The sequence below is a fragment of the Bacillus sp. H1a genome (assembly GCF_000633475.1).
Taxonomy (GTDB): domain Bacteria; phylum Bacillota; class Bacilli; order Bacillales; family Bacillaceae_G; genus Bacillus_A; species Bacillus_A paramycoides.
Genome location: NZ_AYMH01000064.1, coordinates 57,672 through 115,342, shown reverse-complemented (window position 1 = coordinate 115,342; position 57,671 = coordinate 57,672). Strand labels below are relative to the sequence as shown.

Annotated in this window: 48 protein-coding genes, 7 pseudogenes, 1 riboswitch and 2 other annotated features (2 of these 58 cut by a window edge); of the genes and pseudogenes, 40 read left to right on the top strand and 15 right to left on the bottom strand. The window is 33.7% G+C overall.

What is annotated here, in order from left to right:
• Together U860_RS0125470 and U860_RS0125465 are read left to right on the top strand one after the other, a co-directional pair.
• A protein-coding gene (locus U860_RS0125470) for a lytic polysaccharide monooxygenase (protein WP_025150738.1) crosses the window boundary here: on the top strand, positions 1–1,122 show its 3' portion. 246 nt of this gene lie to the left of the window's left edge; 1,122 of the gene's 1,368 nt are visible here — the last part of the coding sequence; its start codon lies off the left edge, out of view; the stop codon is at positions 1,120–1,122.
• Positions 1,123–1,723: 601 nt separating this feature from the next.
• Positions 1,724–2,023 carry a metalloregulator ArsR/SmtB family transcription factor gene (locus U860_RS0125465; RefSeq protein WP_002171877.1) on the top strand — a complete coding sequence of 100 codons (300 nt, stop codon included), beginning with the start codon at positions 1,724–1,726 and terminating at the stop codon, positions 2,021–2,023.
• Between the two features lie 63 nt (positions 2,024–2,086).
• On the opposite strand, the gene U860_RS0125460 is transcribed toward U860_RS0125465, so the two are convergent.
• A complete protein-coding gene (locus U860_RS0125460) occupies positions 2,087–2,272 on the bottom strand; it encodes a YkvS family protein (protein ID WP_002148107.1) in 186 nt (61 codons plus the stop codon).
• 877 nt (positions 2,273–3,149) lie between these two features.
• On the opposite strand from U860_RS0125460, the gene U860_RS0125450 reads away from it, so the two are divergent.
• Positions 3,150–4,352 carry an OFA family MFS transporter gene (locus U860_RS0125450; protein ID WP_025150737.1) on the top strand — a complete coding sequence of 401 codons (1,203 nt, stop codon included), beginning with the start codon at positions 3,150–3,152 and terminating at the stop codon, positions 4,350–4,352.
• A gap of 465 nt (positions 4,353–4,817) precedes the next feature.
• Here U860_RS0125450 and U860_RS0125445 read toward each other — a convergent pair.
• Positions 4,818–4,955, bottom strand: a pseudogene (locus tag U860_RS0125445) (hypothetical protein); the annotation flags it as partial.
• Positions 4,942–5,004 (bottom strand): annotated as a pseudogene (locus tag U860_RS36635) (sporulation protein YjcZ); the annotation flags it as partial. The pseudogenes U860_RS36635 and U860_RS0125445, both read right to left, overlap by 14 nt.
• A 221-nt stretch (positions 5,005–5,225) precedes the next feature.
• Here U860_RS36635 and ytaF point away from each other — a divergent pair.
• From ytaF to U860_RS0125390, 11 genes and pseudogenes are all read left to right on the top strand, one after another.
• The gene (gene ytaF, locus U860_RS0125440) at positions 5,226–5,870 is read left to right on the top strand and encodes a sporulation membrane protein YtaF (RefSeq protein WP_025150735.1); all 645 of its coding nucleotides are present in this window, start codon (positions 5,226–5,228) and stop codon (positions 5,868–5,870) included.
• Between the two features lie 16 nt (positions 5,871–5,886).
• Positions 5,887–6,564: pseudogene (locus U860_RS31980) on the top strand (YjbE family putative metal transport protein).
• 843 nt (positions 6,565–7,407) lie between these two features.
• Entirely contained in the window at positions 7,408–8,193 is a 786-nt protein-coding gene (locus U860_RS0125430; RefSeq protein ID WP_025150733.1) for a 2,3-dihydro-2,3-dihydroxybenzoate dehydrogenase, read from the top strand.
• A gap of 26 nt (positions 8,194–8,219) precedes the next feature.
• A complete protein-coding gene (gene dhbC, locus U860_RS0125425; protein WP_025150732.1) occupies positions 8,220–9,419 on the top strand; it encodes an isochorismate synthase DhbC in 1,200 nt (399 codons plus the stop codon).
• A gap of 12 nt (positions 9,420–9,431) precedes the next feature.
• Positions 9,432–11,048 (top strand): (2,3-dihydroxybenzoyl)adenylate synthase, encoded by a 1,617-nt coding sequence (locus tag U860_RS0125420; protein WP_025150731.1) that lies wholly within the window; start codon positions 9,432–9,434, stop codon positions 11,046–11,048.
• Positions 11,049–11,072: 24 nt separating this feature from the next.
• On the top strand, positions 11,073–11,972 hold the full coding sequence (locus tag U860_RS0125415) for an isochorismatase family protein (RefSeq protein ID WP_025150730.1): 900 nt from the start codon (positions 11,073–11,075) through the stop codon (positions 11,970–11,972).
• A gap of 6 nt (positions 11,973–11,978) precedes the next feature.
• On the top strand, positions 11,979–19,139 hold the full coding sequence (locus tag U860_RS0125410; RefSeq protein ID WP_025150729.1) for a non-ribosomal peptide synthetase: 7,161 nt from the start codon (positions 11,979–11,981) through the stop codon (positions 19,137–19,139).
• Entirely contained in the window at positions 19,136–19,360 is a 225-nt protein-coding gene (locus U860_RS0125405; protein WP_002171891.1) for an MbtH family protein, read from the top strand. Before U860_RS0125410 ends, U860_RS0125405 begins: the two co-directional genes overlap by 4 nt.
• On the top strand, positions 19,360–20,802 hold the full coding sequence (locus U860_RS0125400; RefSeq protein WP_025150728.1) for an MDR family MFS transporter: 1,443 nt from the start codon (positions 19,360–19,362) through the stop codon (positions 20,800–20,802). Before U860_RS0125405 ends, U860_RS0125400 begins: the two co-directional genes overlap by 1 nt.
• Before the next feature lie 64 nt (positions 20,803–20,866).
• The gene (gene sfp / locus U860_RS0125395; RefSeq protein ID WP_025150727.1) at positions 20,867–21,616 is read left to right on the top strand and encodes a 4'-phosphopantetheinyl transferase Sfp; all 750 of its coding nucleotides are present in this window, start codon (positions 20,867–20,869) and stop codon (positions 21,614–21,616) included.
• Between the two features lie 35 nt (positions 21,617–21,651).
• Positions 21,652–22,194 carry a hypothetical protein gene (locus U860_RS0125390; protein ID WP_025150726.1) on the top strand — a complete coding sequence of 181 codons (543 nt, stop codon included), beginning with the start codon at positions 21,652–21,654 and terminating at the stop codon, positions 22,192–22,194.
• 43 nt (positions 22,195–22,237) lie between these two features.
• Here U860_RS0125390 and U860_RS0125385 read toward each other — a convergent pair whose 3' ends face one another.
• Positions 22,238–22,510 carry an HU family DNA-binding protein gene (locus U860_RS0125385; RefSeq protein WP_001043905.1) on the bottom strand — a complete coding sequence of 91 codons (273 nt, stop codon included), beginning with the start codon at positions 22,508–22,510 and terminating at the stop codon, positions 22,238–22,240.
• Positions 22,511–22,719: 209 nt separating this feature from the next.
• Between U860_RS0125385 and U860_RS0125380 the strand changes: the two genes are divergently transcribed.
• Positions 22,720–23,487: a DUF3891 family protein gene (locus U860_RS0125380; RefSeq protein WP_025150725.1), complete on the top strand. Its 768-nt coding sequence runs from the start codon at positions 22,720–22,722 to the stop codon at positions 23,485–23,487.
• 62 nt (positions 23,488–23,549) lie between these two features.
• Here the strand turns inward: U860_RS0125380 and U860_RS0125375 are convergent, their stop codons facing one another.
• Both U860_RS0125375 and U860_RS0125370 read right to left on the bottom strand, forming a co-directional pair.
• The gene (locus U860_RS0125375) at positions 23,550–24,917 is read right to left on the bottom strand and encodes a sodium:alanine symporter family protein (protein WP_025150724.1); all 1,368 of its coding nucleotides are present in this window, start codon (positions 24,915–24,917) and stop codon (positions 23,550–23,552) included.
• 107 nt (positions 24,918–25,024) lie between these two features.
• Positions 25,025–25,145, bottom strand: a riboswitch (glycine riboswitch).
• Between the two features lie 221 nt (positions 25,146–25,366).
• Positions 25,367–25,942, bottom strand: a complete 576-nt coding sequence (locus U860_RS0125370; RefSeq protein ID WP_025150723.1) for a hypothetical protein — start codon at positions 25,940–25,942, stop codon at positions 25,367–25,369.
• Positions 25,943–26,049: 107 nt separating this feature from the next.
• Here U860_RS0125370 and U860_RS31975 point away from each other — a divergent pair, with 107 nt between their 5' ends.
• The 11 genes and pseudogenes from U860_RS31975 to U860_RS0125315 all read left to right on the top strand — a co-directional run bounded on the left by U860_RS31975 (position 26,050) and on the right by U860_RS0125315 (position 38,192).
• Complete coding sequence (locus tag U860_RS31975) at positions 26,050–26,256, top strand: hypothetical protein (RefSeq protein WP_025150722.1); 207 nt, start codon at positions 26,050–26,052, stop codon at positions 26,254–26,256.
• Between the two features lie 143 nt (positions 26,257–26,399).
• A pseudogene (locus U860_RS35365) lies at positions 26,400–26,534 on the top strand (nucleotidyltransferase); the annotation flags it as partial.
• A gap of 146 nt (positions 26,535–26,680) precedes the next feature.
• On the top strand, positions 26,681–27,559 hold the full coding sequence (locus U860_RS0125355; RefSeq protein ID WP_025150721.1) for a PhzF family phenazine biosynthesis protein: 879 nt from the start codon (positions 26,681–26,683) through the stop codon (positions 27,557–27,559).
• A 12-nt stretch (positions 27,560–27,571) separates the two neighbouring features.
• Positions 27,572–28,192, top strand: coding sequence for a DUF4937 domain-containing protein (locus U860_RS0125350; RefSeq protein WP_025150720.1), 621 nt, complete (start codon positions 27,572–27,574; stop codon positions 28,190–28,192).
• A gap of 185 nt (positions 28,193–28,377) precedes the next feature.
• Positions 28,378–29,085 carry a 23S rRNA pseudouridine(2604) synthase RluF gene (rluF, locus tag U860_RS0125345; RefSeq protein WP_025150719.1) on the top strand — a complete coding sequence of 236 codons (708 nt, stop codon included), beginning with the start codon at positions 28,378–28,380 and terminating at the stop codon, positions 29,083–29,085.
• A 123-nt stretch (positions 29,086–29,208) separates the two neighbouring features.
• Positions 29,209–29,432, top strand: a binding site (T-box leader).
• Between the two features lie 36 nt (positions 29,433–29,468).
• Positions 29,469–29,691, top strand: a binding site (T-box leader).
• A 44-nt stretch (positions 29,692–29,735) separates the two neighbouring features.
• The gene (thrS, locus tag U860_RS0125340; RefSeq protein WP_025150718.1) at positions 29,736–31,655 is read left to right on the top strand and encodes a threonine--tRNA ligase; all 1,920 of its coding nucleotides are present in this window, start codon (positions 29,736–29,738) and stop codon (positions 31,653–31,655) included.
• A 251-nt stretch (positions 31,656–31,906) separates the two neighbouring features.
• Positions 31,907–32,674, top strand: coding sequence for an ABC transporter ATP-binding protein (locus U860_RS0125335; protein ID WP_000106429.1), 768 nt, complete (start codon positions 31,907–31,909; stop codon positions 32,672–32,674).
• 12 nt (positions 32,675–32,686) lie between these two features.
• Positions 32,687–34,570, top strand: a complete 1,884-nt coding sequence (locus tag U860_RS0125330; protein ID WP_025150717.1) for an FtsX-like permease family protein — start codon at positions 32,687–32,689, stop codon at positions 34,568–34,570.
• A gap of 431 nt (positions 34,571–35,001) precedes the next feature.
• The gene (locus U860_RS0125325; protein WP_025150716.1) at positions 35,002–36,264 is read left to right on the top strand and encodes an MFS transporter; all 1,263 of its coding nucleotides are present in this window, start codon (positions 35,002–35,004) and stop codon (positions 36,262–36,264) included.
• Positions 36,265–36,319: 55 nt separating this feature from the next.
• Entirely contained in the window at positions 36,320–37,186 is an 867-nt protein-coding gene (locus U860_RS0125320) for an ABC transporter permease subunit (protein ID WP_025150715.1), read from the top strand.
• Position 37,187: 1 nt separating this feature from the next.
• Complete coding sequence (locus U860_RS0125315) at positions 37,188–38,192, top strand: ABC transporter permease subunit (RefSeq protein ID WP_025150714.1); 1,005 nt, start codon at positions 37,188–37,190, stop codon at positions 38,190–38,192.
• 49 nt (positions 38,193–38,241) lie between these two features.
• Here U860_RS0125315 and U860_RS0125310 read toward each other — a convergent pair whose 3' ends face one another.
• The gene (locus tag U860_RS0125310) at positions 38,242–39,942 is read right to left on the bottom strand and encodes a pyruvate oxidase (protein ID WP_025150713.1); all 1,701 of its coding nucleotides are present in this window, start codon (positions 39,940–39,942) and stop codon (positions 38,242–38,244) included.
• 82 nt (positions 39,943–40,024) lie between these two features.
• The gene (locus U860_RS0125305) at positions 40,025–40,762 is read right to left on the bottom strand and encodes a ZIP family metal transporter (protein ID WP_025150712.1); all 738 of its coding nucleotides are present in this window, start codon (positions 40,760–40,762) and stop codon (positions 40,025–40,027) included.
• A gap of 136 nt (positions 40,763–40,898) precedes the next feature.
• Here U860_RS0125305 and U860_RS0125300 point away from each other — a divergent pair.
• The 3 genes and pseudogenes from U860_RS0125300 to U860_RS0125290 form a co-directional block, all read left to right on the top strand.
• Positions 40,899–41,288, top strand: a pseudogene (locus tag U860_RS0125300) (class I SAM-dependent methyltransferase); the annotation flags it as partial.
• A 241-nt stretch (positions 41,289–41,529) separates the two neighbouring features.
• Positions 41,530–42,054 carry a hypothetical protein gene (locus tag U860_RS0125295; protein WP_025150710.1) on the top strand — a complete coding sequence of 175 codons (525 nt, stop codon included), beginning with the start codon at positions 41,530–41,532 and terminating at the stop codon, positions 42,052–42,054.
• A 76-nt stretch (positions 42,055–42,130) separates the two neighbouring features.
• Positions 42,131–42,997 (top strand): MBL fold metallo-hydrolase, encoded by an 867-nt coding sequence (locus tag U860_RS0125290; RefSeq protein ID WP_025150709.1) that lies wholly within the window; start codon positions 42,131–42,133, stop codon positions 42,995–42,997.
• A gap of 193 nt (positions 42,998–43,190) precedes the next feature.
• On the opposite strand, the gene U860_RS0125285 is transcribed toward U860_RS0125290, so the two are convergent.
• The 4 genes from U860_RS0125285 to U860_RS0125270 form a co-directional block, all read right to left on the bottom strand.
• Positions 43,191–43,793: a DUF2441 domain-containing protein gene (locus tag U860_RS0125285; RefSeq protein WP_025150708.1), complete on the bottom strand. Its 603-nt coding sequence runs from the start codon at positions 43,791–43,793 to the stop codon at positions 43,191–43,193.
• A 40-nt stretch (positions 43,794–43,833) separates the two neighbouring features.
• Positions 43,834–45,036, bottom strand: coding sequence for an EstA family serine hydrolase (locus tag U860_RS0125280; RefSeq protein ID WP_025150707.1), 1,203 nt, complete (start codon positions 45,034–45,036; stop codon positions 43,834–43,836).
• A gap of 275 nt (positions 45,037–45,311) precedes the next feature.
• The gene (locus U860_RS0125275) at positions 45,312–46,133 is read right to left on the bottom strand and encodes a class I SAM-dependent methyltransferase (protein WP_025150706.1); all 822 of its coding nucleotides are present in this window, start codon (positions 46,131–46,133) and stop codon (positions 45,312–45,314) included.
• A 45-nt stretch (positions 46,134–46,178) separates the two neighbouring features.
• Complete coding sequence (locus tag U860_RS0125270) at positions 46,179–46,619, bottom strand: winged helix DNA-binding protein (RefSeq protein ID WP_025150705.1); 441 nt, start codon at positions 46,617–46,619, stop codon at positions 46,179–46,181.
• A gap of 710 nt (positions 46,620–47,329) precedes the next feature.
• Between U860_RS0125270 and U860_RS0125265 the strand changes: the two genes are divergently transcribed.
• The 3 genes and pseudogenes from U860_RS0125265 to U860_RS35360 all read left to right on the top strand — a co-directional run.
• Positions 47,330–47,890: a protein distantly related to SAM-dependent methyltransferase gene (locus U860_RS0125265; protein WP_033795480.1), complete on the top strand. Its 561-nt coding sequence runs from the start codon at positions 47,330–47,332 to the stop codon at positions 47,888–47,890.
• 146 nt (positions 47,891–48,036) lie between these two features.
• Positions 48,037–48,306, top strand: a pseudogene (locus U860_RS0125255) (GNAT family N-acetyltransferase); the annotation flags it as partial.
• An 80-nt stretch (positions 48,307–48,386) separates the two neighbouring features.
• A pseudogene (locus U860_RS35360) lies at positions 48,387–48,500 on the top strand (MBL fold metallo-hydrolase); the annotation flags it as partial.
• A 171-nt stretch (positions 48,501–48,671) separates the two neighbouring features.
• On the opposite strand, the gene U860_RS0125245 reads toward U860_RS35360, so the two are convergent.
• Positions 48,672–49,289, bottom strand: a complete 618-nt coding sequence (locus tag U860_RS0125245; RefSeq protein ID WP_025150702.1) for a TetR/AcrR family transcriptional regulator — start codon at positions 49,287–49,289, stop codon at positions 48,672–48,674.
• Between the two features lie 121 nt (positions 49,290–49,410).
• On the opposite strand from U860_RS0125245, the gene U860_RS0125240 reads away from it, so the two are divergent.
• Entirely contained in the window at positions 49,411–51,642 is a 2,232-nt protein-coding gene (locus tag U860_RS0125240) for an MMPL family transporter (RefSeq protein WP_025150701.1), read from the top strand.
• Positions 51,643–51,694: 52 nt separating this feature from the next.
• Here U860_RS0125240 and U860_RS0125235 read toward each other — a convergent pair whose 3' ends face one another.
• Complete coding sequence (locus tag U860_RS0125235) at positions 51,695–51,880, bottom strand: DUF4021 domain-containing protein (protein ID WP_025150700.1); 186 nt, start codon at positions 51,878–51,880, stop codon at positions 51,695–51,697.
• A gap of 198 nt (positions 51,881–52,078) precedes the next feature.
• Here U860_RS0125235 and catA point away from each other — a divergent pair, with 198 nt between their 5' ends.
• From catA to U860_RS0125215, 4 genes are all read left to right on the top strand, one after another.
• Positions 52,079–52,729, top strand: a complete 651-nt coding sequence (gene catA, locus U860_RS0125230) for a type A chloramphenicol O-acetyltransferase (protein ID WP_025150699.1) — start codon at positions 52,079–52,081, stop codon at positions 52,727–52,729.
• A gap of 213 nt (positions 52,730–52,942) precedes the next feature.
• Positions 52,943–53,467 (top strand): GNAT family N-acetyltransferase, encoded by a 525-nt coding sequence (locus U860_RS0125225; protein WP_025150698.1) that lies wholly within the window; start codon positions 52,943–52,945, stop codon positions 53,465–53,467.
• 54 nt (positions 53,468–53,521) lie between these two features.
• Positions 53,522–54,448: a GNAT family N-acetyltransferase gene (locus U860_RS0125220; protein ID WP_025150697.1), complete on the top strand. Its 927-nt coding sequence runs from the start codon at positions 53,522–53,524 to the stop codon at positions 54,446–54,448.
• Positions 54,449–54,587: 139 nt separating this feature from the next.
• Positions 54,588–55,100 carry a GNAT family N-acetyltransferase gene (locus U860_RS0125215; RefSeq protein ID WP_025150696.1) on the top strand — a complete coding sequence of 171 codons (513 nt, stop codon included), beginning with the start codon at positions 54,588–54,590 and terminating at the stop codon, positions 55,098–55,100.
• A 57-nt stretch (positions 55,101–55,157) separates the two neighbouring features.
• Here U860_RS0125215 and U860_RS0125210 read toward each other — a convergent pair whose 3' ends face one another.
• Positions 55,158–56,045, bottom strand: a complete 888-nt coding sequence (locus U860_RS0125210; RefSeq protein ID WP_025150695.1) for a DMT family transporter — start codon at positions 56,043–56,045, stop codon at positions 55,158–55,160.
• 114 nt (positions 56,046–56,159) lie between these two features.
• On the opposite strand from U860_RS0125210, the gene U860_RS0125205 reads away from it, so the two are divergent.
• The 3 genes from U860_RS0125205 to U860_RS0125195 all read left to right on the top strand — a co-directional run.
• Positions 56,160–56,777, top strand: coding sequence for an XRE family transcriptional regulator (locus U860_RS0125205; RefSeq protein ID WP_205206366.1), 618 nt, complete (start codon positions 56,160–56,162; stop codon positions 56,775–56,777).
• Between the two features lie 517 nt (positions 56,778–57,294).
• Complete coding sequence (locus U860_RS0125200) at positions 57,295–57,444, top strand: aspartyl-phosphate phosphatase Spo0E family protein (RefSeq protein ID WP_002171929.1); 150 nt, start codon at positions 57,295–57,297, stop codon at positions 57,442–57,444.
• 114 nt (positions 57,445–57,558) lie between these two features.
• On the top strand, positions 57,559–57,671 hold the 5' portion of the coding sequence (locus tag U860_RS0125195) for an alpha/beta hydrolase (protein ID WP_025150693.1). The gene runs 616 nt beyond the window's last position; only the first 113 of its 729 coding nucleotides appear in the window; it begins with the start codon at positions 57,559–57,561; the stop codon falls past the right edge of the window.

The window sequence follows — 57,671 nt, the reverse complement described above, 5'->3', positions numbered from 1 at the left end:
CAAGGTGGTCCAGTTGATGGGCAAATTGCTTCGGCAGGTGGTAAATTTGATGGTATTTTGGATCAACAAACAGCAAATCGTTGGTTTAAAAATACGATAACTGGTGGAGAGAATGCGTTTACATGGAAATATACAGCTCCCCACTTAACTAGCCAATGGCATTACTACATTACGAAAAAGAATTGGAATCCAAATAAACCGCTAACAAGAGCTGACTTTGAGCTAATTGGAACTGTGCAACATGATGGTTCTGCAGCTTCAAACAATTTAACTCACAAAATCAACGTGCCTACTGATCGCAGTGGATACCATGTGATTTTAGCGGTATGGGATGTAGCTGATACAGTAAATGCATTCTATAATGTAATCGATGTAAATTTAGTTAATAATTTGAAACCAGATACAGAAGCACCAAGTAATCCAAATGAGCTTCAGGCAACAAAAGTTACAGCAAATAGTGTAGAACTAACATGGAGCGCTTCTACGGATAATGTAGGGGTAAAAGGTTATCAAGTTCTACGTAATGGAGAGATTATTGATACAGTACCAAGCACTCATTTTATTGATAAACAATTACAACCAAGTACTGAATACTCTTATACTGTAAAAGCGATTGACGCAGCTGGAAATGTATCAAAAGAAAGCACAGCAGTTAAAGTGAAAACAGCAGTAGCGACTCCTGATACAGAAGCACCTACACAGCCAAAAGGATTACACAGCATGGGAACGACCGCATCAAGTGTTGATCTAATGTGGAGTCCATCTGACGATAATGTCGGTGTAGACCATTATAATATTTACAGAGAAATTTCTGGTGTAATGAAGAAAGTTGGAACATCTAATTCTACTTCTCATATGGATAAAAATTTGCTTGCTAATACTACATATAAATATGCGGTTAAAGCTGTTGATGTAGTTGGAAACGAATCAGCTCAGAGTGATATATTCACAGTTACTACGAAAGATAAAAGCGTTTCATATGAAACTTGGGATGCAAAGAAGGCATATAAAAAGGGAGATAGAGTTGTACACGAAGGCAAAATGTATGAAGCGGTTCAGAATTATCAGGGAAATGGGGATCCAAACTGGATTTATGCTTTATCATTATGGAAAACAGTGTAAGCTTTTACTGGATTTGAATTGAGATAATGATAGGGGCTTTGGTACATAGGGTAATATGATAATTCACTTTAAAGTTTATACAAAAAAGACGACCTTTGAAAATTGTCGCCTTTTTTGATATTAAGAACAAAGTGGAACTAATCCTAAACCAATTAAAAGACCTGCAACAGCAGCAGGGATGGGTACAGGAATTTGAATACCTTCGACAAATAAGAAATATTGGCCATTTACAATTTTAAAGCATACTAAATTTGGTATTTTCCATCCTCCTTTCTGTAAAACTTAATATATTGTATATTTAAATCTTAATATTGTTATAAATTAATTATATTGAAATATAAAATGTTCTTTTAAACTAGATTGGATTCTAAGTTATTTGAACAATCTTCACCATAAATTTATGCCAACTTCACATACACCACAAATTGAAATTGTATTATGTATATGTGCCAAATAAATAAAATAAATATAGCATTTCTATTTTTAAAGAATTAAAATCCTATTATTCCTATATAAGGGTTTTGGTTGCATAATCAGGAGTGTATCTTTCTTTAGAGATGGATCTTAATAAAAAGGAATCAATATAAAAGGGGAATGTCTTATGACAACATATACGAGCGAGATAAAAAAAACTTTAGTTACTGAAGAAGATGTGGATATTTTGAAAATTATGGCGCATCCAATACGTTTACAAATTGTAAATGAATTAAGTGCCCGTAAAACTTGTAATGTATCACAATTAACGGAGATATTAAATATTCCGCAATCGACTGTTTCGCAGCATTTATCAAAAATGAAAGGTAAAGTGCTAAAAGCAGAGAGAAGAGGATTAGAAATTTATTATTACATTAATAATTTAAAAGCAAGTAAGATTGTTAGTGTATTAGGATACATAAACTAATGGAATTTTTTCTGTACAAAATAGTCCCTCTGCTTTATAACAGAGGGGCTATTTTGTATTTCATTATTTGTTTGTATTTAAGATTTTATAGTTTTTATGATTCACAATAGTTCGATCAAATTCAAAAGTACCACCATTTACATCTGTAATTTCAACTAAGACCGATTCAGTGTACAGTTTTAATACAGATCCAGTAATTTTTAAGTTATTTCTTTGAAAAAGTATAGTATCCCCTACGTTTGCTTTCATAGTACCTCCTCATAAAAGACAGAAATATTTGTTTATTATATATATTAAACCACGTATAGTTATATTAGTGAATATTTAGTTTTGTTTATCAATAAAAAATTTGTTATTTTTAAAAAAATAATAGAGTAATGCACTTACAACCTTTAAAGAAGAACAACTAATAATAAAAGTTAAATGTAATTTAAGTTTATTATATGCAGAGAAAAATTTTTCAGAATTAGCGATCCAAAATTCGGAAAATACTAGAGTAGATATTAAGAAAGATTATAAAACAATATTTCAAATAGTACGTTCATTTACAAAGGCTGAGACTGATTTAATTTCTGCTCCGATGTATTAGACGGTTTTTAAACAGATGCCTATATAGGCGGGATTTTTGAAAGTAATATTTTTGATGAACTGATTAAAGATGAAAATTTAGTTCGAGACTAAAGAGAACATTATAGGATTGTGACCATTACATTTTTAATGTAATGTTTTTTTGTGTTTGTTTAAACCCCCTGTAACTTCGAAAATAAGTTATATATTTTGTACCCTATTAATTAGGGTGTTTTTTTGTTTGTACATAGTAATTAAAATTCTGAAACCCAGCCATGGCGTAATTCTGCGAATAACTTCTTATGAAAGATGATTCAAAAGCTCCTGTAAGTCGTACTTATGCAAAAGGCTGCTACGTATTTAGCAAGTAGTTTTTTGTATTTCGCCCTTCGTTTTCTGTAACTGATTCCATATAATTGACGATCTACCTTGTAAGTGCTTACATGAATAGAAACATCCTATACAATAAAGTTGTTAAATCGAAAGAGGTGGCGAAAATGAACACAAAAAAAGCATATTTAGCGAATAGCATTGAAATAAAAAAAGGAGGAGGGATGGTATGAAAAAATCATCTGTTAATCCATGGCTTGTTGTCCTCGGCACAGTCATAGTACAAATGGGGCTTGGCACGATATATACATGGAGTTTATTCAATCAGCCTTTAGTGAGTAAATACGGTTGGAGTCTTAACGCTGTTGCTATAACCTTCTCAATTACTAGCCTTTCTTTAGCATTTTCAACTTTGTTTGCGAGTAAGTTGCAAGAAAAATGGGGACTTCGTAAACTTATTATGATAGCTGGATTAGCATTAGGAATTGGATTAATACTTAGTTCACAAGCTTCCTCATTACTAATGCTTTATGTACTAGCAGGAGTTGTTGTAGGTTACGCAGATGGTACAGCATATATTACTTCACTATCCAATTTAATAAAGTGGTTTCCAAAGCGTAAAGGTTTAATTGCCGGTATATCTGTCTCTGCATATGGTACAGGTAGCTTAATATTTAAATACATTAACGCAAAGTTGATTGATTCAGTTGGTGTATCGCAAGCGTTTATATACTGGGGCTTAATTGTTACAGCCATGATAGTGATTGGCGCTAGTTTAATCCATCAAGCCGCTGAACAAGATGTAGTTCATGAAACAAAAACTAAGGAATATACAACGAAAGAAATGCTAGGCACAAAAGAAGTATATTTGTTATTTATTATGCTATTTACATCATGTATGAGTGGCTTATACTTAATCGGCATGGTAAAAGACATCGGTGTTCAACTTGTAGGGCTTAGCGCAGCAACAGCAGCTAATGCTGTCGCTATGGTTGCAATCTTTAATACAGTTGGTCGAATTATTCTAGGACCGTTGTCAGATAAAATCGGCCGTTTAAAAATTGTTACCACAACATTTGTCGTTATGGCTGTGTCTGTCTTTGTTCTCAGCTTTGTGGATTTAAATTATGGTATTTATTTCGTCTGTGTAGCAAGTGTAGCGTTTTGCTTTGGTGGAAATATCACTATTTTCCCAGCTATTGTTGGTGATTTCTTCGGTATGAAAAACCATAGTAAAAACTACGGAATTGTGTATCAAGGATTTGGATTTGGAGCGCTTGCAGGTTCTTTTATCGGCGCAATTCTAGGTGGATTCAAACCAACTTTCATGGTTATCGGCGTATTATGTGTCGTGTCATTTATTATCGCACTTTTAATCAAAGTACCTAAGCAGAAAAAAGAAAAAGAAGAAGAATATCGCAGCGTAGCATAAGTATTTAAATCTTCTATTACACTACTATAACTAAAAAGTAACCTATTAAATTTAAAGATATATAAATACCAAGAGTAAAGATAGTAAGGATTGATTATCCTTACTATCTTTTTTTATCTTTAAATTTAAATTAAAGATACATAGCAATAATAGATAACTTGCAATAGTATCTGAATATTATGTTTATTGATTTTAGTGGATTCTTCTTTTTTATTATAAATTAAGCGTTTATGATGTGGATTTGAAATAAAGTTGTACCGTTTATAAAAAAAGATGTGAGACTTTACCCCTTCAAGCAAGGAACTTTAGGTGGATTTTGATCAAACTTTTTTATAAAAACTAACCTTAAATATGCCAGATAAGAATCCATTTTGACCAATCATTTTTCAAAATGGATTCTTTTTATTTATCGTACAATACCGATTTGTGGGGTGTTTTTAATCAAACTTTGTTTCAAACCTACATTAAAATGTTTGGGTCAATAATATCTGATGTTTGCTTTGTTATGTCGATATTTACTTCTTTCATAGCTTTAATAGCATTAGGATTCACGCCATGTGCTTCGATTCTTGCGGAATATACATTCTCCCATAAAGAGGGCAACGAGTAAAGCGGAGCCTCCAGCAAAACCACAACTACCACCAAAGCCCATAATGGTTCCTCCTTTAAACAGGAGGGGAAAACATTGGGATACACATGTTTTTTGCAGTTTCACATTACTTTATGTTTTTAAATACTATATGGGCAGGTCCTTTTAAAAAAGAAAAGTCACTCGTAAGAGTGCCTATCTTTAGTAGGAACACTTTTTTTGATATATCATACAATAACCCAGAAAATAACTTGCTATTTCTTAGAAAAGGAAGTATGACAATTATGACTATAACAGCCTTAATTACGATTTTGTTACTTTCATTATCCTCTAGTATAGATAATTTTGGAGTAGGGATATCTTATGGTATTCGTAATATTCGTATAGGTTTTTTGGCTAATTTTATAATTGCGATTATCGCTTTTGTTTTTAGTGAAATGGGTATTTTATTTGGACAATATATTTCAAAAGTTTTTCCTGGTACATTATCTGATGTTATTGGTACATTGTTTTTGTTTGTAATTGGTTTACGAATTATTTTAATGACAATTCCAAGAAAAAAGAAAGTTCATCAAGAAGTGCTTGATGAAGAGGAATCTGTTTCGAATGTTATCACTGGATATTTAAAATCTCCTGAAAAAGCCGATCTCGATAAATCAGGAAATATTAATTTTTTTGAGGCTATTGTTCTTGGTATTGCTATATCTATGAATGCTTTAACGAATGGATTAGGTGCAGGGTTATTAAAATTATCTCCATTCGCTATTTCATTATCAGCAGCCATATTCAGTTTTTTAACTGTTTGGTTAGGAGTTAAATTAGGAAAAAAGGTTGCAAATGTAAAAATTGGATCTTGGACATTAGGACAATTTAGCACAGCATTAAGTGGGGTTATATTATTATTAATCGCTGTACACAATTTGCTTTAAGTACAAATTGAGGTGAATACATTGGCGTTTTTTTTTAGCTTTATTTTCAATTGTCATCATTGATTTAGTAATTGCTGGTGATAATGCTAATGCTATTGTAATTGGTTTGATTGCAAGAAATTCACCAAAAAAACAACAGAAAAAAGCAATTTTTTTCGGAACAGTTGGAGCGATTATTATTCGTACACTTGCTACTTTAGTTGCTGTTTGGTTATTAAAAATTCCAGGTCTTTTGTTAATTGGAGGGACACTAGTACTTTGGATTGCTTTTAAACTTGTAGCATTAACAGAAAATCCAAAAGAAAATAATGTTAATCCCAAAAATGTTTATGGACAGCAATTCGAGCCATTATCATTGCAAATATTTTAATAAGTCTTGATAATGTATTAGCAGTAGCAGGTGCTTCACATGGTAACTTTCTATTAGTGCTTTTAGGATTAGTTAATTTTAGGGAGCAGTTTATTTATTAAATTTGTTGATCGTTTCCCTGTTATTATTTACATTGGGGGCGGTGTAATAGCATGGACTTCCGCTAAAATGATAATGCATGAACCTTTTTTAAAAGTGTATTTTTTAAATAATTCTTTTTTATATTGGGGGACTGTAATTTTAATGGTGGGAAGTGTGTTATTAGCTGGAAAGATAAAAAATTTAGTAATAAAAAAGAAAATGCCATTGAAGAGAGATAAATGACAAGCTTTGTTACATAAGTAAGTGTAGCAAAGCTTCTATTTTTACACTGACAAATGAAACAACTTTATTATTTGTAAACAAAAAAGCCTGTATCGATAATTATTTGGTAATTGAAGATATAGACTCTTAATTTCAGTGTTTAGTTGTTATATATGTTTAAATTTAATAGGGTACTTTTTTACGATACATAATAAAATTACGAAAGGGAAGTGGATGCCAAACCACTTTCCTTTTTTTTTTATGAACTATTTTATAAATTGGTTTTCCCTACCCAGGCTTAATAATCCTCGGAATTTTCCTGATACAAAAAGCGAGTGAAATATTTAATTGGATTATATTGAAATATTATAAAGTGATGCATAATGTATGAACCTCTTACTAAATCTTAGATTATACACATGACATTCATCGAGAAATGCAAGATGTAAAATGAGATATTTTCAGAAAAATATTGAGAAAAGAAAACTTAAATTTCGATAAAGTATTATAGATGAAGAGATATACAGTTTTTCTTTTTGAATTTCCAAAAAGATGAGAAGGAATTATGGATTGAATTTTTAATTAAAGTACATTTTAATGCTTATAAATGTAATCTTATATAAAAACGTAAAAACACTTTATCTGAAAAATAAAAAAAGATTGACAAGTTTATTGAGAAACATTATCATTTCAGTGTAAGAACAGTAAATGAAAATCATTATCAATGAATTTGATTTTGATGAAAAGTACACTTGACCAATTAGTTTAGTAAGTGTATTGTTTTTTATAGAATAATTGATAATGAAAATCGTTATCGATTACGTCTCTTAATTAGATCAATTTTTATATGAAAGGATAGAGGAAATGAACTTAGGGGAATTTGATGGGAAAACCGTTTTAGTAACTGGCGCAGCCCAAGGTATAGGTATGGCTGTAGCAAAAATGTTTTTAGAAAGAGGAGCTACAGTTATTGCGGTTGATCAAAATGCAGAAGGGCTTAATAAGTACTTAAATCATTATGCATCAAATGAAACACGTATTAAGACGTTTTATTTAGATGTGAGTGATAGTGCCGCTGTTGAAGAGGGAGTAAACCGTATTGAAAATGATATAGCACCAATAGATATATTAGTAAATGTTGCAGGGGTTTTACGTATGGGAGCGATTCACTCTTTTAGTGACGAAGATTGGAATAAAACATTCTCTGTAAATACTACTGGAGTTTTCTATATGTCCCGAGCAGTAAGTAAACATATGATGTTAAGGAAGTCAGGGGCAATTGTTACAGTTGGTTCAAATGCGGCAAATACTCCGAGAATGGAGATGGCTGCGTATGCTGCATCAAAAGCTGCAACGACGATGTTTATGAAATGTTTAGGATTAGAACTTGCAGCATACAATATTCGCTGTAACTTAGTTTCTCCTGGTTCTACTGAAACTGAAATGCAACGATTACTATGGGCTGATGAGAATGGAGCTAAAAATATAATTGCTGGTTTTCAAAATACATATAGACTCGGAATTCCATTACAAAAAATTGCACAACCTTCAGAAATTGCTGAAGCAGTATTGTTTTTAGCTTCAAATAAAGCAAGTCATATTACAATGCACAATTTATGTGTCGATGGCGGAGCTACATTAGGAGTTTAATAAAAAATTCAGGAGGTTAATATATTATGAATGAACTTACAGCCGTAAAGGAACTGTCAGAAAAACTTTTAGAAGATTACAAGACTGAATCTTCATTCTTTTTCGCTTCACCAAATCGAACGATATTGACAGAAGGAGAGTTTACTACAGTAAAACATAGTGAAATCGAAAGCTTTCCAGAGCTTGTAAAGGCGGTATTAAGTAATGCAAAACAAGCTGGAAATCCAAATCCTATCGTTGTAGGTGCTTTACCATTTGATCGCAGGAAAGAAGTTCAACTTATTGTACCAGAACATAGTAGAATTACTGAGCGTTTACAGTTAGAGAAAACAAATGAGATAAAACGAAATGAGAAACTGGCATTTGAAATGACACCAGTCCCAGATCCTGAAGTTTATATGAATGGTGTGAAACAAGGGATTGAAAAAATACAAGACGGAGATTTAAAGAAAATCGTTCTATCTAGATCGTTGGATATTAAATCTACAGAGAAAATTGATAAACAAAAACTAATTCGTGAATTAGGAGAACATAATAAGCACGGATATACATTTGCTGTTAATTTGCCGAAAGATGAAAACGGGAACAGTAAGACGTTAATTGGAGCAAGTCCTGAATTGCTTGTTTCACGTAATGGTATGCAAGTAAGTTCTAATCCGTTGGCTGGCTCAAGACCTCGAAGTGGAGACCCAGTGGAAGATAAAAGAAGAGCGGAAGAATTACTTTCTTCTCTAAAAGATTTACATGAACATGCGGTAGTAGTTGAAGCGGTTGCCGCTGCACTTCGTCCGTATTGTCATACATTACACGTTCCAGAAAAACCATCTGTCATTCATAGTGAAGCGATGTGGCACTTATCTACAGAAGTGAAAGGTGAACTTAAGGATCCAAATACGTCTTCTTTAGAATTAGCAATTGCCCTTCATCCAACGCCAGCAGTTTGCGGAACTCCAATGGAAAAAGCGAGAGAGGCTATCGAAAAAATTGAGCCATTTGATCGTGAATTCTTTACAGGAATGCTAGGATGGAGCGATCTAAATGGAGACGGCGAATGGATTGTTACAATTCGCTGTGCTGAAGTGCAAGAAAATACACTTCGATTATATGCAGGCGCTGGAGTTGTTGCTGAATCAAAGCCAGAAGATGAGTTAGCAGAAACGTCAGCTAAATTTCAAACAATGCTGAAAGCTTTAGGGTTAAGTGATAGTTCATTGAATGACAAGTAGGGGGAAGAATGAATGTTAGCAGGTTATACGGAATGGCCAAAAGAATTGGCAGGTCGTTATCGAGAAGAAGGATGTTGGCTTGGAGAGACGTTTGGCGCGATGTTAAGAGAACGCGCTGAAAAACATGGAGATCAAATTGCGATTGTAAGTGGTAATTCACATATAACATATAGTGAACTTGATAAAAAGGTAGATCGTTTGGCTGCTGGTTTACTGAATTTAGGAATAAAGCAAGAGGACCGAGTTGTTCTTCAGTTACCTAATATTATAGAGTTTTTTGAAGTATGTTTCGCGCTATTTCGAATTGGAGCACTTCCCGTTTTTGCATTGCCTTCACATCGCAGTAGTGAAATTAGTTATTTTTGCGAGTTTGGTGAGGCGAGCGCTTATGTCATTTCAGATAAGGCACTTGGCTTTGATTACCGAAAACTAGCAAGAGAAGTGAAAGAGAAAATTCCTACTTTACAACATGTAATCGTAGTAGGGGAAGAAGAAGAATTTGTGAACATAAGTAATCTTTATATGGATCCGGTTCCATTATCAGAAGTTCAGCCAAGTGATGTTGCGTTTCTCCAATTATCAGGAGGGACAACAGGACTTTCTAAATTAATTCCTAGAACACATGATGACTATATTTATAGTTTACGTGTTAGCGCTGAAATTTGTAATTTGAATGCAGAAAGCGTCTATATGGTAGTTCTTCCAGTAGCACACAATTACCCGATGAGTTCTCCAGGAACATTTGGAACTTTCTATGCTGGTGGAAAAGTAGTGTTGGCAAATGGAGGTAGCCCAGATGAGGCGTTTGCGCTTATAGAAAAAGAAAAAGTTACGATTACAGCTCTCGTTCCACCATTAGCAATGATTTGGCTTGATGCAGTAGATTCGCGTACTAACGATTTATCGAGTCTACAAGTACTTCAAGTAGGTGGAGCGAAATTTAGCGCTGAAGTTGCAAAGCGTATACGCCCTACATTCGGATGTACGTTACAACAAGTATTTGGTATGGCGGAAGGATTAGTAAATTACACAAGATTAGATGATCCAGAAGAAGTCATTATTCATACACAAGGTAGACCGATGTCTACATTCGATGAAGTCCGAGTTGTTGATGAATATGATAACGATGTAAAACCTGGGAAAGTAGGTAGTTTATTAACACGAGGGCCATATACAATTCGTGGTTATTATAAAGCGGAGGAGCATAATGCACGATCATTTACAAAGGATGGCTTTTATCGCACAGGTGATCTTGTAAAAGTCAATGAACAAGGTTACATCATTGTAGAAGGAAGAGATAAAGATCAAATTAACCGTGGTGGTGAGAAGGTTGCTGCGGAAGAAGTTGAAAATCATCTATTAGCACATGATTCAGTCCATGATGTAGCAATTGTATCTATGCCTGATGATTATTTAGGAGAACGTACTTGCGCTTTTGTCATAGCTCGTGGACAAGCCCCAACAGTAAGTGAATTAAAAATATTTTTAAGAGAACGAGGTATAGCAGCTTATAAGATTCCAGATCGAATTGAATTTATTGAATCATTCCCGCAAACAGGTGTTGGAAAAGTAAGTAAAAAAGAATTACGTAAAGTCATTGCTGAAAAACTTAGAACAGTAAAACAATAATAAAAATCGGAAGGAAGTGATTAGATGGCTATCCCATCTATTTCAGTATACAAAATGCCAGTTGAATCAGAACTACCAAAAAATAAAGTGAATTGGACACCAGATCCGAAACGTGCCGTTCTTTTAATCCATGACATGCAAGAGTATTTTCTTGATGCGTATAGTGATAAAGAATCGCCAAAAGTAGAACTGATTTTAAATATTAAGGTGATAAGAGAAAGATGTAAGGAACTTGGTATACCAGTTGTTTATACAGCACAACCTGGTGGACAAACGTTAGAGCAGCGGGGGTTATTACAAGATTTTTGGGGTGACGGTATCCCTGCTGGACCAGATAAAAAGAAAATTGTTGATGAACTTACTCCTGATGAAAATGATATATTCCTAACAAAATGGAGATATAGTGCATTTAAAAAGACAAATCTATTAGAAATTTTAAATGAACAAGGACGAGATCAACTTATCATTTGCGGTATTTATGCGCATATTGGCTGCCTTTTAACAGCTTGTGAAGCGTTTATGGATGGTATTCAGCCATTCTTTGTAGCAGATGCGGTAGCTGATTTTTCACTTGAGCATCATAAACAAGCATTGCAGTATGCATCTGATAGATGTGCAGTAACGACTGCAACAAACTTACTGTTAAAAGATTTACAAAGTATAAAAGATGATGAGAGTGAAGGAATCACTTTACAGGAAGTGCAGGAACTAGTTGCACAATTACTCCGTGAGCCAGTAGAGAGTATTGAGGTTGATGAAGATTTATTAAATAGAGGACTTGATTCGGTCAGAATTATGAGTTTAGTAGAGAAGTGGCGTCGCGAAGGGAAGGAAATCACTTTTGCAGATTTAGCAGAACGTCCAACTGTTGCCGATTGGTACCGCTTATTATCTTTACAAACAGATTACATAATAAAGGGGTAGTAAAGAATGCCTAACAGTCAAAAGATTCGTCATTCGTTATCATCTGCGCAGTCTGGTATGTGGTTTGCGCAGCAATTAGATCCACTTAATCCGATTTATAATACTGGGGAATATGTAGAAATAAACGGAACGATTAATCAAGAAATTTTCGAATTAGCTGTACGTAAAGTTGTAACGGAAGCAGAAGCACTTCATGTTCGTTTCGAAGAGGATGAAATCGGCCCATGGCAAGTTATTGAGGGATCGTCAAAGTTTCATATGCATTTTATTGACGTTCGTAAAGAAAAAAATCCTGAAGAAGCTGCTAAGGTATGGATGAAAAATGATTTATCTATGCCCGTGGATTTAACAGAAGATAAATTATATACTGAAGCACTTATTCAAATTGAAAATAATCGTTTCTTTTGGTATCAGCGCATCCATCACATTGTGATGGATGGCTATGGCCTTTCACTTCTTAGCCAAAAGGTAGCCAAAGTATATACATCACTTATAGATGATAGACAAGAGAATGAAAAGCCATATGGTTCTCTAACGAAAATTGTAGAAGAAGATAATGAGTATCGAGGGTCTAAACAGTTTCAGGAAGATCGTACTTTTTGGCTAGAAAAGTTTGCAGATGAACCGGAAGTCGTAAGTTTGGCAGAACGAGCACCGAGAACTTCAAATGGATTTTTACGAGAAACGGCTTATTTATCTAGTTCCAGTACGAAAACTTTACTAGAAGATATAAATATTTCGTTAACGAGCTGGCCGGAATTTGTTGTCGCTGTAACAAGTATTTATATGCATAAATTAACAGGTTCCACTGATATTGTTTTAGGTTTACCGATGATGGGGCGTCTAGGTTCTGTATCCATTCACACTCCAAGTATGGTAATGAATTTAGTTCCACTTTGTCTCACTGTAACTCCAAATATAACTCTTGCGGAATTAATACAGCAAGTATCTAAAGAAATTCGAGACGTACGTCGTCATCATAAATATCGTCATGAGGAATTAAGAAGAGACTTAAAGTTACTAGGTGAAAATCAAAGGTTGTTTGGGCCGTTAGTGAATGTTATGCCTTTTGATTACGGGCTTAACTTTGCTGGAAATCGTGGTGTTACACATAACTTATCAGCAGGACCTGTCGATGATTTATCGATAAATGTATATAAACGCTTCGATGAAAATGAGTTAATGATTCATTTTGATGCGAATCCGGAAGTATATAGTGTCACGGAATTAGCATTGCATAAAGAAAGATTTATGAATTTATTAGAATTAGTGATAAATAATTATCAAAAAGACGAGTCGATTGGAAAAATAAACATTACTCTTCCTGAAGGAAGTCATAGGATTTTATTGGAATGGAATGAAACAAAGAAAACTGAAGAGCTAATCACTTTACCTATATTATTTGAAAAACAAGTACAAAAAAATCCAAATAAAATAGCGGTTACTTGTAACGGAATAAAATTTACGTATAAAGAGCTAAATGAAAGAGCGAATGAACTAGCACACTATTTAGTAGAAGAAGGAATACGACCAAATCAGTTTGTAGCTTTAGTATTTCCAAGATCAATAGAAATGGTAGTTAGTATGTTAGCTGTTCTAAAGGCTGGTGCAGCATATTTACCAATAGATCCAGAATACCCAGTCGAGCGAATTCATTATATAGTAAATGATGCAAAACCAGTTTGTATCATAACACATTCAGCTGTTTCATCCGCTTTCGTTATAGAAAATGATATTAAAAAAATAGTATTCGATAGCGAAGAAACAAAACTAGCGTTAAAAACATATTCTCATATGAATATACCATTTAAGAATGATGGATCACTTCTAAACCCAGCTTATACAATTTACACTTCAGGATCAACAGGAAATCCAAAAGGTGTAATTGTTCCTATGAAAGGTTTAAGTAACTTCTTATTAGCTATGCAAGATATGTTTTCATTAAATGAAAACGATCATTTATTAGCAGTTACAACGTTTGCGTTTGATATTTCTGCTTTAGAAATTTATTTACCTCTCATTAGTGGTGCAAGTATAACAATTGCTCAAAAAGAGGTAATCCAAGAACCTGCTGCGTTAACGACACTTTTACAAGAAGAAAGAGCGACAATTATGCAAGCTACACCGACGTTGTGGCAGGCGTTAGTAACTGAATATCCAGAGAGGCTACAAGGACTAAACGTGCTCGTTGGTGGTGAAGCTTTTCCAGCACATTTAGCAAATAAATTAAAAGAATTAGGTTGCTCTATAACTAACTTATATGGACCAACTGAGACGACTATTTGGTCTACTTTCATGAATATTGATGAAAGCGAAAATGGTATACCTCCTATTGGAAAGCCAATTTGGAATACAGAAGTGTATGTATTGGATGCAGGGTTACAACCAGTTCCACCTGAAGTTGTCGGTGAATTATATATTGCAGGGAAAGGGCTTGCGAACGGATATTTAGGAAAACCTGAGTTAACGGCTGAACGGTTTGTTGCAAATCTTTATGGAAAACCGGGAGCACGTATGTACCGCACAGGTGATCTTGTAAAATGGCGTAACGATGGTGTGTTAGAGTACATGAGTCGCGCAGATCATCAAATTAAAATTCGTGGTTTCCGAATTGAATTAGCTGAAATTGAAACGGTATTACAACGACATGAAAATGTTCAACAAGCGGTAGTAATGGTACGAGAAGATCGCCCAAATGATAAACGAATCATTGCGTATATCGTTGCCGAAGAGAAGGAAACGATTAGTCTTTCAGAAATTCGTTCTTATGTTTCAGAAAGTTTAGCGAATTATATGGTGCCATCGGCATTTGTTGTGCTAGAAGAATTACCATTAACACCAAATGGTAAGGTTGATAGAAAGAAATTACCTGCTCCAGATGTTAATGGAATGAACAATGAGAGAGTTGCACGAAACCCGAAAGAAGAAATACTATGTGATTTATTTGCAGAGGTACTTGGTGTTTCGCATATTAGCATTGATGATAACTTCTTTGAAATGGGTGGCCATTCGCTTCTTGCATCTCGTTTAATGGTAAGAATTCGTGAAACGTTAAGTGTGGAATTAGGAATCGGAAAACTATTTGAATCACCAACTGTTGCTGAATTAGCGAGACAATTGGATCGTGCAAAAAATGCAAGACCAGCTATTAAGAAAGGAAGTAGACCAAGTGAAGTTCCGCTTTCATTTGCACAGCGCAGGTTATGGTTCTTAAATTGTTTAGAAGGTCCAAGTCCTACTTATAATATTCCGTTAGTCATTCGTATGTCTGGAAAATTGAACGAAGAAGCTTTACAAGGTGCCTTTTATGATGTAGTGAAGAAACATGAAACACTTAGGACAATTTTCCCTAACGTATTAGGTAGTTCATATCAGAAAGTTTTAGAGATGGAAAACTTAAATCTAGAAATGATTATAACAAAAACATGTAAAGATGAATTAGAAAGTGTGCTTTCAGAGGCGGTAAGATATAGCTTTAACCTCGATGTTGAGCCAGCAGTTCGTTTACAACTTTTTAAAGTGAGCGAAAACGAACACGTATTACTAATTCTTTTGCATCATATTGTTGGAGATGGATGGTCATTACAACCGTTAACGAGAGATTTTACAGCAGCTTATAAAGCAAGGTGTAAAGGTGATAGTGTCCAACTAGAAACACTTCCAGTTCAATACGCAGATTATTCACTTTGGCAACAGCAACTACTAGGTGATGAAACTACACCAGAGAGTCTTATTTCAACACAATTAGATTTTTGGAAAGAAGAGCTAAAAGGTTTGCCAGATCAAATGGAGTTACCTACAGATTTTCAGCGTCCAATTGAAACGAGTTATCGCGGGGAAACAATTCATTTTCATATAAATGAAGATATGCATAGTAGGTTAGTAGGGCTCGCTCGTAAAAATGGAGTTAGTTTGTTTATGGTGTTGCAAACAGGACTAAGTGCGCTGTTTACACGATTAGGTGCTGGTACTGATATACCAATTGGAAGTCCAATTGCCGGAAGAAATGATGATGCGCTATCAAATATAGTTGGTTTATTTGTAAATACATTAGTGTTACGTACGAATACATCAGGAGATCCAAGCTTTAAAGAATTATTGAATAGAGTGAAGCAGGTAAACCTTGCAGCTTATGAAAATCAAGATGTTCCATTCGAACGACTCGTTGAAGTGTTAAATCCAGTACGTACTCGAAATAGTCATCCACTGTTTCAAGTTATGTTAGCTTTCCAAAATACGCCAGAAGCAATGTTTGATGTACCAGATTTAGAAGCGACCCTTGAAATTCAAAGCGTTGGCTCTGCAAAATTTGATTTAACATTTGAAATTAGTGAGAGTACCGGAGTTGATGGTATTCCAAACGGCTTACAAGGTTTGTTGGAGTTTAGTACTGATTTATACAAACGTGAAACGGTTCAAAAATTAGTAGAACGATTCATTCTGCTACTAGATGACGCAGCGAATCACCCGGATCAATCAATTGGCAGATTAGAAATTTTAACTTTAGCAGAGCGAAATACAGTTTTAGAAAAGTGGAATGGTGGTTTTCAAATTGTACCTGAAATGACATTGCCACAATTATTTGAAAAGCAAACTCATGTAAGTCCAAATTCTATTGCTGTCGTCTTTGAAAATGAAAAGTTAACTTATAAAGAGTTAAATAGAAAAGCGAATAAAATAGCTCGTTTGTTAATAGCAAAAGGAGTCGGTCCTGATCAACTCGTTGCTTTAGCGATGCCGAGATCTTTAAATATGGTTGTGAGCTTACTAGCTGTTCTTAAAGCTGGTGCGGGATACCTTCCGTTAGATCCGGATTATCCGTCAGATCGTATTTCATTTATGCTACACGATGCGAAACCATCATGTGTTTTAACAAATTCAGATGTGGAAATTGAATGTGATGAGGAACTAAAGATTTTAGTTGATGATGTGAAAGTAATAGGAGAAATAGAGAAATATAGTGAAGACAATATTGATGAAATGGAGCGCATTAAGCCTTTATCTCCTTCACATATTGCTTATGTTATTTATACGTCAGGCTCAACAGGTAGACCGAAAGGTGTTATGATACCACATCAAAATGTAGTAAGACTTTTAGGAGCAACTGATCATTGGTTCCAATTTGATTCGGAAGATGTGTGGACAATGTTCCATTCATATGCTTTTGATTTCTCAGTTTGGGAAATTTGGGGACCTTTATTATACGGGGGACGCCTTGTTGTAGTACCGCACACTGTTAGTCGTTCGCCGAAAGAATTTTTACAGCTCCTTGTTAAGGAAAAGGTCACTGTTTTAAACCAAACACCATCTGCTTTTTATCAATTGATGCAAGCGGATCGCGAACATGAAGAAATCGGTCAAAAACTATCTTTACGATATGTTGTTTTTGGAGGAGAAGCGCTTGAACTGAGTCGATTAGAAGATTGGTATAGTCGTCATCCTCATAACTCACCGAAGCTTATTAATATGTACGGTATTACAGAGACGACGGTACATGTTAGCTATATTGAGTTAGATGAAACTATTGTCTCTTTACGAGCAAATAGTTTAATTGGATGCAGTATACCGGATCTTAAAGTATACGTACTAGATAACTATTTACAACCAGTGCCACCAGGGGTAGTTGGAGAAATGTATGTTGCAGGTGCAGGGCTCGCTCGTGGATATTTAGGAAGAGCAGGATTAACTGCTGAACGTTTTATCGCAGATCCATTTGATAAGCCAGGTACAAGAATGTATCGTACAGGAGACTTAGCGCGCTGGCGTCAAGATGGTACGTTAGATTATATAGGACGTGCAGATCATCAAATTAAAATTCGTGGATTCCGAATTGAATTAGGGGAAATAGAAGCGGTTATAATGAAACATCCTCAAGTTGAACAAGTAGCTGTTATTGTACGGGAAGATCAGCCAGGGGATAAACGATTAGTTTCTTATATCGTCGCATCAAATAATGAAACGCTTGATTCGAATGAAATGCGTCAGCATGCTGGAGGTAGTTTGCCAGATTATATGGTTCCATACGCTTTTGTAGTAGTAAATGAGTTACCTTTAACTCCAAACGGTAAATTAGATAGAAAGGCATTGCCAGCTCCAGAATTTATTGCATCATCTTCTAGCCGCGGGCCAAGAACACCGCAAGAAGAAGTGTTATGTGACTTGTTTACAGAAGTTTTAAGTGTGCCTCAAATTGGAATTGATGACGGATTCTTTGATCTTGGTGGTCATTCACTTCTTGCAGTGCAGCTTATGAGTCGCATTAAAAAGGCACTTGGAGTTGAACTGAATATTGGAACTTTATTTGCAGCACCTACTGTTGCAGGGCTTGCTGAAAGACTTGAAATGGGGAATGGTCAAAGTGCACTTGATGTGTTGCTTCCATTACGAGCAAGCGGAGATCAATTACCACTATTTTGTGTACATCCAGCAGGTGGATTAAGTTGGTGTTATGCAGGACTTATGAAATCTTTAGGAACAGATTATCCAATCTATGGTGTACAAGCACGTGGTATCGCTAAAAATGAAGAACTTCCAAAAAGCTTAGAGGAGATGGCGGCGGATTATTTGAAACACGTTCGTGAAGTACAGCCTCAGGGACCATATCGTTTACTCGGTTGGTCGCTTGGAGGAAATGTTGTTCATGCCATAGCGGCGCAACTACAAAATGAAGGGGAAGAAGTAGAATTACTCGTTATGCTTGATTCTTATCCTGGTCACTTCTTACCGAATACGGAAGCACCTACTGAAGAAGAAGCGTTAATCGCATTACTTGCTTTAGGTGGATATGAACCAGATAACATGGATGGTAAACCACTTACCATCGAAAGTGCGGTTGAAATACTTCGTAATGATGGAAGTGCGTTAGCGAGTCTTGAAGAAGAGACTATTTTGAACTTGAAAGAAACATATGTGAATTCGGTAGGGTTGTTAGGGAAATACGTACCGAAAGTTTACAACGGGGATATTTTATTCTTTAGATCTACTGTTATACCAGACTGGTTTGATCCTATTTCTCCAAATACGTGGCTAAATTATTTAGACGGGGAAATCGTGCAGCATGACATTAATTGTAGACATAAAGATTTATGTCAGCCAGGCCCGCTTACAGAAATTGGGCAAGTGCTAGCGAAATATTTGCAGAAAAAGAAAGGGGTAAGTAGAGTATGACGAATCCGTTTGAAAATGATAATTACAAATATAAAGTATTAAAAAATGAGGAGGGCCAGTATTCACTCTGGCCTGTCTTTCTTGATGTACCTATTGGTTGGAATGTCGTACATGAAGAAGCTAGTAGGCAGGTTTGCTTAGAATATGTTGAATTTAATTGGAAAGATTTGAGTCCAAAAAGTAATCAAGTTAGTGAAAAAACATTAGTAGGAAAACGATAATGAAAGCAAATATAAATCCAAAAGTAGTTGTAAGTATCGTTTATATAACAGCGATGTTTATGGCTGCAATGGATGCAACAATTGTGAATGTAGCACTGCAAACGATAAGTAAAGAACTACAAGTACCTCCATCTGCAATGGGAACGGTAAATGTTGGTTATTTAGTTAGCTTAGCTATTTTCCTTCCGATTTCCGGTTGGTTAGGAGATCGCTTTGGTACGAAAAGAGTATTTCTAACTGCTCTTTTTGTATTTACAATTGCATCTGCATTATGTGGAATTGCAAATGATATTACTTCATTAAATATTTTTCGTATCATTCAAGGTGCTGGTGGAGGACTTTTAACACCAGTCGGGATGGCGATGTTATTTCGAACATTTTCACCAGAGGAAAGACCAAAAATTTCTCGATTTATTGTACTTCCAATTGCTGTGGCACCAGCGATAGGACCAATTATTGGCGGTTTCTTTGTAGATCAGATGTCTTGGCGCTGGGCATTTTATATTAATCTACCGTTTGGTATCGTTGCATTACTATTTGGTCTTCTATTTTTAACAGAGCATGTTGAAAAATCAGCTGGTCGCTTTGATTCTATCGGTTTTGTTCTTTCGGCACCAGGATTTGCGATGCTCATCTATGCACTTAGTCAAGGGCCATCAAAAGGTTGGATTTCTCCAGAAATTATGAGTACCGGGATAGCTGGGACTATATTCATTACATTGTTTATAATTGTAGAACTTAGAGTAAAGCAACCGATATTAGATTTACGCTTATTAAAAGAACCGGTCTTTAGAAAAATGAGTCTTATTTCATTGTTTTCATCAGCTGGGTTACTAGGAATGTTGTTTATTTTTCCACTTATGTATCAAAATGTGATAGGAGTTTCCGCGCTAGAATCAGGCCTTACGACATTCCCGGAAGCGATTGGATTAATGATTTCTTCACAGATTGTGCCATGGTCTTATAAGAAATTAGGAACCCGAAAGGTAATCTCTATTGGATTAATATGTACCGCGGTTATATTTGTTTTATTAAGTTTTGTAAATCACGATACGAATCCATGGCAAATACGGGCATTATTGTTTGGCATAGGCATTTTCTTAGGTCAGTCTGTCGGTGCAGTTCAATTTTCTGTTTTTAACAATATCGCACCATCTTCTATGGGGAGAGCAACTACTATATTCAATGTGCAAAACCGATTAGGATCTGCTATAGGAGTTGCTGTTTTAGCTAGTATACTATCTGGTTTTGGAAGTAATAATGTACAGAATAATGCTCAATCAGATTTCTTGCCATATCAAGCGGCATTAATTGGATCAGCAATATTTTTACTCATAGCATTACTATTTTCTTTACGTATTTCCGATAAAGAGGTAATGTCAAAGAAGAATAAAAAGCCGTTATCTGTATTACAGAAAGAGAAAGAAGTTGTAAATAAATGAGTTGCAGCACGCTAATACTCTTTTAAAATAAAGCGATATTGGTATTTAAAAGGAGAGAGTTTACATGATAGAGAGTAAAGTTGTAGATTCTGTACCAACTCTAAATGAGAATGGTTGTCAAATTTGGTGGGCAAGAATTTCAGATTTACAATCATGGCACTACAATTTACTAAATGATGTAGAGCGAGAGAAAGCAAATTCATATCATCATTCGGCAGATCGTGCACGTTTTATAATAGGGTGCGTAATTAGTAGATTAGTACTCGGAAAGATACTTTCCATGTCGCCAGTTCAAGTACCGATTGATCGAATGTGCCCAGTATGTAAGTTGCAACATGGTAGACCGCAATTACCAGAAGGTATGCCGCAATTATCAGTTTCACATTCGGGTGAGTGGGTTGTCGTTGCATTTACAAAATTTGCACCTGTTGGTGTTGATGTTGAACAAATGAATCCAAATGTAGATGTTATGAAAATGGCAGAGGGCGTATTAACAGACATTGAAATAGCACAAGTTATGAAATTACCTGATGAACAAAGATTAGAAGGATTTTTAACATATTGGACTCGAAAAGAAGCCGTACTGAAAGCGACTGGTGAAGGACTATTGATTCCACCGGTACATATTACAGTATCAGCTCCAAATGATCCTCCAAAATTGTTAGTTTTTAAGGATAAGCAAGAGATAGCGAAAAATACAATGATGGAAGATATAAGGCCAAGTGTAGATTATATGGCTGCAATTGCAATATTCAGTAAAGAAGTAACTGAAATTAAGCAGTTAGACGCGGTATCGCTTTTAAATAATAAATAAGTTTAATAAAACATTTTATAGAAGAGGTGTTCCTCATGTTAGTAGCGGAAAATAGAAAAAATGAATTAACTTATAATATACAAGCAATTAAAAATATTTTATTTTCTGGAGATACATCATCTATTCTTGCTTTAGAAAAGCTTTTGAATGATACAGTTCAGTTTGATGTTCTCGAACAAGAGCTACTTGATAGACAGTACATTCCGAAAGAAGCAAAGAATTTCTTTGATAAAAACGGAACATTTCTATACCGTGTATCTAATGTTATTTATAAAGGAAAGATTTTATCTGAAAATCTAATTTTTGCGGACACTTCGTTTTTACCGGATACAATAAAGAGTGAATTAGAGAGTGGAAATATTCCAGTTGAAAAGCTTATAGAAAAGATGGAAGTAAGAAGAAACGTATTATATGAAGGATATCAACCATCTGGAAATATTATCGAATTGTTTGATGGATGTTCTGTTGCGGCAAATGTATATCCAACTAGAAAATATCAAATTGTAAGTAACTGCAAATGTATATTTTATATTTGTGAAGTGTATCATGCAGAGAATATAAAGGAACTACTAAAATAAGAAATAAACAAGAAACCAGCCTATAAAATGGCTGGTTTCTTATTTATTTGACAGCTTCTTTTAATTCTTTACCTGCTTTAAATGCTGGAACTTTACCAGCAGCAATCTGAATTTCTTCTCCGGTTTGCGGATTACGCCCTGTACGAGCAGATCTTTCACGTACTTCAAAAGTTCCAAAGCCGATCAGTTGAACTTTATCGCCAGATTGTAATGCATTAGCAATTGTGTCAAATACGGATTGTACAGCTGCAGAAGCATCCTTTTGAGAAATATCAGCTGACTGTGCTACGTTTTTAATTAGTTCTGTTTTGTTCATTTTTTCACCTCATAATAAAATTTTTTGAATGAAAGTTTTAGTATAATAAGTAGAAAGAAAGGAATAAGTTTCACTAATAGAAAAAATGCTGAATCCTATAATTATCTTAATTTCGTTGAAAGAAACTGAATCCCTGCAATTAAGGGGATTTATTATGATTTGATGTATACAAAAAGTTTTTAAATAAGGTTGAGGGGGAGAATATATCTATGATTTTTCGTGAAAAGAATGAGAAAGAGATGATATTAATTCGCCAACATGATCATGGATTTTTAGCTGGAGAAATTGCCAGCTATATAAAAGATGATTTCTTTGAAGAAAAGTTATATTTTAAGGAAAGTATAAATGCGATTTATGAACATGATAGAGGATGGATTGGACTAGATAAAGTTCCGATTTTGAATGACGAAAAAAATATTCCATATACATTTATGGATTGTCCTAGTTCATTACGTTTTGTGTTCTATACAATCGGTTTGAATGAAATTGAAGCTTCAAATCTATACGGGGCGTTGCTTTGTAGTAAACACTTTTTGTCATTTCCACTAAATGAGGAAGATGAAGTGATGATGTCTTTTTATAAACAAGAATTGGATCGACAAAAAAGAATTCTGAAAATGCTAACAAAAAAACAACAGGTTATGTTTGATAAACATTATAGACTATTAAAGTTTTGTGATGAATTATCTTTATATACATGTATGAATAGGCCAGGTGTAAAAAAGGAAGATGAAATTAATTTATTTAAAGAGGGTTTTGAGGGAACAGAAATGTTCAATGAAAATAATGATAAGCGTTTAATTGCTGAATGGACAGATAAACAAACAATTCGAGTTAAGCCATTTCCATTTAAAAAGGAATTTGAAACATATGTGAAATATAAAGCTATAAGCAAGCGTTTAATTGAAGAAATAGGAATTGCAAAAGCTGATAGAGAATCGGAAGTTCAGAAGCAAACGATATATTTTATACAATAAAGAGGGGCATAACAAGAAAAAGGAATGATCTCACTTTATGAGCCATTCCTTGTAGAAATAAATTAACTTGCACGTTTTTTATTAAATTCCTTCAATTTCTCTGCTTGTAAAAAGCGATTGGTTTCAGCGACAACGATACCACTTAATCCAATTAGACCAATTAAGTTTGGAATCGCCATAAGTCCATTCGCAATATCTGCAAAAGTCCATACAACACCTAATTTTAAATTAGCACCAATAGCAATCATAACGATAAAGATTGCTTTATAATATCGTACAGCACCTTGTCCGAATAAATAAGCTACACACTTTTCACCGTAATACGACCAGCCTAAAATAGTAGAGTAGGCGAATAATATAATGGCGATACCGAGAATCATACTACCAGCAGTGCCGAATACGGATTGGAATGCTAATGTTGTAGCTTCAACGCCAGTTTTACCTGATTTCCACGCACCTGTTGTAATTAATACAAGTCCTGTAATTGTACATACAATAAATGTATCTAGAAAGGTACCAGTCATAGAAACTAAAGCTTGTTTTGCTGGGGAATCTGTTTTTGCAGCCGCAGCAGCAATTGGTGCACTACCTAAACCAGCCTCGTTAGCAAATACTCCGCGCGCCATTCCTATTTGAATTGCAGATGCAACAGTTGCTCCGATAAAACCACCAGCCGCCGCTGTCCCTTGAAATGCACCAGAAAAAATAAGTGAAAATGCTTCTGGGATTTGATCAAAGTGATAAAAGATAATAATAAGGCCAGCGATTATATAAAAGAAAGCTTTAATAGGAACGATATATCCAGTAACTTTACCGATCTTTTTTACACCGCCTAAAATAACGATAGCGATTAAGAATGACATGAGTATACCAGTTAATGCAGGAGGGAAAGAGAAGTTGATTCGCATTGCCTCTGCAACTGAATTAGATTGAACCATATTACCGATACCGAAAGAAGCAGTTGTACCGAATATAGCGAATAAAACAGCTAGCCATTTTTTGCCTAAACCACGTTCTAAATAATACATTGGTCCACCGGAGTATTCACCATTTTCATTACTAACACGGTATTTCACCGCAAGGATTGCTTCGGCATACTTTGTTGCCATTCCAAATAAAGCGGTAATCCACATCCAAAAGATTGCGCCGGGTCCACCGATTGTAACAGCAGTTGCTACACCGGCTATATTTCCCATACCAATCGTTGCGGCCATAGCTGTCATGAGCGCTTGAAAGTGACTAATATCTCCAGAAGATGATGTATCTTCTGATTTTTTAAATGCTAGTTTGTGAGCGTATAATAGTTTACTAAACTGTAAACCTTTTAAACGCATTGTGAGAATGATACCCGTACCAACGAGTAATAACAAAGTCGGTAATCCCCACACATACTGATTAATTTGTTCTAATACTTTACTTACTGTCTCCATCTTTATTCTCCTTTTTTAGAAAAAATAAAAACCACTTCAAGTAAATGAAATGGTCTCTGGAGAAACAAGGGATAGAAAAATAAACCGATACAAAACGGCATTTTCTTTCGCTTGTCTCTGTCCTTTTACCTGAGAGATTATCCGCTAATGTAGCGGATTTGCTCCTTCGGTGCTCGTTTTCCTCCGCGCTATACAAAAGCGAGAGGGAGTCTCTCCAGAGATTCGTCCCCATGCAGTTCTACTTGTAACCAAGACCTGAGAGTTTCAAAGTTGGTTCAGCAACTTTTTGCCCCGTCGGTAGATCAATAGACCTTCTCCTGAATGGTTCATCCGAATTATAAAATTAATAACTAAATGCATTGATTATAAGTATATATAATCAATAAACACATTATAGATACACAATAAGTGAATTGCAATCATTTTTTATTTTAAAATAGTAAACAAACTTATTTTTTTGATATCCCTAATTTATCTTCTATTTCATTTAATGTAGATAATGCAATGACAATATGTTGATCAGCAAGCCCTAAAGCATGTTTAGTATTTTCAATTGTTTCATTGACCGGAGTAGAGTTATTGTATCCATCTATGATCAAACCCGCTGCATTTTTCATGAAATTCGATGCAGCCTTAAATTCAGTTGTGAAATAAATTAGTTGTTCTTGTATATGTGCATCTGTTATGTTTTCCTCTGTTTTTATACTGTCTATTTCTTTAATTATTACTTCATATTGTTTGGAAATAGCATTCATTGTAACTAATAGTTTATTTTTGTCTACTGAATCACCGTAAGTATTAATCTCTTCCCAAGCAGGCAACCAATCTTTTTCAATTACAGTATTATAATTAGTAGTCAATTCATTAATTTTAGGTTGCAATGTAGTCCGGAAAGTTGTTGTATCAACGGTTTCTACAGTTACTGTTTCATTGCTTTTTTGATTTTTAGTTGTGTAGACAATAGTACCGACAATAATAGCAATAGAAACAAAAAGCAACCATTTGTTAAAAAGTAATTTTTTCAAGGTGTAACGCCTCCAAATTATAAAAACTCATAATTATAATATATAACAATAATGTTGTTAAAAGTAGTAAAATGATGAAGATAATATGTGAAAAAAGGGGATTTAAAGTGGAAACGAAAAGAAAAAGACGAGCTTCGAGTATTGCAATGGTCATTTTATTAGTTGGTTTATTTGCGCTCATATATATGAACAAAGAATCAATAATTGAAGATTTTCCAGTACTAATATCAGTAATACATATTTACCAGGATAATGAAATTTTAATAATATCACATGATTCGGAACGGAGTAGTTATTATTTATTTGAAAAATGAATGATGATAAAAGAGATAGGACGTAAACGACTCTATAGGAGTGTTTACGTCCTATTTTTTTGTTTTTAATTCTGAATTATTCGAATTATAATATATGTTATATGTGGAGTAAACAATATTTTGAAGGGGAATGAGTTGATAAATTGCCAAGAATAAAAAAAATAGGGCATTTTTGTCCTGTGGATGTTGAAGGATTTATTATAAATGATGCACATGTTGATAAAATTCAGCCTGTGTTTTTGGAGGTAATACAAGAAATAAAGGATACTTGTTGTCAATAGAAGAAATTTTATCGTTTTTAGATACGTTTGGTGATTGGTTAATAGAAAGAGCGGAGGATTATTTGAATAATATACGATTTTAATGACTCATAATTTTATTATGTAAACAAAATGTATTTAAGTAAAGAAGAGAGGCGAGGGATTTGGATTTTTATATTGTAGATGTCTTCTCACAAGGTAAGTATACAGGAAATCAACTTGCAGTATTTATGGGTGGGCATCAAATTTCTAGTGAGGAAATGCAGTCAATAGCAAAAGAAATGAATTTTGCAGAAACAGCTTTTATCATATCTGGCAAGAGAAGAGATAATGGGTATGATGTACGTATTTTTACACCTAATGAAGAAATTCCTTATGCCGGCCATCCAGCTTTAGGAACAGCATTTGTATTACGAAAAGAAATTCTTCAACTTACTACAATGAAAAGTGTGATATTACATTTTCAAGGTGGCTCTGCCGAAGTCACATTTCATAATGACAACGGTGTGTTATGGATGAATCAAAATGAACCTAATTTTGGATCGAAAATTGATAAGGATATTATAGCTAACGTATTAAATATTAATGTTTCTAATATAGACTGTCGTTATCCAGTTCAGGAGGTATCAACTGGTTTACCTGTAATTGTTGTGCCATTAAAATCGTTAGCAGCAGTAAAAGAAGTAAATATAAACAAAGAAAAGTATTTTCATTTAATAGAGAATCTAGCGGCGAAAGGCATCATGGTATTTACTTCTGAAACGTATGAGGAAATAAATGATCTTAATGTTCGTGATTTTGCAGATTATTATGGTATACCAGAAGATGCAGCAACTGGAAGTTCGAACGGTTGTTTAGCAGCGTATCTTCTAAAATATCGTTATTTTGGAACAGAAAAAATAAATATGCGTGTTGAACAAGGATATGAGATAAATAGGCCTTCTTTAATACATATACAAGCTGAAGAAGTAGAGAGTGAAACTAATGTTCGTGTAGGTGGAAAAGTAGAAAGTATTGCAAGTGGGAAATGGATCGTATCATAAGGGGGATTAGAAATGTTACTAAAAACAATATTTTGCAAGGTGGAAGAAGAGAAAAGGGAAATGTTTTCGGAGGCGCAAGAAAAATGGCGTGATTTGCAGCATTTAGATGGATTTCATGGACAATTTGGTGGGTGGAATGAAGATGAGGCGTGTGTATATACTTTATGGGAAGATAGAAATGCATATCAATCGTTCATGAATGATGCTCATGATACAATTTTTCTAAATAGTAATCAAGAAGGTACATATATTTCCTGTAATATTGAGATGTTTCAAACGTTGTATGATATAACAGAAACGCCTTTGAAAGATGTAATTACACAAGGATCATTTGTAAGAGTTGCAATTTGTGATGTGAAAGAAGGGAAAGAGAAGCATTTTTCATTTATACAAGAAACAATTTGGAATAAAGGAATGGAAAATGCAAATGGAATGTTAGGTGGAGTAGTTGGAAAGTCTTTAAAAAATGAAAATCGTTACATAGTGCTAACTTATTGGAAAAATGAAATGGCGCATCAAAATTATGTGGAAGAGATTTTTCCTGAGTTATATAAATTAGCTAACACTCATGAAGATATAGAAGAGATAAAAGGAAAACAAGTGGTTTGTAAGGAAGAATGGCTTGTATATTAAGTGCGCAAAAAGTGCATAAATGAATGTATAATAAAGATATTTTCTTATAAACAAGAAATTAATAGAAGACGTCATATACCCTTTCATGTTAATATATTTAAGTTAAAATAGGAGGCTTACCCTTTTGTATTGTACGGTAAAAGCAGTGTGAGCTTGAAATTTTTTATGAAAAGGATGTGCCTAACTTGCGTATCAATAAATTTATTAGTGAAGCTGGAAAAGCGTCTCGACGTGGAGCAGATAAGTTAATTAATGAGAGAAGAGTAATTATTAACGGTAAGGTTGCAAAAATTGGAGACCAAGTAAATCCAGGTGATGATGTACGAGTAAATGGAGAGCAACTTCGTATTGCTCGAGACCATGTGTATATCGCTTTAAATAAACCAGTAGGTATTACATGTACAAGTGAAAAAGCAGTAAAAGGTAATATTATCGATTTAGTGAATCATCCTTTACGAATTAGTCACATTGGACGTCTCGATAAAGACTCAGACGGTTTAATTTTGTTGACGAATGATGGTGATATTGTTAATGAAATTTTACGTGCTGAAAACAAACATGAGAAAGAATATATCGTTTCAGTAGATAAGCCGATTACACCTGAGTTTTTAGAGAAAATGGCAGCGGGTGTTAAAATTTTAGGAACAAAAACGCTTCCTTGTGAGATCACACAGTTATCAAAATATGAGTTCAAAATTATTTTAACACAAGGGCTGAATCGTCAAATTCGCCGTATGTGTGAAGCTTTAGGTTATCAAGTATACACGTTAAAACGTACGAGAATTATGAATATAGAGTTGAATAATTTACCAGTTGGACAGTGGAGAGATTTAACGAAAAAAGAGAAAAAACGCCTATTTTCAGACTTAAATTACGAACCACAAGATTGGTAAAATTGAGAAGTGACACCAAAATTTTTTTGGTGTCACTTTTTTAAGTTAAATAAATAATATTATTTAACACTTGCAAAAATAAAATGAATAAGATATATTAAATAACAATTAATGGATGTACTTTTAAAAGCAAAGAAAAGGACACGAGTTATTTTAACCGGTTATACAGAGAAGGAAGGAAAGCTGAGAACTTCCTAACGCAGAAAAATAACTTACCACCTTAGAGCTGCACTGGGGAAATCAAGTATCTAGTGCCGTGTAAGCGACGTTATCGCAAAAGAAGCCATTATGTTTTTTGTGATGGGAATCTGGGTGGAACCACGGATATAAGCATATTCGTCCCTATATTTAGGGATGAATATGCTTTTTTGCATTCAATTTTATAATAAGCGAAGAAAAGGACACGAGTTATTTTAACCGGTTATACAGAGAAGGAAGGAAAGCTGAGAACTTCCTAACGCAGAAAAATAACTTACCACCTTAGAGCTGCACTGGGGAAATCAAGTATCTAGTGCCGTGTAAGCGACGTTACCGTAAAAGAAGCCATTGTATTTTTACGATGGGAATCTGGGTGGAACCACGGGTATAAGCACGCTCGTCCCTATTTTAGGGATGAGTGTGCTTTTTATTATGAAATGGAGAGATGAAAAATGAAAGAACAGATGATTGAAATTAAATTTCCAGATGGAAGTGTTAAAGAATTTGTGAAAGGAATTACTTTAGAAGAAATTGCAGGCTCGATTAGCAGTAGTTTGAAAAAGAAAGCAGTCGCAGGAAAAGTTAATGATAAGCCTTTTGATTTACGTCGAAACATTGAAGAAAATGCGAAAGTTGAAATCATTACTATGGATTCAGATGAAGGGTTGAAAATTGCAAGACACTCTGCGGCACATATATTAGCGCAAGCTGTAAAAAGAATTTATGGTAATGTAAACCTTGGAGTAGGGCCTGTTATTGAAAATGGATTTTATTATGATATGGATCTTCCAAGTAGTGTAAACGTAGAAGATTTACCGAAAATCGAAAAAGAAATGAAAAATATTATAAATGAAAATGTAAAGATAGAACGAGTTGAGGTCTCTCGAGAAGAAGCAAAAAAATTATTTCAAGAAATGAACGATTACTTGAAATTAGAGCTTTTAGAAGCAATTCCTAATGAGGAAAGTGTAACACTATATAAACAAGGTGAATTTGTAGATTTATGTAGAGGACCACATTTACCATCTACAGGTTATTTGAAAGCATTCCAATTAACTCACGTTTCAGGTGCATATTGGCGAGGGGATAGTAACAATCAAGTGCTTCAACGTATATATGGTGTTGCATTTGCTTCTCAAAAAGAATTAGAAGAGTATTTGCATTTTGTTGAGGAGGCTGCGAAGAGAAATCATCGAAAATTAGGTAGTGAACTTGAATTGTTTATGTTTTCTGAAGAGGCACCGGGAATGCCGTTTTATTTACCGAAAGGGCAGATTATTCGAAATGAGTTAGAATCGTTTCTAAGAGAAATTCAAAAAGAGTATGATTACCAAGAAGTGCGTACTCCCTTTATGATGAACCAAGAATTATGGGAGAAGTCAGGGCACTGGGGACATTACAAAGACAATATGTATTTCTCAGAAGTAGATCATAAAAGTTTTGCATTAAAACCGATGAACTGCCCAGGGCATATGCTTATGTTTAAAAATAAATTGCATTCTTATCGCGAATTACCGATACGCATGTGTGAGTTCGGTCAAGTACATCGACATGAATTTAGTGGCGCTTTAAACGGATTATTAAGAGTTCGTACTTTCTGCCAAGATGATGCTCATTTATTTGTAACACCAGAACAAATTGAGGATGAAATTAAATCAGTTCTGGCGCAAATTGATTACGTCTACAAAACTTTTGGGTTCGAATATGAAGTAGAGCTTTCTACTCGTCCAGAAGATTCAATGGGAGACGATAAATTATGGGAGCAAGCAGAAGCAGCATTAGAAAATGTATTACAATCATTAAATTATAAATATAGACTAAATGAAGGTGACGGTGCATTTTACGGACCGAAAATTGATTTCCATATTAAAGATGCTTTAAATAGAAGTCATCAATGCGGAACAGTCCAACTAGATTTCCAAATGCCAGAGAAATTTGATTTAAATTATATTGATGAGAATAATGAAAAGAGAAGACCAGTTGTCATTCATCGAGCAGTTTTAGGATCTTTAGACCGCTTTTTAGCAATATTAATTGAGCACTTTGGAGGCGCGTTCCCGGCATGGGTGGCACCAGTTCAGGTGAAAGTAATTCCAGTTTCAAATGCAGTCCATGTACAATATGCAAATGAGGTTGCAGATAAATTAGCTCAAGCTGGTATTCGTGTTGAACGAGATATGCGAGAAGAAAAATTAGGATATAAAATAAGAGAAGCGCAAATGCAAAAAGTTCCTTATGTTCTTGTTATTGGGGATAAGGAAATGGAAAACAAAGCTGTAAATGTGAGAAAATATGGTGAGGAGAAGTCAGAAATTGTTGCACTAGATGTATTTGTGGAAAGTATGAAAAAGGAAATAAAAAATAGAAAATAGGGTTGATAAGAAAACACACCATTATAAAGTGGTGTGTTTTCTTTTTTACCTTACAAAAATGTAAGGTAAATGTAAGAGAAATCGAATGAACGAGTTTTAGAAAAGTGAGAAGATGAAGTAGGAAAAAGGTTCATGCTACTTATGTATCTCTTTGTGTTTGAAAAGTTAAAAAATTCTTAAGGATTTACATGAGAAAAAGATAAGAAATATATGAGAAATTAATATTATACAAAAGGGATGGAGTGAAAGAGATGTCAACAAATGTAGTTACTGTAGAAAGTGTAGAAAAAACGTATGGAAAAAGGAATGAGAATCAGTCAAAAGCGTTAAGGGGTGTATCGTTAAGTATAAAAGAAGGAGAATTTGTCGGGATTATGGGTCCTTCTGGATCTGGAAAAACGACATTACTTAATGTGATTAGTACACTTGATCAAGCGACAGGTGGTAGCGTTACAATAGCTGGCACAAATATTACTTCTATGAAGGGTAATGCATTATCGGATTTTCGCTCTCAAAAATTAGGGTTTATCTTTCAAGATTTTAACTTACTAGAAAACTTATCAATTTATGAAAATATCGCTTTACCACTTTCTCTGCAAGGCGTACCGTCAAGTGAGATTACTGGAAAAGTAAATGAGGTTGCAAAGAAATTAGGGATTACTGAAATATTAACAAAATATCCGACTGCTGTTTCTGGAGGGCAAAAGCAAAGAACAGCGGCAGCACGTGCTTTAGTACATAATCCAGCAATTGTATTAGCAGATGAACCGACCGGCGCACTTGATAGTAAAAATGCAAAAAGTTTATTAGAGGCAATGCAAGATTTACATGAAAATCACAATGTAAGTATTTTAATGGTTACACATGATGCGTTTAGTGCGAGTTATTGTGAGCGTATTTTATTTATTCAAGATGGTCTTCTATATAAAGAGTTAAAGCGTCAAGGAACACGAGAAAATTTCTATCAAGACATTTTAGGTGTGCTTGCTCATATGGGCTCAGCTGCTGAGTCTAAGTAAGGGGGCAAGACTATGTTATTCAAATTATCACGTCATAGTATGAAAAAGATGTTAAAAGATTATATGGTTTTACTTATTGGTCTAGTCATTAGTATTAGTATATTTTACATGTTCCAAACGATGGCAATGAATAGTGAATTTACAAAAGATAATAGTCTCATTAGTAGTATTAGGCTCGTCTTCTGGGTTGGTGCAATATTACTTTCTTTCATTACAGTTTTTTACATCATATATGCCAATTCTTTTTTACTTACATTAAGAAGGAAAGAACTCGGTATGTATATGATGCTTGGAGCGAAAAAGAAAAAAGTAGCGCAATTATTATTTGTTGAAACTTTTGGTATGGGTATTGTCAGTATTATTATCGGTATTCTAGTAGGAATAGTACTTGCTAGTGTAGCGGGGAATTTTCTAATGAACGGAATGGAAATTTCAGCAAAAGGTAATTATGCATCTGTATACACACCAGCTATATTAGTTACATCTATTTTCTTCTTAATATTATTTTTCATTACTGGTTTAATGAATAGTTTCCGATTATTACGTAAAACAGAATTAGAGTTAATACGTGAAGATGAAACGCAAGATGAGGTTAAGAAAAGTAAAACCCGCACTGTTATTATGACAGTACTAGGTGTATTGCTAGTAAGTACAGGATATTATTTTATGGTAAATATAAAACTATTTGCTGAACTAGGATTTATAATAGCGACAATTGTTACGACATTAGGAACGTATTTCATTTTCAGCTCATTACTCCCACTGTTTGTGATGAAAATTAAGGGGAATAAAAAACGAAATGAAACGGGATTAAATAGTTTTACTTATGCACAGTTACGTTTTCGAGTAACTAGTTTATCGAGAGTACTTGGCACTGTAGCGATGTTAATTGCATTAGGTGCAGGTGCGATGACAGCAGGTATGGCGTTTCAGAAGAATGTAGGCATTATGACAGACTTTTCACGTGTATATGATGTCGTAATACATGATCCAAATGAAAAAGATGAAGCGGCATTAAAAGATATGAATATTGTAGAAGAAGGAAAATATAAGTATAAAGTTGATGGAGAAGCAGTGTATTATTTACGTAACGATTTAACTGCGAAACCACCACTTGTTTCCGATCATTTTGATACAAAAACTTTAAAAGAGCCTGCTCGTAAACGTGTAAATGAGCCTTTAACTGAACCTGTATATTCTGCTTTGGAAGCTCCGGATGTAGCAAATAAACTTCCGCGTATGCCAAAAGATTGGGAGGATGCAATTGTAAGAGAGATACAAATTACCCATAATCAATTTAACGGAAAACCTGTAAGAATTGCAGACGAAGAGCATTATAAAGGAATTCAAGGAACTGAACATACTGTAACGTTAGCAAAAGTAGATGATATGAAAAAATATAAACCGTTGTTGATTGATATAGATAAAAGACAAAAAGAAATGATTGAAAAAACAACTGGTGAAGAAGTAAATTTATTTACGAAAATGACGATATATCAATTCATGAATAGCTTCATGAGCGGAACAATGTTTATGGGATTTTTCCTTGGAATTGCATTTTTAGCAATGATGGCAAGTTCCCTTATGTTCAAAATATTAACGGGTGCTTCTCGTGATGTACGACGTTATGAAATGTTACGAAAAATCGGTGTGAGACGTAGTATGTTAACAAAAAGTATATATAAAGAGATTTCATATTTATTTATCTTCCCAGCGATCATTGGAATTTCCCACGTGTTAGTAGGTCTTAACTTATTTAGCTTTATATTAGTTGACCCGTTTGTAAAAGTATGGATGCCAATAGGAATCTTTTTAGTAATTTATTTCATTTATTATTGGATTACTGTCCAACTTTATAAAGGTATGGTAATGCCGAAAGAAGAGGTAGCGAAATAGTTTAATAAAAAAGTCCTTGTTATGAAAACAAGGGCTTTTTTATGTGTGTTTATATAAAGACGTGTACGTGAGATGTTATCAAGCTCTAATGATTTAAATTCACGGGTGATATTGAATATTCGGAAAATATTAAGGGTTATTGTAGTAAAAAGTTAAGAAGTGTATGGGAAATTAATAATGTACAAAAAGATTGGGATGAAATAAATAGTTAGAATAATTAGCGAAAAGGTTTAGAGATTTTAGATAAATATCAACTCCAGCTTCGTGAAGCGAAGAGAAATGCAAAGACTCTTGTATTATTGAACAAGGGTCTTTTTTTAGGTTGTTTTTTATAAAGAAGGAAAAGATTGGATAATGGTCGAAAAAATATAATATGACTTCCGAGAAATGACTGAAATAATAATATTTTGTCGAGAGAAAGGATATTACGTATGAAAGAAATGCTACAGTTATTTCGCAACAAAATTTATGTACGCTTTTTTCTAGCAAATATTTTAGAGAGACTCGGTTCTATGATTGCTGGAATATCTTTAATGTTTTATTTGTTAGATCAATACGGAAAACAGCCAGTTTACGCAACGACGACGCAAATTATGATTGCATTACCTGCACTAATCTTTTTTCTATTAGTAGGGACAGTAGTGGATAGATTTGATAGACAACGTATTTGTACGGTAAGTAATATATGTTGTTCTCTCTGTAATATCGGAATTCTAATTTCGCTTTATTACGGGATGATTATACTTGTCTTTATATTTTTATTTTTGGAAAATGCATGTATTCAATTTTTCTCCCCATCTGAGCAGGCTATGATTCAGGGAGTAGTAGAATCAGATCAATACGGTGCAGCAGCAGGTATTAATCAAATGGTAACTAGTTTGTATGCTTTATTTGGTGTAGGAATTGCAACAATGGTATATTGGACATTTGGAATTTATGGGAGCATTTTAGTTAATACATTCACCTTTATTGCGAGTGGTATTTTAATTCAAACAATTTCAATTCCAGAAAGTGTTCGTTTGCCGAATGGTAGAACAAAATGGAATGAAGTTAACCTAAAGATGTTAATAACAGAGTTTAAAGAAGGACTCAAGTATATATACCAAAATGAAACTTTAAAAAAGTTACTATTAGGATTTATCGTATTTGGACTATTAAATGGCATTTTAAGCGTATCGACTACTTACATATTAAAATACAAATTAGCTCCAGAAACGTATGAAAGTTTAGCAATGGTTGGTGGGATAGTTGGAGGGATCTCATTACTAGTCGGGAGTGTAGTAGCAACGAGTGCAGGTAAGAAATATGCACCAAAATCTATTATTGTTTTTGGGATGGCCGGCTCAGGAGTCTTCTTCGGTATGTGCTACTTTGTAAATCACGTATGGTCTTTTTATGTATGTATAGCTTTTGCAACTTTCTTTCTACCGTTCATTAATATCGCAATATCAGGCTGGATGTATAAAATTGTAGAAGAGTCATTTATGGGGCGCGTTCAAAGTTTACTGAGTCCATTAACAACAGGGTTTCAACTGTTATCTCTAGGTGCAATAGCAATGTTGTTCCCAAAATGGATTGGTGCAGATACATTGTATATTATTTTATTTGGTTTATTATTATTTGTTACGTGTTTATATCAAGCTATTTTACCTAATGGGAAAAAGCGAGTGCAGGATGTAACTGAAGAGATGTAATATATCTGGTTTTTTATTTCTGAATATTCTATCAAGAAATCAAGGGGTAATAGTTATGTTGATACGAATTGTTAGATGGTGTGGGATTACTTGTTTACAGTTATTTGCTGCAATTTTGTGTATAATCTGTCTAGGTGCACTCCCTCGTTTATTTAAAGGATTGCAAATTGATTTAATCGGTTTTTGGAACACGATTGTGTTTCTTGGAGGGAAGTTACTTCGACCGGGTGAAATTACATTTGGATTTCGAGACTCAAGAAAATTATTTCCACAAATTTGGATTCATTATATTGAAACGATGATCGTATTTCTCTCAGCTTTTTTACTGTCTTTGCTTATAGCATATGTACTTGTCGTTTGGGTATTGCAGCGTTCTCATATGAAGCAGAAAGTGTGGAATGGGGTTTTTCTTACTCTTGAAAGTATACCGGATATTTTACTTATTTTATTATCGCAACTTCTTGTCGTAATTGTTTTTCAAAAAACAGGATTTATGCCAATAAAACTTGCTGGAATAGGAGAAGAGAGAGTACGGTTGTTACCCATTATATGTCTTACGATACCAACAACGTTACTATTTATAAAACTATTGTTATTACGATTTAGAGAAGAAATGGAAAAAGATTATAGTATATTTGCGAAGAGTAAAGGGCTAAGTTTACGACATATTTTAACACATCATATTTCAAGAAATGTCTTGTTAACAACAATCTATTATGCAAAAACAAATATTTTATTCATGTTATCAAATTTATATATTATTGAATGGATATTTAATACGTACGGCATGTTTGTTTTTGTAAAAGAAAATTCAAAGTTAGAAATATTTACAGTAAGTTTAATAATATTATACGTACCGCTTTTTATACTATTTCGTTTATTACATACGTTCTTACAAAATGTTATAAAGGAGCGTGTATAATATGTGGCAAGTTGTAAAAAAAGATGTGAGATTTTGGCTAGGTATCACTTTTTTAAGTGTACTTATGATTGTTAGTATTGGGAATACGTTGTTTTTCGATGGGAATATTCGTGAACTTACGATGATGTATAACGAAAAAGGAGAACTAGAGGCAGCTCCGTTTTCACCATCGAGTAAATTTTGGTTCGGTAGTGATGCGAAAGGACGCGACCTTGTCCAGTTAATAATAGAAGGAGCGAAATGGACAGTCGGTGCAAGTATCGTTATCGCATTTTTACGTGTGGCAATTGGTGGAGTTATTGGCTTATTACTAGGAATGTACAGTAAAAGATCATTTCCAGTTATTTCATCTTTTTTTGATCCTTTTAGTATTGTACCAATGGTTATGATTTCCTATTTTATGTTAAATGAAGTTTTAACGTTTGATAGTGGAGAAGAAGTTGTGCCGTTGTATTTGCGAGTGGCATTTCAAATTATAGTTCTTGCATGTCTTGCTGTACCAACAGTTATGTTGTATATAGCGCAAGAAGTAAAACGTATTAAGAAAGAAGAATTTATATTGGCAGCCACTGTGCTCGGTGGAAGTAAGTGGCAGAGGTTGAAGCGCCATATATGGCCGCATATGTTACCATCATTTCTTTTATTAGTAGCCCAACAATTTGTGAGTACGTTATTACTTCTCTTACACCTTGGTTTGTTGCAATTATTTTTTGGTGGAACAATAACCTTCAGTGGAATGGATCCAGATAGTGTAACGAAAGAATGGACAGGCTTAATTGGTCAAAATTTCCGTCACTTAACTACACATACATGGATTGTACTTATACCAATCGCTTTCTATAGTATGACAATCTTGTCAGGAAATCTTATTAGTAATAGTATGCAAGATGCGATTAAGCTAGGAAATGTTAGAAGAGCGAATCGGAAGAAGGAAGAAGTGAAAGTAGAGAAACAAATACAACCTACTGTGAATGATTTTTCTTTCTATAGAGAGGTACAAAAATAAAGAAAGATAGCTGAAGATAAATTGTTTTCAGCTATCTTTCTTTTATATTTTAAAGTGGTGGTAGATCAATCTTACCTTCTTCAAATAATTCTTTTATCATATGTTTCGTATAACCGGCCGCTTGACCAAATGTGATTTTTGCTGGCATTGGTGCTTCATTTACATCTACTACTACATCAATAATACACGGTTTATTTTGTTTTACTGCGTTTTCAAAAGCAGGGAGTAGTTCATCTAAATTCTCAACTCGATATCCAATACCGCCGCAAGCCTCTGCGTATTTAGCGAAATCAGGATTCGTTAAGTCTGTGCCGAATTCGATATTACCCATAACTTCTTGTTCGAATTTAATCATGGCGATCTTATTATTGTTTAATACGATGACAACGATTGGCAGTTTATATTTAACAGCTGTTACAAAGTCGTTCATTGTCATTCCAAACCCGCCGTCACCACAAACTGCAAACACTTGTTTATCCGGGAAAGCAATTTTTCCAGCAAGTGCACCAGGTAAGCCACAACCAAGTGTGGCAAGCCAGCTAGAAATGATAAATTGCTGGTTTGTCATACGGAAGTGCCTTGCTGTCCACACTGTTACATTTCCGACATCGACAGATAAGATTGCATCATCTTCTGCTACTTTCTGCAGAGCATGCATAACTCGCTGTGGTTTAATTGGGGTCGAAGAATCTTCTTCTTGATTGTGTAATTTTTCTTCCCACTTTTTCATCATTTCTTGGTGGTGTTCTAAGAACGAATAGTCTTCATGATTTTCTACATTTGCAATTAACCATTTTAATGTCTTATCAGCATCACCAGCTAATCCGATATCTGTCGCATAACGTTTCCCGATTTGAGCAGGGTCTGTATCAATATGAAGTGTTTTTGCTTGTTCGGGTAAGAACCCAGTGAACGGATAAGAAGTCCCAACCATAATTAAAGTATCCGCATGTTTCATTGCTTCATATGAAGGTTTCGTTCCGATTAACCCTAATCCGCCAATACAAAGAGGGTGTTCATCAGGGATGATTCCTTTAGCGGGTAATGTAAGTACGATTGGAGCACCGATATGTTCAGCAAATGCAAGTAAAGACTCTCTCGCATGTTTTGCGCCTTTACCAGCTAAAATAACAGGTTTTTTCGCTTCGTTTAATGCGTGTTTTGCTAAAGTTAAATCTTCATTTTGCGGAAATAATTCAGGTAATGTGAAAGAAGAGTTTGTAATACGTGCTCCATTTTTCACTTCAAATTTTGGGACATCATCTGGAATGGTAAGAACAGATACACCTTTTTTCGTATATGCCATTCGAATCGCTTGATTCACTACAGCGGGTAACTGTTCAGCTGACATAATTCGTTGATTATAAACCGCAACATCATCAAACATTCTTTCTAAGTTTACTTCTTGGAAAAATCCTGTTCCAAGTAAATCGCTTTCAACTTGTCCTGTAATTGCTAGTACAGGAGCTTGATCGAGTTTCGCATCATACAAACCATTGAGTAAATGGATTGCTCCAGGTCCAGCAATAGCCATACAAACGCCAAGTTTTCCTGTTAGCTTCGCATAGGCTGCGGCTGCGAGTGCGCCAGCTTCCTCATGACGAACTTGAATGAATTTGATTTTATCTTGTTTTTTTCTTAAAGGCTCAATAATAGAGTTAATAGAGTCTCCCGGCATACCATATATATGCTCTACCCCCCAATCAATTAATAGGTCAACTAGTGCTTCACCGGCTGTTTTTCCAAACATAATCGTTCCTCCTTGTAATAGGTAGATACTATTATGTTTTGGAGAAAAAGGAAAAATATACAAATAATAAAACATATTTGTTTTAATGATGACCAGTAAAAAGGGCGAAGACTGTTATAAGTAAAAAGCCACTAATAGACCATGATAGAAACGCAAGGAAAGTTAACTGTTTTTTTGCTTTCCAAAGCATTTCATGAATTGTGACATAACCTAGGGAACCAATTGCACTTCCCATAATCAGTCCTTGTAAAAGGGGAGCTTTCCCGTCCATCATAATGCCAAAAACAGTACCGGTACCTAGAATTAGGGAAAGTAATAAAGTTGTTAATAAAAATGAAATGTATTTATGCTTTGTAAAAAGAAATGGAATGATTAACGCTAATCCTTCTGGAATATGGTGAATAACAATCGCAAGTAAGAAAGGAATGGCAGAGTCATTATGATTTATAAAAGCTGTACCTAACGCAAAGCCACTCGGCATATTATGAATAAATATAGCGAAAGAAAGAAAAAGGAAGGTTTGCCATGCTTGTTGATCTTTTTTATGTATCATTGGATGATGGCAATAATTATCTAATAAACTCATAACTAATACTCCGATAGCAATCCCAAGTATAGGACCAATTATTTCATAGCTTGAAAATGTTTCAGGAATAATTTCAAGTGATAATAATCCAAGTAAAATACCACCACATAATGCGTATAAACGATGCATTTTTTCTTCAATTAGCTGGCGCGTAGCAATGCCAACAGCACCGCCTAATAGTAATCCACCGAATGAAAAAAACGTAACAATCATTGGAATCCATAATCGTTCCATAGTATCACACTCCGATTCTATACCCTTGTTTTTAGCTTACTAATGGGAGAGGCAGGTTAGTCCAAATAATCGTGTTTGATTATAGAGAAAAAACTAATAATTCGTTATAATTTATATATTAAATTTAAGTGGAAATATGAAATGGGGAATAAGTTTGCAAACTAAGTGGAGTCTATCAGAATATGAAAATCCAAAACGATATGATATAGAAAATAAAAGTTTGTCAGATTTTCCGTTTTTACTTTCATGGGCACAAAAACTAAGTATACAAAATGAATGGATTCTAGATATTGCTTGTGGAACAGGAAGGGTTACAATTCCATTTATAGAAAGCGGATATCAAATGATTGGTGTAGATATACATGAAGGAATGCTTGCTGAAGCGAAGAGAAAATCTACGGAGTGTAAAAAAGTAAAATGGCTACAACAAGACTGCTTACAATTGAAGATTGAAGAAACGATTCCGTTAGCATTTATGGTAGGACATGGATTCCAACATTTTCTTACGAATACACATCAAAATCAATTTAAATGGATAGACAATGGAGTGAAAGTGGAATTAACACGGTAGCCTAAAATACCGTGTTAATTTTTATCCCACTATTTGCAGAATAAAAGTTTTAATATCACACGCTATAACTCATCGAGTGAACCAGATGCACTTGCTTCAACGGATTATGAATAATAGCAATTTATTCTATCCAAAGAAATTTATAGCATTGTATAATGAAAAGTATATAAACATTGTAACTAGTGGGGGAATTTATGTGAAAAAAATCACATTTTGTTTTGGAATCATATTAACGTTATCATTAAGCGGATGTATCAGTTTTGGTAAAGAAACTACTGATACTATATACTTAATTCCTGAAGAGTACGAAGGGGATCTACTTGTTCTTTACAACGTACCTGGAGCTGAGTTGTTACGAGAAGAAGATGGATTTAGTGTTGTCACTTTCTCAGCTGACGGGACCGCTGTGACATCTACAAAAAATATGAAATATGGCACAGTAAATGATATATATTACACAGTAAACAAAGAAGGAAAGCGTACAAAGCTTGACTCTAGCTGCATACACCCTGGTTCAAATGGAAGCATAACCGAAAACGTTGGGGAATCAAATGAGCGCACATTCCCGCATGCTAAACTAGAGGTGACCCGTACAGCATGTTCTGAAGAATTTTCAACCTCTGGTAGGGAAGTACCAGAGAACCAAGAACACCCGTCTGAAAAGAAGCTGAGTGATTTAATGCAGCGAGTACATGAACAGTATATGAATAAAGAACAGTAAAACAGCATTTTTGCTAAAAGGCTTTTTTATAAATACGGAATATTGAAGAGAATAGTAGTAAATGGAGGAAATAGTTATGCAGCAAATTAAAAAAATTGGACACTCATTTTGGTATATGACACCTGTTTCGGAGACGGATAGACCTATCTTAGGAATGGTTGTTGGAAAAGAAAAGACTTTGATGATAGATGCAGGTAATTCAGAAGCACATGCACAATTGTTTTTAGAAATGTTAAAAGAGAAAAATATCTCAAATCCTGATTTTGTAGCATTAACGCATTGGCACTGGGATCATATTTTTGGATTGCCTGTATTAAAAAATGCATTGTCTATCGCACATTCTGAAACAAAAAAAGAGATGAACACAATTGTTTCTTATGAGTGGACAGATGAGGCATTGGATGCACGAGTGAAAGAAGGCACAGAAATTGAATTTTGTGCGGATTGTATAAAAAAAGAGTTCAATGAACAACCGAGAAATATTCAAATTATTCCGCCGTCCTTAACCTTTCAGAAACAACTTGAATTAGATCTTGGTGATGTGACATGTGTGTTAAAACATGTGGGTGGAGATCATTCACATGACTCCGTTGTCATTTATATTAAAGAAGAAAAGATATTGTTTTTAGGAGACTGTATTTATGCAGATATTTTTTCTTCGAAGTGGAACTATACGACGAAACGAACGTTTAAATTGATACAAGAATTAGAGGGATTTGATGCCGAGACTTATATTCTTTCACATGGGAAAGCTATAGATCGAAATGAATTTTTGCAAGAAATTCGTTTATTAAAAACAGTAGGAACATATACGGAGATACATAAAGGTGATGTAGAGAAGATAAAGGCAGCGTATAAACAAGAACTAGATAGAGAATTAAATGAAGAGGAGTTAGAAACAATAACGTACTTTGTAAATGGTTATGAAATGGTTAATCTGTAAAATCTAACTCTAATTAAATTGATGCATATTCTGACCAAATACAATTTAACTACACAAAAAGAGTATTGAAAGTTAATTCAATACTCTTTTTAATAATTAAATATCTAGTCCCAACCGAAATTCATCTCCCACCTACCGTTGGACTATCGTCCTTTACAACGCTTGAGGAAGGAGACTTCTTTCGGATAATGTGTTAAATATGAATTGGTGAAAAATCATCTATAATTTCCATCACTTCAATTTTTCCATTAATCAGTAGCTCAGGAAGTTCATTTCTAACATTTCCTTGCCAATACTCTCTAGCCTGTTCAATTTTTTGAGAAAAAGGAATAGCATCTTCTTTTGGTAAAAGGTTTCCGTCACCTTCAAAAGAACTGCCGATTACTCGTAGTTTAACAATCTGTAAAACCTCTCGATTGTAAGAATCAAATAGCGCTTTCCATTTCAAAGCATCTTCATAGCTTTTGGCAGCATATAAGCAAGACAACCTTGAAGGGGATTCAGGAAATTCTTGCAGTCTAACCATTTCTACAATAGTTTCTCTAACCGCTCTAATTGTTTGATCCATATAATCCATAACTACTTTAGCATTTTCAATATTTATATGTAATTCCTCATTGGTATAATGATTTTTTAAAATTTGAATGGAGTCTTCACCATTAGAATTTAATTGTTCTCTTTCAAAAAAGAAGTGATATAGGGTATTAGTTTGATTTTTGTTAAAGTTAATGATTTGTCCGAGGTTCATTTTTTTTCTAGTAACAATGTGATAAACGTACAATTCATTCTCTCTCATAATCTTCCTCCTAGCGTTTTTTCATATACCTAAACGGAAATTATAGAATTATTTTATAAAAAGCTTTACGGATTGCCGTTTCTCTAGGGTCATCAAACATTTGCATACCAACCCGTGTCATTGCATATGAAAAACCAACTCGATTTATTGGATCAGCAAAACATAAAGAGCCACCTGCCCCTGGATGACCAAAGCATGAAGAATTTCCATAATTAGAACCGGTTGTTAACGGCTTGAAAAATCCTAATGAAAATGCCGTGTCGACGGTTTGGACAACATCATGCCAGCCATTTTTCGTTTGGATAGGTGGTTTGGACAATTCATCTAATGTATGTGGGATTATTTCTAAGTGAGGACCACCATTAGCAAATTCGCTATATATTTTGGCCATATCACGTACTACCCCAATACCATTTCCAGATGGGAATTCTACTTCTCGTAATTCTCTTCGGTTGAAATTATCATGAGCTAATAATCCTTTTGGATCTAACATACTACGTTTTGCTAATGATTTTGGATTCATAAATGCCCATAGTAAGCTTTTAGGAAAAGAGCTGAAGTTTTTAAATATATCCAATATAGATTGGATTCCTTTAATAGTCGCAATTCGTTCATCTGGAAGAGAAGAGGGGATGCCAATATACATTTCGGCATGCAAGGGCCCTGAAATTTCTTCATTGAAAAATTGAGTAAGATTTCTTCCTTTCGGATCTACATGACGAATTAACTCGCTTATAAACCAGCCTATTGTCCAAGTATGATAACCATGTTTTGTACCAGGTTCCCAAGCTGGCTTCATAGTTTCTAAATACGGGGCAACGTTTTTTGTATCAAAGTCACTAAGTGTATGTAATGGTAATTCATTAATACAGCATAATCCCGCTGTATGTGCAAGTAACTGCCGGACTGTAATGTTTTCTTTTCCATTTCTCCCAAATTCATTCCAGTAAGTAGATACTTTTTCATCGTAATCTATATACCCTTTTGAATGAGCTAAAGCTAATGCAAGAGCAGCAAACCCTTTTGTCCCAGAAAATATGAGAACTGCTGTATCTTCTGTCCAAAATTCCTTAGTTTGGTGATCACGATAACCACCCCATAGATCAACAACACACTCACTATTGTAATAGATACAACATGCCGCCCCTAATTCTTCACGAGTTGTAAAATTTTCTATAAATGCATCCTTAACTTTTTCAAACCCAGGTTTGACGAAACCGTCAATATGAATGGTTTGTTCCATTATTTAATCTCCTTATTTTTAAGTATTGATATCGAAAAAATGGTATATGTAGTAATACAACATTGGGATATATAAAACCTTTATGAAAAATAAAGGTTTTAAACATGAGAATTTTGAGTGAAAAAGGGGAGGTGTCTGAAATCGCTTTGAGAACATTCACAAAATGTTCACTTACGAAGAGGTTTCTACTATCGATATAATGACAAAAACTTAAACAGAAAGGATTATATTGAGGTCTTTTTTGTATACGATATAATATATAAGCTATAGATTGATCATTTTTCAAATCGCAAATGAACAAACTTCAACATCTTTATTAAATTTACAATCCGCATCATTATACGTGTACTACCATCCCAATCTTTTTTTGTAGGTATATCTTTAAAGAAGGGGGAGCAGCTTAACACTTTTATATTAGAAGACCACTTTTCTATTGCCTTCGGATTATTGACATGAAAATGCATCATAGCACCGTTATTACCAGATTTTTTTACAGTAGCATTGGAAAGCTTTAGTGCAAACTTTGATTCCGCATCGAAATATAACTCTCCTTCAGGAAAACGCTTTGCCATAGCGACAATGATTTTTTTAAGTTCCTCTTCTTTAAAGTAATAAAAAACACCTGCGGATATAAAAAGGATTCCGTCCTTTGGATCATACTTTACATCGTCGAACCAAGAAGTATTAAAAAATGATTTAGCGATGCTTATATTTCGTGGTGAATCATCAATTAATATTTTACGAAAAGAGATTGCATCGGGCAAATCAAGGTTATACCAATGTATTGTACTGTTATCAACTCTTGAAAATGTAGTATCTAGTCCAGCACCGATATTTACAATAGTAGCATTCGGATGTTTACTAATAAATTGTTTTATAGTATCATCAATTTTTCGTGCGCGGGCAATGTAAGTTATGCATCCGTATTCACCAAAGGTGTCAGCTATTCTAGAGAAATCAAAATCGCAATCTTTAATAATTCGAATAGCCTCCATATCATCTAAAATATCTTTATTTTTTTCACTTCCGTTCGCTCGTCCCCAAAGTGGAATAAGCATAGTACCTTGGACTGAATGTAAATCTATTTCTTTAATCATGAAACATCCTCCGTTTAATAATAAACAATAAATTATTGTATCCGTTTAGTCGTTATTTAGCATTTTCGAGAGCATTTTATTTGTTTTATAAAGTCCGTAAGTTAAATCACGTTGATCTTCTTCATTTAGTTTTTCAAGACTATCTGTGAAATTATTATAAATTTGTTTCCATCTCTCATAATGTACTTTTTCAGCTTTTTCTGTTAGGGAAATTAAAACGGCTCGTTTATCTACTTTGTCTTGTTTTTTTACAATGTATCCATTTTGCTCTAAATTACGAACTGTTACACTTAATTGTTGCTTAGGTATGTTTAAGTAACTTGCAATCATTTTCAAATTTACAGCGACTTTTTGATGGGCAATATACTCAACTACGTGTTGCTCTAAATGTGTAAATTCAGAAGATTTCTCAGATAACAGTTTGTAAGTACCTGACATATTTAATAATAAATTCATGTATTCGTTTAATAATTCTTTATTGGTCATTATTTTTCGCTCCCTTTATTGATTTAGTAATTATTTTATTACTATTTTCATTTAAAATCAAATGATTTTATTGGTATTAGTAAATATTTATTTACTAATACGGTGTTATTTAAATCGTGAGAAATGCAGTAGAGGAAAAGTTAAAGTATTTTTATGTGAGGAGAATGTAAAGATTATAAAATATTACTTTATACATAAAAAACTAATGAATCTAATGTCTCTTTCAGATATTATGCTGTAAATAATTTTATGGTAAAATCTTTTACATAATTAAATAAAGGGGTAGTATTCTATGGGTCATTTCTCAAATAGTTTATTAGTGTTGTTTGTTCTTATAGTATGTAGCTGTATAGTTTTTGGTGGATAATATAATGATAGATTGATATAAAAGAAGGTATCTCACAAAGGTGAGATACCTTCTTTTTCTTATAATCTTGTATCTGGAATTGCTTTTAAATTAGTAGCTACTTCTGCAGTTTAAATTGCCCTTGTTTGTGGGGAAGAAAACAAATAGTCAAATTTAATATTTTGTAGTAATACTCCCAATTGCCCTGCTTGTTTATCCTATCCTAAGCTCGTTTAATAGTAATCTCGATTTTCATTGTAATTGATTTTTTCTTGAACTAACTAGCAGTTTTAGTTGAAGAAGGAAAATTTATAGTAAACATAGAAAATATTTAATGAATTAAAGTACATATGAGGTGAAAGTGATGGCAATAAAACAAACTGAAATTAAAGTAGTAGTTGGAGCTGGAGCATTTAACAATAACCCAGGTTGGATTCAAACTAAAGAAGATGAACTTAACTTATTAATTGAAACTACTTGGGAAGAACGATTTGAATATAATTCCATTACAGCCATTTTAGCTGAGCATGTATGGGAACATCTTACTTTTGAAGAAGGTGTAAAAGCGGCTAAAATTTGTTATGAATTTTTAAAACCATCAGGCCATATTCGTTGTGGTGTCCCTGATGCATTTTTCCCAGATGAAACCTACCAAAATATCGTTAAAGTAGGCGGACCTGGACCTAAAGACCATCCAGCTGCAAGCCATAAAATAGTTCATAATTATAAAACATTAACTGAAATGTTTGAAACTGCTGGATTTGAAGTAGTTTTACTTGAATATTGTGATGAAAATGGACAATTTTATTACAACGAATGGGATGCTAAAGATGGTGTTATTTTCCGTTCAAAAAGGTATGACACTAGAAATAAAGGAGATAAACTTGGTTTTCCATCGCTAATTGTTGATGCGATTAAACGATAAGTAATTCAACTAACACATGCGTTAGTTCTATAAGTTCATGAGTCGCAAATGCGGCTTTTTTTGTTTGTGCTGTAATTATTGCGGTAAAGATTCCACCATTATGCTGCATTATTAATATCTCTCAATATTATTGCCAATAATAATGTGTAATTTATGTTTTTGATAACAAAAAATTAGTAGGGATGGGGCGCGTTATATCAGATGGTGTAATTACGGGCATAATTTGCGGAGTGTGTGTATTACCGGAATATCAGTACAAAGGAATTGGAAAGGAAATAGTGGAGCGATTAAACCGGTACTGTGAGAAAAATAGAGTTATTCCTCAACTTATGTGTGTTGAGGATTTGAAGCCGTACTATGAATCTATTGGATTTGAGGAATTCTCGATTGGAATGACGAAATATATTAAACGATAGGGGGTCTTTATTTATTAAATTTTTTGTAGTTAAACCTATTTTTAGACTTCAAAAACCTAATTATAAAGCGGACTAAAGTTATGGAGATTGCTAAGGGAGTAGAGATGTTGCATCTTGAATTTCATGGGTATATTATTCATCCAATTCTTTTGTGGGATGATGATATGGCAGTATTAATAGATACTGGATTCCCTCGATAATATGAAGAAACTTATTAATTACAATGAATAAGAGCATGTTTTGAACATTATTTTTCAATAACATGCTCTTTTATCTAAGTTAACAACATTTAATTAATCAAATCATGTTTTAAGCAAACAGTTACTTTTGTATTAAGTAAATCTTAAACTATTTTTAATTCGATATTAGTTACTTAATCCATTCCAATAAAACGAAACAATTTGTTTTGCTAAGTCATCTATATCTACAAGAATAGGATTGTGATTCTCATCCTTATAATTTCCAATCGATAATAATGCTACGAAAGCATGAGCAGCTAATTTAGGATTTCCATTTTGTATTTCTTCATTGTGCATTGCGTTATAGATTACTTTTTCCAATACTTCATACATTTTATCTTCGGCATTTTTCAATTCTTTCAATTGTTCCTCAGATAAAGAGAGTTTTGCATCTTTCATAAAATTTTTCATATCAATGTCCATCGTTGCGTGTAAGTATACTTTAGCAAAGTCTAATAATCTTTCTTCCAAAGACTTATTTGTAGAGAGTATTTGATCCATATTTTCTCTTATACGAACCATCATTTGAATCATTGTAGCGGTAAATAAATCAGCTTTTGTTGAGTAGTAATAGTATACAGTTGCCTTTGTAACGCCACATTCTTTCGCGACCTCATCCATCGAAACAACTTGATAATTTTGAGTGAGAAATAATCGAGTTGCACCTTCTAAAATCAGTTCCTTTGTAGCCTTTGTATTTTTATTTTGACGGGGCCTTCCGATAGGACGTTGTTTTTGTTCCAAATACATTCGCTCCTGACATTAATTATTGAGGTTATTATAACATAATTTTTAGTCATTCTTGATTAATTAACTGACCAGTATATATAATTAATAGTGGGAGAAAAAAGGAAGGTGGGTTTTTATGAAAAAACACCAGTTAAGCACGTTAGGGAAGCTTGTAGCAGGGAAGCACACGCAATGGATAACATTAGCGGTATGGATTCTTATTACATTAGTACTTTCATTTACGTTGCCCCAAGTAAATAGTACAAAGGATCTTAATCCGAAGAATTTACCTGAAACAGCTATGTCACAACAAGCTGAAGCACTTATGAAAAAAGAGTTTCCTAATAATGCAGGAAACCCGTTGTTAATTGTATGGCATAGAGATGGTGGGTTAGAGTCAAAAGACTACAAATTAATACAGGACGTTTATAAAGAGTTAAAAACGGACCCTTTAAAAGAGCAATCATTGTTACCACCATTTGATACAATCCCTGAGCAAGTGCTTTCGAAAAATGCATCAAAAGATGGTACATCATTTGTCACACCAGTATTCTTTAATAAAACTGCTGGAACGGATATATTAAAAGGTAATTTAGAAGAGTTAAGAAAAATAGTGAATAGTAAGGAGGATGAAGATCCATTTAAACAAAAAATTAGTGACTCTGGCTTACATGTTCGATTATCTGGACCTGTAGGTATTCAAACGGATGCGGTAAGTTTATTTAGTCAAGCTGATGTGAAATTATTAGTTGCTACTGTACTACTTGTGTTGGTTTTATTAATTTTATTGTATCGCTCTCCAATTTTAGCAATCTTACCTTTACTTGTTGTTGGCTTTGCATATGGAATTATCAGTCCGACACTGGGCTTTTTAGCAGACAATGGATGGATTAAAGTTGATGCACAAGCTATATCGATTATGACAGTTTTACTATTTGGAGCAGGAACGGACTATTGTTTATTTCTTATTTCAAGATATAGAGTGTACTTATTAGAAGAGAAAAGTAAATATAAAGCATTGCAACTTGCGATAAAAGCATCAGGCGGAGCGATTATCATGAGTGCACTAACTGTAGTACTAGGGTTAGGAACATTATTACTTGCACATTATGGAGCTTTTCATCGATTTGCAGTCCCATTTAGTGTCGCTGTTTTCATCATGGGAATTGCTGCATTAACAATTCTTCCGGCATTATTATTAATTTTCGGTAGAGCTGCATTTTTCCCATTTATACCGAGAACTGATGAAATGAATGAAGAGTATGCAAATAAAAAAAAGAAAGTAGTAAAAGTAAAAACTACAAAGGGGGCCTTTAGTAAAAAGCTTGGCGATATTGTTGTACGTAAACCGTGGACAATTATCATGCTAACCGTAGTTTTATTAGGAGGATTGGCTTCATTTGTACCACGTATTCAATACACATACGATTTGTTAGAATCCTTCCCGAAAGATATGCCATCACGCGAAGGATTTACATTAATTACTGATCATTTTTCAGCTGGAGAATTAGCACCAGTAAAGATTGTAGTTGATTCAAAAGGAAAAGATTTATCTATTAAACAAGAATTAGAGAAATTATCTTTTGTTAATAAAGTGAAAGAACCAATGAGGGGAAAAGAAAACAATCAATTGCAAATGTATGAAGTTTCTTTAGTGGAGAATCCATATTCTATAGAAGCATTAGATCAAATCCCTAAATTAAAAAATAGTGTAGAAAAGGTATTAAAAGAAGAAGGCATTTCTAACGCTAAGAATCATTTGTGGATTGGCGGAGAAACAGCTTCCTTATATGATACAAAGCAAATTACTGAGCGTGATGAAGCAGTAATTATTCCGGTTATGATTAGTATCATAGCTCTACTTTTACTCGTGTATTTACGTTCAATCGTTGCGATGATTTACTTAATTGTAACAGTTGTTTTATCATTCTTCTCTGCCTCAGGAGCAGGGTGGATTTTACTTCATTTTGGGATGGGGGCTCCTGCAATACAAGGTGCGATCCCGTTATATGCATTTGTATTTTTAGTTGCCTTAGGAGAAGACTATAACATCTTTATGATTTCTGAAATATGGAAAAACAGAAAAAAACAAAATCATTTAGATGCAGTGAAAAATGGTGTTATGCAAACAGGAAGTGTGATTACATCAGCAGGTTTAATTTTAGCGGGAACTTTTGCAGTGTTAGGTACGTTACCAATTCAAGTTTTAGTTCAATTTGGTATTGTAACAGCGATTGGAGTTTTACTCGATACGTTTATTGTTAGGCCGTTACTTGTACCAGCAATTACAGTTGTTTTAGGGCGCTTTGCTTTTTGGCCAGGGAAACTTTCTAAAAAAAGAGAAGAAGTACAAAAAATGAATATATAATATAGAAGAGCCAAGGATATTTTCTTTGGCTTTTTTCTAAATGTAGATGAAGTTAGTTATTTTTTGAAGTAAGATCATCAGTTACAGCGTAGTCAACATCTTCAATAGTCGTTTCTGACATTCCGTATAAGCCGTTCATTGCTTGTACTTCCACATTAAGATTTACAGTATTATTATTTTGAATAGATGTAGTGTTTTTGATAACATTTGCTTTTTGATTTGCATTTTTGTCATTCAAGTATGTATCCTTCAAATATCATTTGATTTATTAATAGTATGTGGATGGATTTCCAGAAATATGTGAATGAATTTTGGCGGATGTTATATAATTAAATAAAAACTTGGGGTTAAATTTAAACTGTAAGGAGTGAATAGTTGTGGTGAAAGCAAGAAAATTAGCCTTCTAAAATAAAAAAATTTTAGGAGGTTATTAATAATGAAGTTTCATGTAATTGATAGAGAAAGTTGGAATAGAAAGCATTATTTTGAACATTATTTAAAATTAAAATGCACGTTTAGTATGACTGTGAATGTTGATATTAAAATATTATTAGAGGAAATACATCAAAAGGAAATTAAATTTTATCCGACTTTTATTTATTTAATTTCTAGAGTGATAAATAAATATAAAGAATTTCGAACATGTTTTAATGAGGATGGAGTTTTAGGGTATTGGGAGGAAATGATACCTAGCTATACAATCTTTCATAAAGAAAATAAGTCTTTTTCAAGTATATGGACAGATTATTCTATTAATTTTCATACTTTCTATAAAAACTATGAAGAGGATATAAGATGTTATGCTAATGTTCATGGTCTCTTCACGAAAGAAAATATTCCGCCAAATGTGTTTCCAATCTCTAGCATACCTTGGACTAGTTTTACTGGATTTAATCTTAATATTAATAATGATTGTGATTTTTTATTACCAATTATAACTTGCGGAAAATATTTCAATGATGGAAGCAAGGTTATGCTACCTATTTCACTTCAAGTACATCATGCGGTTTGTGATGGATATCATGCGAGTCGATTTATAGAGGATTTACAGGAGCAAGTTAATACTTGTAACGAGTGGCTTAAGTAATATCTAATTTTTAATTATATAAAATTGAAAATAAATAAAAAGAAGAGAACATGTTTATATTACATGTTCTCTTCTTTTTATTCATTGATACTAAGTGACAGTGGAAAATATAGGTTGATTTGTAGTTTAATAGTAAAGAGAGTGATTGATTTTAATTTCCTTTATTTTAAAATTATTTAAGGGTTCAAACGTTTTAGTAGGGGGCGAAGTAAAGTGAAATTCGTAAGTATTGAAAAAGATGAGATCCTAATTGATAATATGGCAAAATTGTATTGTAAAGCATTTGAAAAAACAAATTTCAATGAAATGATCGAGCGAATGAAAAGACATATAGAATATCCAGGTTTTAAAGGTATATTAGCAATAAATGATGAAAATGAAGTAGTTGGTTTTACTTATGGTTATCGCTCTATGGAGGGACAGTACTATAATCAATTAATGAGAGAAGCGTTAAATTTAGAGCAAGTAGAGGAATGGTTACAAGATTGTTTTGAATTTGTAGAATTAGCAGTTCACCCACAATATCGAAATGAAGGTATTGGAACGAAATTACATAATGAAATATTAGAAGGAATTTCAAATAGAACGAGCGTTTTAACAACACAAATAAACAATGATAAGGCGCGTTCTGTATATGAAAGATTAGATTGGGTGAATGTATTGGAGCCATTTCATCCAAGTAAAAATGATGTTCCTTATGTAATAATGGGAAAAGTATTAAAAACTAAAGTAAATTAATAACGTTTTTGTTCACATAAGTTATTGGTTTGTAATGATAAAGGGGAAAATGAAATGACGATAATATCTATAGAAAAAGCTACAATTTTAGATGCTGAAAAGTTAACAAAAATAATGACAAAAACATTCGATGAAGAAGCAAAACGTTGGCTATGCGGACAAGATGATGTAATTGATTATAACATTCAGCCACCTGGATACTCTTCAGTTGAAATGATGAAATATTCGATTGAAGAACTGGATTCTTTCAAAGTAATAATGGATAAAGATATTATCGGGGGAATTATAGTTACAATCTCTGGTAAGTCGTATGGAAGAATTGATCGTATTTTTGTAGATCCTGTTTATCAAGGAAAAGGAATTGGATCGAAGGTTATTAAATTAATAGAAGAAGAATTTCCAAACATAAGGATTTGGGATCTCGAAACATCGAGTAGACAAATTAATAATCACCACTTTTATAAAAAGATGGGCTACCAAACAATTTTTGAATCGGAAGAAGAGTATTGTTACGTGAAAAGAATAAAGACAGCTTCACACGAAGAGAACGTAGTTAAAAGTGAAGATATGAAAAATAGACAATACGAAAACTGTAATTTAGCAAATACAGAGTATTATCAAGTGAATTTAAAAAATAGTTCAATTGTTGGTAGTAATGTAATGAATATGAATATGAGTAATTGTAATGTAAGTCAATCAAAGTTTAGAAATATAAATTTTAGAGGGTCCTCATATGCAGATTTAAATCTTTCTGGTAGTAAGTTTAATTTGGTGACATTAGATGGAGTCCAATTTAAAAATACAAATCTTGGAGACGAGAAGGAACCTATTTCATTCGATACATGTGATTTGGAAGGTAGTACAATAAGTAATAGTAAGCTTCAAAATCTTAAAATAGAAAATTGTGATATAACTGGTATGAAAATAAACGGTATTCCAATAGAAAATCTACTTAAGTTGTATAATCAGGTGAAAAATTAAATAGACCCTAAGTATGTTAGATGTTCAAATTTAAAATGTTTTGCTGAAATAATTATATAAAAATAACATAAAGAAAAACGTATGAGAAGGATTATAGCGAAGGATATTAGAATCTGTTATTTATAGGGAGGGAAGAAAAATGGGAATCAACGTTAGAGCAGTAGAAATACAAGATGCTAGAGCAATTCATCGTATATGTATACAGGATGACGTTTTACCTTATATGGTTTTCTTACCTAGCATGCGTGTGGATGCGATGGAGAATAGAATTCGAAATTTAGCACCGAATCAATTTGAATTTGTTGCAGAATATGATGGGGAAGTTGTTGGATTTGTCGGTTTAACCCAAAGTCCAGGACGTAGATCTCACTCAGGAGATTTATTTATTGGGGTAGACAGCGAATATCACAATAAAGGAATTGGAAAAGCGTTACTTACAAAAATGCTTGACCTTGCTGACAATTGGTTAATGTTAGAGCGAGTAGAACTTGGGGTATTAGACACGAATCCCGGAGCGAAAGCATTATATGAAAAGTTTGGATTTATTGAAGAGGGTGTAAAGATTGGGAATTTGAAGGCTCATGGGAAATTTGTTAATGAAATTATGATGAGTCGTTTTAGACCAAATGGTTTGATTGTACATAGTCAATAAAATATCAATTTTAATACAAGAAAAAGCATGACAAATCTATGTCATGCTTTTTTATTATTAATCACGATTCGGTAGCTTCGGCTGGAGTAAAAATAAGCTTAAACCAATGAAAATAAGTGAAATCCCTGTACCTTGTTGCAGTGATATCGTTTCATTCAAAATGAAATATGCTAATATACAAGTTCCAATCGTTTCTCCTAATATACTCATTGAAATAACTGTAGTACTCATCCATTTTAATAACCAATTGAAAATTGTTTGTCCTAAGATCGTCGCAATGAATGCTAGACCTAAAAAGGACCACCATGTTTGTACAGAGTAATTGAAGAAAGATGACTGCTGCATATAAGCAAATATGCCGAGTAGGAGTGAGCTACTGCCATAACTTATTACTGAATAGGGTATAAGAGATAAATTTTTACGAACGTGTTGACTAATGAAAAAGTAAGCTGTTATGATTCCGGCTGCTATAAAAGCTAAAATATCTCCATATAAAGCTTCGCCACTAATTTGGAAATCTTGCCATCCGATTACGATACTTCCTGAAATTGCAATGAGGCAGCCTATAATTGCACCTTTCGTAAACCTTTCCTTAAATAAAAAATAACCTCCGACCATTGAAAATAAAGGTTGCAAAGTTACGATAACTGTAGAACTAGCTACAGAAGTATACTGTAATGATTCAAACCAAAGTACATAATGTACAGCTAGAAATAGTCCTGATAAAAGACCGAATCCCCATTGTTTTTTTGATAATGAGCGCAGTTCAATTCGATTTTTTGTATTAAACATGAGAAACGGTAAAAGAATTAGCGTCGCAAAAAATAATCGGTAAAATGCGATGATTGCAGCAGGAGCATCCGCTAATTTCACAAAAATTGCTGAAGTTGATAAGGCGAATACACCGAAAAATAATATGAAATATGAAAGAAAAGGTGATCTCATAGTTTGTCCCTCCGATAGATTGTTTATTATAATAAACTAAATAAGATATAATGTACAAAAGTAAGTATATAAGTCTTGGATGAGATAAGGAAGGATTATTTGTTTTTGTTTAGTATGTCAGCACATAAGGAACAAAACATACAATATGATGGACGAAAGGAAGTTTTTACTATGATACATTATCGACTCGGACAGACTGTATTGAGTTATCGTAAGAAAAATAATATGACAATTCGTGAATTTGCTGATTATGCAGGAATCAGCACTTCACTTATTAGTCAAATTGAAAGAGGGCATGCAAATCCTTCTTTAAATGTATTGGAATTAATAGCGAAAGCATTAAATGTACCATTATTTACTCTTTTTATTAACGATATTGATACAGATTCGCTCATTTCAAAGAAAAAGGATCGTAAAAAGGTTTATCGAGAAAATAATGATCACATTGTTTACGATGTATTAACACCAGATTTTATGAAAGCTCGTATTGAAATGTTAATGATGGATTTAAATGGATATGCAAATACAACAGAAAGTCACTATTCCCACGAAGATAAGGAAGAAATTGCTGTTGTAATGAAAGGGGAAGTATATGTTGAATTAGAAGGGAATGAATACTTTTTAGAGGAAGGAGATGTCGTACGTATTCCTCCTAATGTGAAACATCGCTTTTTGAATAAAAGTGATGAAATGAACCACATCTTATTTGTGTTAACCCCATCATTAAGTTAAAAATATTAAATAAAATGGGGAGTAGCCCTCTAAAATTATAGAGGGCTACAAAGGAATAACATGATAGAAATCTGAAGTACCTAAATATGCGTGTGTAATTGTTTTTCTCTAGGTAAATATTGTTTACTTAAGGCAAATATACACTTAAAATTCATTTCCGCCAATAAAAAAACTAAATAATTAGAATATTTAAAGGTGAAAAATTTGATAAAAAAATAAACAAAAATAAGATAGTTCCATGACTATCAAACAAAAAAACTCAGATGAACAAAGAGTGAAAATTTTTAAGGCCTTGGCAGAGGTGAAACGCATCGGAATTGTACATTATTTGTTACATACTAAATATGGTAGAAAATTATAATGATCTGTAATAAGGGACTTAGTGAAATCTCTTTTTTGTTAGTAGTGTATTTTTTAAAATATGTAAGATTTTACATATACATTATACTTTTACTTACTATGTAAGTAGGCTATACTAAAATACATACATTTTGAAATTGGAGCGAATAAAGACGAAATGGAAATAGTAAAGTTAGAGAAAGTAATTGAAGTGAAAAAAGAAGAATTATTGAATCTAGTCTCAAATTATGGACTTCAAGACGAAAAAGTAATAGCACTTAGCCAAGAAATTGACAAATTAATAAATTGGTTTATGTTTTTAAAATAGAAAGAACTATGACATGGTTTGTATATGTTATAGTTCTTTTTTATATGGTAATTTAGAAATATGTTCGATATACTATCAATAAACAGAATATTCCATCTAAACGGAGGGAGATAAATGATTTTACATACGCATATTTCAGGCGAAGGTGAACCAATTGTGCTTTTACATTCAGGTGGAATGACAGGCTTAGTAGAGTTTGAAGAACAGGCAGAATTTTTTACAGAAAA

Bases quoted from the DNA above. Each gene is read 5' to 3' on its own strand.
- U860_RS0125465 (WP_002171877.1), top strand. From the start codon at position 1,724: ATGACAACATATACGAGCGAGATAAAAAAAACTTTAGTTACTGAAGAA.
- U860_RS0125460 (WP_002148107.1), bottom strand. From the start codon at position 2,272: ATGAAAGCAAACGTAGGGGATACTATACTTTTTCAAAGAAATAACTTA.
- U860_RS0125450 (WP_025150737.1), top strand. From the start codon at position 3,150: ATGAAAAAATCATCTGTTAATCCATGGCTTGTTGTCCTCGGCACAGTC.
- ytaF (WP_025150735.1), top strand. From the start codon at position 5,226: ATGACTATAACAGCCTTAATTACGATTTTGTTACTTTCATTATCCTCT.
- U860_RS0125430 (WP_025150733.1), top strand. From the start codon at position 7,408: ATGAACTTAGGGGAATTTGATGGGAAAACCGTTTTAGTAACTGGCGCA.
- dhbC (WP_025150732.1), top strand. From the start codon at position 8,220: ATGAATGAACTTACAGCCGTAAAGGAACTGTCAGAAAAACTTTTAGAA.
- U860_RS0125420 (WP_025150731.1), top strand. From the start codon at position 9,432: ATGTTAGCAGGTTATACGGAATGGCCAAAAGAATTGGCAGGTCGTTAT.
- U860_RS0125415 (WP_025150730.1), top strand. From the start codon at position 11,073: ATGGCTATCCCATCTATTTCAGTATACAAAATGCCAGTTGAATCAGAA.
- U860_RS0125410 (WP_025150729.1), top strand. From the start codon at position 11,979: ATGCCTAACAGTCAAAAGATTCGTCATTCGTTATCATCTGCGCAGTCT.
- U860_RS0125405 (WP_002171891.1), top strand. From the start codon at position 19,136: ATGACGAATCCGTTTGAAAATGATAATTACAAATATAAAGTATTAAAA.
- U860_RS0125400 (WP_025150728.1), top strand. From the start codon at position 19,360: ATGAAAGCAAATATAAATCCAAAAGTAGTTGTAAGTATCGTTTATATA.
- sfp (WP_025150727.1), top strand. From the start codon at position 20,867: ATGATAGAGAGTAAAGTTGTAGATTCTGTACCAACTCTAAATGAGAAT.
- U860_RS0125390 (WP_025150726.1), top strand. From the start codon at position 21,652: ATGTTAGTAGCGGAAAATAGAAAAAATGAATTAACTTATAATATACAA.
- U860_RS0125385 (WP_001043905.1), bottom strand. From the start codon at position 22,510: ATGAACAAAACAGAACTAATTAAAAACGTAGCACAGTCAGCTGATATT.
- U860_RS0125380 (WP_025150725.1), top strand. From the start codon at position 22,720: ATGATTTTTCGTGAAAAGAATGAGAAAGAGATGATATTAATTCGCCAA.
- U860_RS0125375 (WP_025150724.1), bottom strand. From the start codon at position 24,917: ATGGAGACAGTAAGTAAAGTATTAGAACAAATTAATCAGTATGTGTGG.
- U860_RS0125350 (WP_025150720.1), top strand. From the start codon at position 27,572: ATGTTACTAAAAACAATATTTTGCAAGGTGGAAGAAGAGAAAAGGGAA.
- thrS (WP_025150718.1), top strand. From the start codon at position 29,736: ATGAAAGAACAGATGATTGAAATTAAATTTCCAGATGGAAGTGTTAAA.
- U860_RS0125335 (WP_000106429.1), top strand. From the start codon at position 31,907: ATGTCAACAAATGTAGTTACTGTAGAAAGTGTAGAAAAAACGTATGGA.
- U860_RS0125330 (WP_025150717.1), top strand. From the start codon at position 32,687: ATGTTATTCAAATTATCACGTCATAGTATGAAAAAGATGTTAAAAGAT.
- U860_RS0125325 (WP_025150716.1), top strand. From the start codon at position 35,002: ATGAAAGAAATGCTACAGTTATTTCGCAACAAAATTTATGTACGCTTT.
- U860_RS0125320 (WP_025150715.1), top strand. From the start codon at position 36,320: ATGTTGATACGAATTGTTAGATGGTGTGGGATTACTTGTTTACAGTTA.
- U860_RS0125315 (WP_025150714.1), top strand. From the start codon at position 37,188: ATGTGGCAAGTTGTAAAAAAAGATGTGAGATTTTGGCTAGGTATCACT.
- U860_RS0125310 (WP_025150713.1), bottom strand. From the start codon at position 39,942: ATGTTTGGAAAAACAGCCGGTGAAGCACTAGTTGACCTATTAATTGAT.
- U860_RS0125305 (WP_025150712.1), bottom strand. From the start codon at position 40,762: ATGGAACGATTATGGATTCCAATGATTGTTACGTTTTTTTCATTCGGT.
- U860_RS0125290 (WP_025150709.1), top strand. From the start codon at position 42,131: ATGCAGCAAATTAAAAAAATTGGACACTCATTTTGGTATATGACACCT.
- U860_RS0125285 (WP_025150708.1), bottom strand. From the start codon at position 43,793: ATGAGAGAGAATGAATTGTACGTTTATCACATTGTTACTAGAAAAAAA.
- U860_RS0125280 (WP_025150707.1), bottom strand. From the start codon at position 45,036: ATGGAACAAACCATTCATATTGACGGTTTCGTCAAACCTGGGTTTGAA.
- U860_RS0125275 (WP_025150706.1), bottom strand. From the start codon at position 46,133: ATGATTAAAGAAATAGATTTACATTCAGTCCAAGGTACTATGCTTATT.
- U860_RS0125270 (WP_025150705.1), bottom strand. From the start codon at position 46,619: ATGACCAATAAAGAATTATTAAACGAATACATGAATTTATTATTAAAT.
- U860_RS0125265 (WP_033795480.1), top strand. From the start codon at position 47,330: ATGGCAATAAAACAAACTGAAATTAAAGTAGTAGTTGGAGCTGGAGCA.
- U860_RS0125240 (WP_025150701.1), top strand. From the start codon at position 49,411: ATGAAAAAACACCAGTTAAGCACGTTAGGGAAGCTTGTAGCAGGGAAG.
- catA (WP_025150699.1), top strand. From the start codon at position 52,079: ATGAAGTTTCATGTAATTGATAGAGAAAGTTGGAATAGAAAGCATTAT.
- U860_RS0125220 (WP_025150697.1), top strand. From the start codon at position 53,522: ATGACGATAATATCTATAGAAAAAGCTACAATTTTAGATGCTGAAAAG.
- U860_RS0125215 (WP_025150696.1), top strand. From the start codon at position 54,588: ATGGGAATCAACGTTAGAGCAGTAGAAATACAAGATGCTAGAGCAATT.
- U860_RS0125210 (WP_025150695.1), bottom strand. From the start codon at position 56,045: ATGAGATCACCTTTTCTTTCATATTTCATATTATTTTTCGGTGTATTC.
- U860_RS0125205 (WP_205206366.1), top strand. From the start codon at position 56,160: ATGTCAGCACATAAGGAACAAAACATACAATATGATGGACGAAAGGAA.
- U860_RS0125200 (WP_002171929.1), top strand. From the start codon at position 57,295: ATGGAAATAGTAAAGTTAGAGAAAGTAATTGAAGTGAAAAAAGAAGAA.